This window comes from Sinorhizobium sp. CB7 (assembly GCF_041357635.1).
Classification (GTDB): domain Bacteria; phylum Pseudomonadota; class Alphaproteobacteria; order Rhizobiales; family Rhizobiaceae; genus Rhizobium.
The window spans coordinates 114,290-169,437 of record NZ_JAULLL010000013.1; the positions used below are offsets into that span (position 1 = coordinate 114,290).

At 60.3% G+C, this 55,148-nt stretch carries 58 protein-coding genes, 1 tRNA gene, 1 other RNA gene and 1 pseudogene (2 of these 61 running past the window's edge); 38 read left to right on the forward strand and 23 right to left on the reverse strand.

Features of this window, described 5'->3' with window-relative positions:
• Window positions 1–529, reverse strand: the 5' portion of a protein-coding gene (locus tag AAE029_RS23915) for an alpha/beta fold hydrolase (protein WP_371075396.1). The gene continues 470 nt to the left of window position 1, outside the view; the window shows 529 of its 999 coding nt (coding positions 1–529); it begins with the start codon at window positions 527–529; its stop codon lies off the left edge, out of view.
• A gap of 176 nt (window positions 530–705) precedes the next feature.
• On the opposite strand from AAE029_RS23915, the gene AAE029_RS23920 reads away from it, so the two are divergent.
• The 4 genes and pseudogenes from AAE029_RS23920 (at window position 706) to AAE029_RS23935 (ending at window position 4,349) form a co-directional block, all read left to right on the forward strand.
• Window positions 706–1,725, forward strand: coding sequence for a GlxA family transcriptional regulator (locus AAE029_RS23920; RefSeq protein ID WP_371075397.1), 1,020 nt, complete (start codon window positions 706–708; stop codon window positions 1,723–1,725).
• Window positions 1,726–1,804: 79 nt separating this feature from the next.
• Window positions 1,805–2,932, forward strand: coding sequence for a DNA replication/repair protein RecF (gene recF, locus AAE029_RS23925; protein ID WP_371075398.1), 1,128 nt, complete (start codon window positions 1,805–1,807; stop codon window positions 2,930–2,932).
• Between the two features lie 161 nt (window positions 2,933–3,093).
• A complete protein-coding gene (locus AAE029_RS23930) occupies window positions 3,094–3,861 on the forward strand; it encodes a molybdopterin-synthase adenylyltransferase MoeB (protein ID WP_371075399.1) in 768 nt (255 codons plus the stop codon).
• A 6-nt stretch (window positions 3,862–3,867) separates the two neighbouring features.
• Window positions 3,868–4,349, forward strand: a pseudogene (locus AAE029_RS23935) (GNAT family N-acetyltransferase).
• Between the two features lie 43 nt (window positions 4,350–4,392).
• Here AAE029_RS23935 and AAE029_RS23940 read toward each other — a convergent pair.
• On the reverse strand, window positions 4,393–5,394 hold the full coding sequence (locus tag AAE029_RS23940) for a 2-hydroxyacid dehydrogenase (RefSeq protein WP_371075400.1): 1,002 nt from the start codon (window positions 5,392–5,394) through the stop codon (window positions 4,393–4,395).
• A 182-nt stretch (window positions 5,395–5,576) separates the two neighbouring features.
• On the opposite strand from AAE029_RS23940, the gene AAE029_RS23945 reads away from it, so the two are divergent.
• Window positions 5,577–6,116: an SH3 domain-containing protein gene (locus tag AAE029_RS23945; RefSeq protein WP_371075401.1), complete on the forward strand. Its 540-nt coding sequence runs from the start codon at window positions 5,577–5,579 to the stop codon at window positions 6,114–6,116.
• On the opposite strand, the gene AAE029_RS23950 is transcribed toward AAE029_RS23945, so the two are convergent.
• Entirely contained in the window at window positions 6,109–7,101 is a 993-nt protein-coding gene (locus AAE029_RS23950; protein ID WP_371075402.1) for an adenosine kinase, read from the reverse strand. The two genes, AAE029_RS23945 and AAE029_RS23950, sit on opposite strands and share 8 nt — an antisense overlap.
• Before the next feature lie 501 nt (window positions 7,102–7,602).
• Between AAE029_RS23950 and AAE029_RS23955 the strand changes: the two genes are divergently transcribed.
• Window positions 7,603–8,547 (forward strand): AEC family transporter, encoded by a 945-nt coding sequence (locus AAE029_RS23955; RefSeq protein ID WP_371075403.1) that lies wholly within the window; start codon window positions 7,603–7,605, stop codon window positions 8,545–8,547.
• A gap of 168 nt (window positions 8,548–8,715) precedes the next feature.
• Window positions 8,716–9,876, forward strand: coding sequence for a patatin-like phospholipase family protein (locus tag AAE029_RS23960; RefSeq protein WP_371075404.1), 1,161 nt, complete (start codon window positions 8,716–8,718; stop codon window positions 9,874–9,876).
• Between the two features lie 76 nt (window positions 9,877–9,952).
• On the opposite strand, the gene AAE029_RS23965 is transcribed toward AAE029_RS23960, so the two are convergent.
• Window positions 9,953–10,528 (reverse strand): cytochrome c family protein, encoded by a 576-nt coding sequence (locus AAE029_RS23965; protein WP_371075405.1) that lies wholly within the window; start codon window positions 10,526–10,528, stop codon window positions 9,953–9,955.
• A gap of 153 nt (window positions 10,529–10,681) precedes the next feature.
• Here AAE029_RS23965 and AAE029_RS23970 point away from each other — a divergent pair, with 153 nt between their 5' ends.
• Window positions 10,682–11,437: a 3-deoxy-manno-octulosonate cytidylyltransferase gene (locus tag AAE029_RS23970; protein WP_371075406.1), complete on the forward strand. Its 756-nt coding sequence runs from the start codon at window positions 10,682–10,684 to the stop codon at window positions 11,435–11,437.
• A gap of 12 nt (window positions 11,438–11,449) precedes the next feature.
• On the forward strand, window positions 11,450–12,304 hold the full coding sequence (locus AAE029_RS23975; RefSeq protein WP_371075407.1) for a prephenate dehydratase: 855 nt from the start codon (window positions 11,450–11,452) through the stop codon (window positions 12,302–12,304).
• A gap of 140 nt (window positions 12,305–12,444) precedes the next feature.
• Here AAE029_RS23975 and AAE029_RS23980 read toward each other — a convergent pair whose 3' ends face one another.
• The 4 genes from AAE029_RS23980 to AAE029_RS23995 all read right to left on the reverse strand — a co-directional run bounded on the left by AAE029_RS23980 (window position 12,445) and on the right by AAE029_RS23995 (window position 15,079).
• On the reverse strand, window positions 12,445–12,813 hold the full coding sequence (locus tag AAE029_RS23980) for a VOC family protein (protein ID WP_371075408.1): 369 nt from the start codon (window positions 12,811–12,813) through the stop codon (window positions 12,445–12,447).
• Between the two features lie 194 nt (window positions 12,814–13,007).
• Window positions 13,008–13,697, reverse strand: a complete 690-nt coding sequence (locus AAE029_RS23985; RefSeq protein ID WP_371075409.1) for a helix-turn-helix transcriptional regulator — start codon at window positions 13,695–13,697, stop codon at window positions 13,008–13,010.
• A 9-nt stretch (window positions 13,698–13,706) separates the two neighbouring features.
• Complete coding sequence (gene nudC / locus AAE029_RS23990) at window positions 13,707–14,672, reverse strand: NAD(+) diphosphatase (protein ID WP_371075410.1); 966 nt, start codon at window positions 14,670–14,672, stop codon at window positions 13,707–13,709.
• Window positions 14,669–15,079, reverse strand: a complete 411-nt coding sequence (locus tag AAE029_RS23995; protein ID WP_371075411.1) for an HIT family protein — start codon at window positions 15,077–15,079, stop codon at window positions 14,669–14,671. The genes nudC and AAE029_RS23995 overlap by 4 nt, the downstream gene beginning before the upstream one ends.
• 91 nt (window positions 15,080–15,170) lie before the next feature.
• Between AAE029_RS23995 and ffs the strand changes: the two genes are divergently transcribed.
• From ffs to AAE029_RS24015, 4 genes are all read left to right on the forward strand, one after another.
• Window positions 15,171–15,267, forward strand: an RNA gene (gene ffs / locus AAE029_RS24000) — signal recognition particle sRNA small type.
• Window positions 15,268–15,313: 46 nt separating this feature from the next.
• Window positions 15,314–17,191 (forward strand): DNA polymerase III subunit gamma/tau, encoded by a 1,878-nt coding sequence (locus tag AAE029_RS24005; protein WP_371075412.1) that lies wholly within the window; start codon window positions 15,314–15,316, stop codon window positions 17,189–17,191.
• Between the two features lie 18 nt (window positions 17,192–17,209).
• Complete coding sequence (locus tag AAE029_RS24010; RefSeq protein WP_371075413.1) at window positions 17,210–17,533, forward strand: YbaB/EbfC family nucleoid-associated protein; 324 nt, start codon at window positions 17,210–17,212, stop codon at window positions 17,531–17,533.
• A 43-nt stretch (window positions 17,534–17,576) separates the two neighbouring features.
• Entirely contained in the window at window positions 17,577–18,188 is a 612-nt protein-coding gene (locus AAE029_RS24015) for a LysE family translocator (RefSeq protein ID WP_371075414.1), read from the forward strand.
• Here AAE029_RS24015 and AAE029_RS24020 read toward each other — a convergent pair.
• A complete protein-coding gene (locus AAE029_RS24020) occupies window positions 18,185–18,802 on the reverse strand; it encodes an MOSC domain-containing protein (protein WP_371075415.1) in 618 nt (205 codons plus the stop codon). The genes AAE029_RS24015 and AAE029_RS24020 overlap by 4 nt on opposite strands.
• Before the next feature lie 57 nt (window positions 18,803–18,859).
• On the opposite strand from AAE029_RS24020, the gene recR reads away from it, so the two are divergent.
• The 11 genes from recR to AAE029_RS24075 all read left to right on the forward strand — a co-directional run bounded on the left by recR (window position 18,860) and on the right by AAE029_RS24075 (window position 32,188).
• The gene (gene recR, locus AAE029_RS24025) at window positions 18,860–19,465 is read left to right on the forward strand and encodes a recombination mediator RecR (protein ID WP_371075416.1); all 606 of its coding nucleotides are present in this window, start codon (window positions 18,860–18,862) and stop codon (window positions 19,463–19,465) included.
• A 17-nt stretch (window positions 19,466–19,482) separates the two neighbouring features.
• Entirely contained in the window at window positions 19,483–20,763 is a 1,281-nt protein-coding gene (locus tag AAE029_RS24030; RefSeq protein ID WP_371075417.1) for a lytic murein transglycosylase, read from the forward strand.
• A gap of 165 nt (window positions 20,764–20,928) precedes the next feature.
• Window positions 20,929–21,531 carry a ribosome maturation factor RimP gene (rimP, locus tag AAE029_RS24035; protein WP_371075418.1) on the forward strand — a complete coding sequence of 201 codons (603 nt, stop codon included), beginning with the start codon at window positions 20,929–20,931 and terminating at the stop codon, window positions 21,529–21,531.
• 59 nt (window positions 21,532–21,590) lie between these two features.
• Complete coding sequence (nusA, locus tag AAE029_RS24040; RefSeq protein ID WP_371075419.1) at window positions 21,591–23,192, forward strand: transcription termination factor NusA; 1,602 nt, start codon at window positions 21,591–21,593, stop codon at window positions 23,190–23,192.
• Window positions 23,192–23,881, forward strand: a complete 690-nt coding sequence (locus tag AAE029_RS24045) for an RNA-binding protein (RefSeq protein WP_371075420.1) — start codon at window positions 23,192–23,194, stop codon at window positions 23,879–23,881. Before nusA ends, AAE029_RS24045 begins: the two co-directional genes overlap by 1 nt.
• A gap of 101 nt (window positions 23,882–23,982) precedes the next feature.
• Window positions 23,983–26,733 (forward strand): translation initiation factor IF-2, encoded by a 2,751-nt coding sequence (gene infB / locus AAE029_RS24050; protein WP_371075421.1) that lies wholly within the window; start codon window positions 23,983–23,985, stop codon window positions 26,731–26,733.
• Window positions 26,734–26,808: 75 nt separating this feature from the next.
• A complete protein-coding gene (rbfA, locus tag AAE029_RS24055; RefSeq protein ID WP_371075422.1) occupies window positions 26,809–27,219 on the forward strand; it encodes a 30S ribosome-binding factor RbfA in 411 nt (136 codons plus the stop codon).
• Between the two features lie 13 nt (window positions 27,220–27,232).
• A complete protein-coding gene (gene truB, locus AAE029_RS24060) occupies window positions 27,233–28,165 on the forward strand; it encodes a tRNA pseudouridine(55) synthase TruB (protein WP_371075423.1) in 933 nt (310 codons plus the stop codon).
• Between the two features lie 171 nt (window positions 28,166–28,336).
• The gene (gene rpsO / locus AAE029_RS24065) at window positions 28,337–28,606 is read left to right on the forward strand and encodes a 30S ribosomal protein S15 (protein ID WP_371075424.1); all 270 of its coding nucleotides are present in this window, start codon (window positions 28,337–28,339) and stop codon (window positions 28,604–28,606) included.
• A 350-nt stretch (window positions 28,607–28,956) separates the two neighbouring features.
• Complete coding sequence (gene pnp / locus AAE029_RS24070) at window positions 28,957–31,095, forward strand: polyribonucleotide nucleotidyltransferase (RefSeq protein ID WP_371075425.1); 2,139 nt, start codon at window positions 28,957–28,959, stop codon at window positions 31,093–31,095.
• Between the two features lie 76 nt (window positions 31,096–31,171).
• A complete protein-coding gene (locus AAE029_RS24075; protein WP_371075426.1) occupies window positions 31,172–32,188 on the forward strand; it encodes a class I SAM-dependent methyltransferase in 1,017 nt (338 codons plus the stop codon).
• A 47-nt stretch (window positions 32,189–32,235) separates the two neighbouring features.
• On the opposite strand, the gene fabI is transcribed toward AAE029_RS24075, so the two are convergent.
• The 3 genes from fabI to fabA are packed head-to-tail and all read right to left on the reverse strand — an operon-like array spanning window position 32,236 to window position 34,848.
• Window positions 32,236–33,042 carry an enoyl-ACP reductase FabI gene (gene fabI / locus AAE029_RS24080; RefSeq protein WP_371075427.1) on the reverse strand — a complete coding sequence of 269 codons (807 nt, stop codon included), beginning with the start codon at window positions 33,040–33,042 and terminating at the stop codon, window positions 32,236–32,238.
• Between the two features lie 4 nt (window positions 33,043–33,046).
• Complete coding sequence (gene fabB / locus AAE029_RS24085) at window positions 33,047–34,276, reverse strand: beta-ketoacyl-ACP synthase I (protein WP_371075428.1); 1,230 nt, start codon at window positions 34,274–34,276, stop codon at window positions 33,047–33,049.
• A 56-nt stretch (window positions 34,277–34,332) separates the two neighbouring features.
• Window positions 34,333–34,848 carry a 3-hydroxyacyl-[acyl-carrier-protein] dehydratase FabA gene (fabA, locus tag AAE029_RS24090; protein WP_371075429.1) on the reverse strand — a complete coding sequence of 172 codons (516 nt, stop codon included), beginning with the start codon at window positions 34,846–34,848 and terminating at the stop codon, window positions 34,333–34,335.
• Between the two features lie 307 nt (window positions 34,849–35,155).
• On the opposite strand from fabA, the gene irrA reads away from it, so the two are divergent.
• The gene (gene irrA, locus AAE029_RS24095) at window positions 35,156–35,572 is read left to right on the forward strand and encodes an iron response transcriptional regulator IrrA (RefSeq protein WP_371075430.1); all 417 of its coding nucleotides are present in this window, start codon (window positions 35,156–35,158) and stop codon (window positions 35,570–35,572) included.
• A 13-nt stretch (window positions 35,573–35,585) separates the two neighbouring features.
• Here irrA and AAE029_RS24100 read toward each other — a convergent pair whose 3' ends face one another.
• Complete coding sequence (locus AAE029_RS24100) at window positions 35,586–36,221, reverse strand: trimeric intracellular cation channel family protein (protein WP_371075480.1); 636 nt, start codon at window positions 36,219–36,221, stop codon at window positions 35,586–35,588.
• Window positions 36,222–36,348: 127 nt separating this feature from the next.
• Here AAE029_RS24100 and AAE029_RS24105 point away from each other — a divergent pair, with 127 nt between their 5' ends.
• A complete protein-coding gene (locus tag AAE029_RS24105) occupies window positions 36,349–36,822 on the forward strand; it encodes a hypothetical protein (RefSeq protein WP_371075431.1) in 474 nt (157 codons plus the stop codon).
• 131 nt (window positions 36,823–36,953) lie between these two features.
• On the opposite strand, the gene AAE029_RS24110 is transcribed toward AAE029_RS24105, so the two are convergent.
• The 3 genes from AAE029_RS24110 to AAE029_RS24120 all read right to left on the reverse strand — a co-directional run bounded on the left by AAE029_RS24110 (window position 36,954) and on the right by AAE029_RS24120 (window position 39,815).
• Window positions 36,954–37,742, reverse strand: a complete 789-nt coding sequence (locus AAE029_RS24110) for a YdcF family protein (protein WP_371075432.1) — start codon at window positions 37,740–37,742, stop codon at window positions 36,954–36,956.
• A gap of 183 nt (window positions 37,743–37,925) precedes the next feature.
• Window positions 37,926–38,657, reverse strand: a complete 732-nt coding sequence (locus tag AAE029_RS24115; RefSeq protein WP_371075433.1) for a YoaK family protein — start codon at window positions 38,655–38,657, stop codon at window positions 37,926–37,928.
• A gap of 114 nt (window positions 38,658–38,771) precedes the next feature.
• A complete protein-coding gene (locus AAE029_RS24120) occupies window positions 38,772–39,815 on the reverse strand; it encodes an alpha/beta hydrolase (RefSeq protein ID WP_371075434.1) in 1,044 nt (347 codons plus the stop codon).
• 265 nt (window positions 39,816–40,080) lie between these two features.
• Here AAE029_RS24120 and AAE029_RS24125 point away from each other — a divergent pair, with 265 nt between their 5' ends.
• Entirely contained in the window at window positions 40,081–40,851 is a 771-nt protein-coding gene (locus AAE029_RS24125) for a 2-keto-4-pentenoate hydratase (RefSeq protein ID WP_371075435.1), read from the forward strand.
• 31 nt (window positions 40,852–40,882) lie between these two features.
• On the opposite strand, the gene AAE029_RS24130 is transcribed toward AAE029_RS24125, so the two are convergent.
• Entirely contained in the window at window positions 40,883–41,875 is a 993-nt protein-coding gene (locus tag AAE029_RS24130) for a magnesium transporter CorA family protein (protein ID WP_371075436.1), read from the reverse strand.
• Between the two features lie 491 nt (window positions 41,876–42,366).
• On the opposite strand from AAE029_RS24130, the gene kdpF reads away from it, so the two are divergent.
• Window positions 42,367–42,456, forward strand: a complete 90-nt coding sequence (kdpF, locus tag AAE029_RS24135) for a K(+)-transporting ATPase subunit F (RefSeq protein ID WP_371075437.1) — start codon at window positions 42,367–42,369, stop codon at window positions 42,454–42,456.
• Window positions 42,457–42,498: 42 nt separating this feature from the next.
• Here the strand turns inward: kdpF and AAE029_RS24140 are convergent, their stop codons facing one another.
• Window positions 42,499–43,701, reverse strand: coding sequence for an NAD-dependent formate dehydrogenase (locus AAE029_RS24140; RefSeq protein WP_371075438.1), 1,203 nt, complete (start codon window positions 43,699–43,701; stop codon window positions 42,499–42,501).
• A 184-nt stretch (window positions 43,702–43,885) separates the two neighbouring features.
• A complete protein-coding gene (locus tag AAE029_RS24145; RefSeq protein WP_371075439.1) occupies window positions 43,886–44,122 on the reverse strand; it encodes a hypothetical protein in 237 nt (78 codons plus the stop codon).
• Between AAE029_RS24145 and AAE029_RS24150 the strand changes: the two genes are divergently transcribed.
• From AAE029_RS24150 to AAE029_RS24160, 3 genes are all read left to right on the forward strand, one after another.
• Entirely contained in the window at window positions 44,121–45,134 is a 1,014-nt protein-coding gene (locus AAE029_RS24150; RefSeq protein WP_371075440.1) for an ABC transporter substrate-binding protein, read from the forward strand. The genes AAE029_RS24145 and AAE029_RS24150 overlap by 2 nt on opposite strands.
• 99 nt (window positions 45,135–45,233) lie before the next feature.
• Complete coding sequence (locus tag AAE029_RS24155; protein ID WP_371075441.1) at window positions 45,234–46,052, forward strand: ABC transporter ATP-binding protein; 819 nt, start codon at window positions 45,234–45,236, stop codon at window positions 46,050–46,052.
• A 16-nt stretch (window positions 46,053–46,068) separates the two neighbouring features.
• On the forward strand, window positions 46,069–46,950 hold the full coding sequence (locus AAE029_RS24160; protein WP_371075442.1) for an ABC transporter permease: 882 nt from the start codon (window positions 46,069–46,071) through the stop codon (window positions 46,948–46,950).
• A gap of 54 nt (window positions 46,951–47,004) precedes the next feature.
• Here AAE029_RS24160 and AAE029_RS24165 read toward each other — a convergent pair whose 3' ends face one another.
• Together AAE029_RS24165 and AAE029_RS24170 are read right to left on the reverse strand one after the other, a co-directional pair.
• Entirely contained in the window at window positions 47,005–48,390 is a 1,386-nt protein-coding gene (locus tag AAE029_RS24165; protein ID WP_371075481.1) for a sensor histidine kinase, read from the reverse strand.
• 10 nt (window positions 48,391–48,400) lie between these two features.
• The gene (locus tag AAE029_RS24170; protein WP_371075443.1) at window positions 48,401–49,075 is read right to left on the reverse strand and encodes a response regulator; all 675 of its coding nucleotides are present in this window, start codon (window positions 49,073–49,075) and stop codon (window positions 48,401–48,403) included.
• A 177-nt stretch (window positions 49,076–49,252) separates the two neighbouring features.
• Here AAE029_RS24170 and AAE029_RS24175 point away from each other — a divergent pair, with 177 nt between their 5' ends.
• From AAE029_RS24175 to AAE029_RS24185, 3 genes are all read left to right on the forward strand, one after another.
• A complete protein-coding gene (locus tag AAE029_RS24175) occupies window positions 49,253–49,534 on the forward strand; it encodes a type II toxin-antitoxin system RelE/ParE family toxin (RefSeq protein ID WP_371075444.1) in 282 nt (93 codons plus the stop codon).
• A 30-nt stretch (window positions 49,535–49,564) separates the two neighbouring features.
• On the forward strand, window positions 49,565–49,864 hold the full coding sequence (locus tag AAE029_RS24180; protein ID WP_371075445.1) for a HigA family addiction module antitoxin: 300 nt from the start codon (window positions 49,565–49,567) through the stop codon (window positions 49,862–49,864).
• 255 nt (window positions 49,865–50,119) lie between these two features.
• Complete coding sequence (locus AAE029_RS24185; RefSeq protein WP_371075446.1) at window positions 50,120–50,521, forward strand: hypothetical protein; 402 nt, start codon at window positions 50,120–50,122, stop codon at window positions 50,519–50,521.
• 162 nt (window positions 50,522–50,683) lie between these two features.
• Here AAE029_RS24185 and AAE029_RS24190 read toward each other — a convergent pair.
• Together AAE029_RS24190 and AAE029_RS24195 are read right to left on the reverse strand one after the other, a co-directional pair.
• A tRNA-Ala gene (locus AAE029_RS24190) sits at window positions 50,684–50,759 on the reverse strand.
• A 149-nt stretch (window positions 50,760–50,908) separates the two neighbouring features.
• Complete coding sequence (locus AAE029_RS24195; RefSeq protein ID WP_371075482.1) at window positions 50,909–51,289, reverse strand: TIGR02300 family protein; 381 nt, start codon at window positions 51,287–51,289, stop codon at window positions 50,909–50,911.
• 261 nt (window positions 51,290–51,550) lie between these two features.
• On the opposite strand from AAE029_RS24195, the gene aroA reads away from it, so the two are divergent.
• The 4 genes from aroA to rpsA all read left to right on the forward strand — a co-directional run.
• The gene (aroA, locus tag AAE029_RS24200) at window positions 51,551–52,903 is read left to right on the forward strand and encodes a 3-phosphoshikimate 1-carboxyvinyltransferase (protein ID WP_371075447.1); all 1,353 of its coding nucleotides are present in this window, start codon (window positions 51,551–51,553) and stop codon (window positions 52,901–52,903) included.
• Window positions 52,904–52,907: 4 nt separating this feature from the next.
• Complete coding sequence (locus tag AAE029_RS24205) at window positions 52,908–53,549, forward strand: FMN-binding negative transcriptional regulator (RefSeq protein ID WP_371075448.1); 642 nt, start codon at window positions 52,908–52,910, stop codon at window positions 53,547–53,549.
• A gap of 4 nt (window positions 53,550–53,553) precedes the next feature.
• Window positions 53,554–54,198, forward strand: coding sequence for a (d)CMP kinase (cmk, locus tag AAE029_RS24210; protein WP_371075449.1), 645 nt, complete (start codon window positions 53,554–53,556; stop codon window positions 54,196–54,198).
• Window positions 54,199–54,378: 180 nt separating this feature from the next.
• Window positions 54,379–55,148: the 5' end (the start) of a 30S ribosomal protein S1 gene (gene rpsA / locus AAE029_RS24215; protein WP_371075450.1), read on the forward strand. The gene runs 934 nt beyond the window's last position; 770 of the gene's 1,704 nt are visible here — the first part of the coding sequence; it begins with the start codon at window positions 54,379–54,381; its stop codon lies beyond the right edge, outside the window.

Below are 55,148 nucleotides of genomic sequence, written 5' to 3' on the forward strand. Positions count from 1 at the left end.
TAAGGCCAGCCTTTGCGACGCGGCCCGTGCCGTGGCGGCCGATATAGCGTGTGATCTCGCCGCCGCCGGTCGAAAAGCCGACGAGTATGATGTTGTTGAGATCCAATGCCTCGATCAGATCCGAAAGATCGTCAGCGTAGTGATCCATGTCGTTGCCGTCCCAAGGCTGGCTGGAACGCCCATGGCCGCGGCGGTCATGGGTTATGACACGGAAGCCGTTGCTCGCCAGATGGAAGGCTTGCGCTTCCCAGCTGTCGGCGGTCAGCGGCCATCCATGGCTTAGAATGACCGGCTGGCCGGACTTCGGACCCCAGTCCTTGTAGTAGATTTCGACGCCATCGCGAGTGATGATCTTGCTGCCCATTGTCGTTGCTCCTTCTGTACGGGTCTGAGAGGTAGTGGTTGCCGCCTTTGCGGGGTTATTGGTCGCGACGATTGCCGCAGCGGATGCGGCGGCTGCGAATGCGCCGGTGAGGATGTCGCGGCGGGAGACTGTTGCAGTCGTGGAAATTGCTTTTGCCTGTGCCATGGTGCTCTTCCTTTTTCATTTGCTCTTACGCAATTCCGAACGGAAAACCGCTTCGCACTTTTCCTGGAATTGCTCTAGATTTGAACCAGTTGCGTCCTGTCCGGTGCGCTGGTTGAATTGATACGCCGGCAGGCCTAACCTCACGACCGGCAAAGCTGACAACGATGGGGGCAGAAGTGACAAAGGCGGCGTTTGACAGTCCGGCAGAGATCGGAATCGTGGTCTATCCAGGCGCTCTGATGTCGGCGATCCACGGGTTGACCGATATGTTCCAGGTCTCCGGGATGCAGGCGGCCGAACAAGGCGGAAAGACTGCGCCGCAAATTCGTGTCAGCCATTGGCAGCTCATGGAAGATGGTTCGGTCGCAAAGACCATCGACACCCACCCAGGACCGTCCGCCGGATTAATGGCGCTAATCCTGCCACCGACGCTCGCAGATCTGCCGGTCGGCAAGCGCATGGGTAACCTGCCGCAGTGGATTCGACAGCAGCATGCCGGCGGCGCAACAATCTGCTCCGTCTGCGGCGGCGCCTATCTGCTGGCGGAATCGGGGCTGGCTACAGGGCGTACAGTCACGACCCATTGGTCGCATCGGGAGCTGATCGCCAAGCGTTTCGGCAATATCCGTATCGATACGGACAGGCTGGTGATCGACGAGGGCGACATCATCACCGCCGGCGGCATGATGGCCTGGATCAATCTCGGCCTGAAGCTGGTCGACCGGTTGATGGGTTCGTCGGTGATGCTTGCGACGGCGCGCTTCATGCTCGTCGATCCCGGTGCCCGCGAGCAGAGCTATTACAGCATGTTCTCGCCCAAGCTCGATCACGGCGACACCGTCATCCTGAAGATCCAGCACTGGCTGCATGGAACGAACACGAAGGGCATGACGCTGCAGACGATGGCCGATCGCGCCGGGCTCGGCGAGCGCACCTTTCTGCGCCGCTTCCAGAAGGCGACGGGTATCAATCCGACGGAATATTGCCAGCGTCTGCGGATCGCAAAGTCGCGCGAGCTGCTCGAGCGCTCGTATCTTTCGATCGAGCAGGTTGCCTGGCAGAGCGGCTACGACGACACCAATGCCTATCGGAAGATCTTCCGGAAGATTCTCGGCCTGTCACCCACCGAATACCGTATGCGCTTCTCGATCGCCGACGGACCGCGCCACCCGCAACTCGTCGGCGCGCCGATATAGGCCGTTCGCAGACGACGTCAGCCTTGCTATCCAATCGGGTTCGGCTTAGCTCTGGCCTTTCACCCGATCCGGATTCACGATGCCGCACAAGGTTGCCATTTCCCGTCTGAAGCTCACCGACTTCCGCAACTATGTGGCGGCGGCACTTTCGCTCGACGGCAAACATGTGGTGCTGACGGGTGAAAACGGTGCCGGCAAGACCAATCTCATGGAGGCCGTCTCCTTCCTGTCGCCCGGCCGAGGCCTCAGGCGCGCGCCCTATGGCGATGTTGTGCGCGTCGGCGCAGCCGGAGGCTTTTCCATCTTCGCCGAAATCGACGGCATGGAAGGTGAAGTGGAGATCGGCACCGGCGTCGACACGATCGACGAGACGGCGGTGCGACGTCTCCGAATCAACGGCACGCCGGCAAAGACCGCCGACGAGCTGACGGACCATTTGCGTGTGCTCTGGCTGACGCCTGCCATGGACGGGCTCTTCACCGGCGGCTCTTCCGATCGGCGGCGTTTCCTCGATCGCCTCGTGCTCTCCCTCGACCCCGCGCATGGACGCCGCGCCGGCGATTTCGAGCGTGCCATGCGAAGCCGCAACAAGCTGCTCTCCGAGGGCCGTTTCGATCCGGCCTGGCTCTCCGGCATCGAAGCGCAGATGGCGAGCCTTGGGGTCGCCATGGCGCTGGCCCGCCAGGAAATGCTGGGACTTCTCACCCGCCTCATAGACGAGACACAGGAGACAACGCCCTTTCCCTCCGCAAGGCTGGAGCTTTCCGGTTTCCTGGACGGGCAATTCGCACGCCCGGCGGTGGATCTCGAAGACGAGTACGCGCAGATGCTGAAGGACGGCCGCTATCGCGACGCCGCCGCCGGACGCACGCTCGATGGGCCGCACCGGGCCGATCTCCTCGTCCGCCATCGGGAAAAGGGGATGGAGGCAGAACGCTGCTCCACAGGAGAGCAGAAGGCGCTTCTGACGGGTCTCGTGCTCGCCCATGCCCGGCTCGTCGGCAACATTACCGGCCATGCACCTATTTTGCTGCTCGATGAGATATCCGCACATCTGGACGAGGGTCGCCGCGCCGCCCTGTTCGACCTGATCGATGGTCTCGGCGGACAGGCCTTCATGACCGGCACGGACCGGACGATGTTCGCGGCGCTCGGCGAAAGGGCGCAATTCTTCACCGTTGCGCATGGCGGCCTGTCGGAAACATAGAGTGGGATGCCGAAATGTGTACACGGTTTTCGGGCGACATCCCTCTCTAACCTTTTGATTTTCGACCAGGATTCTGATTTCAGGTCGATTCGACCTGAATCATCCGGCTCTAGGAGCTATCCCGGTTTCCCCTCCACGCCCGGGATGATATCATCGCCGGCATGGAACCTTTGAGCCCTGAAGAAATCGATCGTTACCAGCGCCATATCCTGCTTCCCGAAGTGGGTGGCGCCGGTCAGCAGAAATTGAAGGCCGCGCGCGTGCTGGTGATCGGCGCGGGCGGTCTTGGCGCTCCGGTGCTGCAATATCTGGCGGCGGCGGGCGTCGGCGCGATCGGCATTGCCGATGACGATCGCGTCTCGCTTTCCAACCTGCAACGGCAGGTGATCCATGATTCCGGTACAATCGGCGAACTGAAAACCGAAAGCGCGGCCACGGCGATCGCCCGACTCAACCCGCATGTCCGGGTCATTCGTTTCGAAGAGCGCTTCTCGCCGGAAACCGCCTTCCGACAGCTTTCCGACTTCGACCTGCTCATCGACGGATCGGACAATTTCGACACGCGCTATGTCGCGGCCGATGCCGCGGAGTCGGCGCAGGTCCCGCTTGTCACCGGTGCGGTCGGCCGCTTCGACGGGTCAGTCACGGTCCTGAAGCCCTATGAGAAGGGACCGGACGGCAGTTTCCATCCGTCCTATCGCGACCTCTTCCCCTCTCCCCCGCCCGCGGGCCTCGTGCCGTCCTGTGCCGAAGCCGGCATTATCGGAGCGTTGACTGGCGTCATCGGCACGCTGATGGCGATGGAGGCAATCAAGCTTGTCACCGGGACAGGCGAGCCTCTGGTCGGCAAGCTGCTGCTCTATGACGGACTGGCCGCCCGTTTCGACACTGTGCGATACAAGCGCGCAAAGGCAGCGGCCGCAGAATAAGCCCCTATGGATGTCCTTACCCTCAACGGCGATTTCGAGCGATGGGACGAGTTGCTGGATCTCATCCTGCGCTCTTTCGCTTATATGAACGGACTCATCGATCCGCCGTCCTCCGCCCTGGCGCTGACACCGGCTTCGCTCGCGGCAAAAGCGCGCAGCGAAGTCGCCCACGTGATTCTCGACGATGACAAGCTCATCGGCTGCGTCTTCTGCCGCCCGGAACCGGATTGCCTCTATATCGGAAAGCTCGCCGTCCTGCCCGAGCGACAGGGCGAGGGTATCGGCAGACGCTTGCTGAAGCAACGGCACGAGCGGCGGAGCTGGCGACATTGCGGCTTGAAACCCGTGTCGAACTGACCGGCAACCACGCAACCTTCCAAGCCTGGGGCTTCGAGAAGGCAGGGCAGAGCGCGCATCCGGGTTTTACCCGCATTACCTCGATCGAGATGCGCAAGACCCTCGCGCATAAGGCAGAGCGCTCCTCGTAATAACTTTTTGTTTTCACAAAGCTATTTACGGAAAAAGCTTTAATCAGCGCCAGGGCAGGACTCGATTCGGGGGGCGGTGGCCATCGATAAAGGTGCGGATGTTGATGATGACCTTGTCGCCCATGTCAATGCGGCCCTCCAGCGTCGCGGAGCTCATGTGCGGCAGCAACACGACCTTGCCTTCATTGGCGAGCTTGACGAGCTTCGGACTGACCGCAGGCTCGTTCTCGAAGACATCCAGCCCCGCGCCGGCAATCTTGCCCTCGCGCAGCATAGTGATCAGAGCGCCCTCATCAATGATATCGCCGCGCGCCGTATTGACGATGTAGCTCGTCGGCCGCAGCAGCGCGAGGCGCCGCGCCGACAGCAGATGAAAGGTAGCCGGCGTCGATGGACAATTGACCGAGACGATGTCGACGCGGGCGAGCATCTGGTCAAGGCTGTCCCAATAGGTCGCTTCCAGTTCGTCTTCGGTCGCCGGATTGACGCGCTTGCGATTGTGGTAGTGGATCGAGAGACCGAACGCCTTGGCGCGTCGGGCAACCGCTGTGCCGATCCGCCCCATGCCGACAATGCCGATGCGCTTGCCCCAAATGCGTCGGCCAAGCATCCAGGTCGGCGACCAGCCAGCCCATTCGCCGGGCTTGTCGGTCAGCACGCGCGCCCCTTCCGCAAGCCGTCTCGGCACGGCGAGGATGAGCGCCATGGTCATGTCGGCCGTATCTTCCGTCAGAACATTCGGCGTGTTGGTGACCGTGATCCCCCTGCGGGCAGCGGCATCGACGTCGATGTGATCAGTGCCGTTGGAAAAGCTGGCGATCAGCTTCATCTGCGGACCGGCCTGCTCGATGAGAGCGGCATCGACACGGTCGGTCACCGTCGGAACCAGGACATCGGCCGTTCTGACCGCAGCGGCAAGCTCCGAGGCAGTGCGCGGCGTGTCGTCGATATTGAGTTCGGCGTCGAAAAGCTCCCGCATTCGGGTTTCGACGACTTCCGGCAATTTGCGGGTAATATAGACCTTAGGCTTTTTCTTCGTTGTCATCACGCCGCCCATGCCTTGTTCAGAGGTCCTTAACCAAGAAGGGAGATAATTTTCCTGTTCCCGGCATTTTCTACCAGACCCGCAGGCGAAGACAAATAAAACTCGTGGCGGATTGCAAGGCGGGGGCGAGAGACGACGGCAGAGCCGCGTCTCGCATGGTATTCGAGTCAATGGAATCCGTCATGCGTAGCCACATTCTGAAGTCCTGCATTGCAATTGCCATCGGCGTGATCCTTGCAGCGGCAAGCACCGATCTTGCCCGGGCCCAGGCCGCCAAGGGTCCAAGTGGCCTGCCGCTTCCCCGCTTCGTTACCCTCAAGTCGAAAAGGGTGAACCTTCGCATCGGCCCAGGCACCGACTATGCCGTCTCATGGCTCTATCTGAAATCCGGGCTTCCGGTCGAGATCATCCAGGAATACGACAACTGGCGCCGCGTTCGCGACGCGGACGGGACCGAGGGCTGGGTCAATCAGTCGCTTCTTTCAGGGCAGCGCGCCGCCATCGCCGCCCCATGGATGAAGGGCAAAGGCGAGGCGGTTTACGTCAACATGCGACGTGAGCCGCAGCCCTCAAGCTCGGTCGTTGCCAGGCTGGAGCCTGGTGTGCTGCTGCATGTCGGCCAGTGCAACGGCAACTGGTGTCTCGTCAGCACTGGCGGAAGCGAGGGCTGGGTGGCGCAATCCGAAATCTGGGGCGCCTATCCCGGCGAGGCCTTCAAATAAGGCCTTTCTCCTTGGCCGCGTCACTCAAGGATGTAATCGGTCTCGGTCCGATCTGCTGTATGACGACGGCTGCGGCAAGGCAGCCGAGCCTGCCGCAATCCGAAAGCGAACGGCCCTGTGTGTAGCCGTAGAGGAAACCGGCGGCAAAGAGATCGCCGGCACCCGTCGTGTCCACGACTTCGTCGATAGCCATCGCATCGACATAGTGGCGTTCCTTGCCGCGAAGGATCACCGCACCATCGGCGCTCATCGTCACGGCAGCGATCTTGCAATCCCGCGCCATCAGCGTCAGGGCCTCTTCGAAATCCTCCGTCTCATAGAGCGAGAGGGCTTCCTGCCGATTGGCGAAAACAATATCGACCGTGCCGGTCCGCATGAGGTCGAGGAATTCCCCGCGATAGCGGTCGACACAGAAGCTGTCGGAGAGAGACATCGACATTTCGCGGCCATTCTCATGTGCGATGCGAGCACAATCGAGGATCGCCTCCTTGGCGCGCGGCGGATCCCAGAGATAGCCTTCGAAATAGGTGACTTTCGCGTCCGCCACGACCGCGGGCTCTACGTCCTCCGGGCCGAGCTCGACGCAGGCTCCGAGATAGGTGTTCATCGAGCGCTCGCCGTCCGGCGTAACGAAGATCATCGAGCGAGCCGTGGGCGGAAAGGTCCCCCTCGCCTTTGTCTGGTAATAGACACCCTGGGCGCGAATGTCGTGCGTGAAGATCTCTCCGAGTTGATCTTCGGCGACCTTGCCGAAATATGCAGCCTTGCCGCCGAAGTTCGCAACACCGGCAGCCGTGTTGCCGGCACAGCCGCCGGACGCCTCGAGAGCTGGACCCATACGTGAATAGAGAAGTTCCGCCCTGTCTGCATCGATCAGGTTCATGGCCGCCTTGGTGATCTGGTTGTCGATCAGGAACTGGTCGTCGCAGCGGGAGATGATGTCGACGATTGCATTGCCGACGGTCAGAACATCGAATCGAGTCATATGAAGGAGAGCCCTCGCGTATGTGTTAGCCGGACTCCTATTAGCGGTTTTTATCCGGTTTGAAAGAAAAAACGACCTTCACCGGAAGGTAGAATTTTAGCGATTTCAGCCGATAGTCATTTACCTGTTACTTTATGCATATAGAGCTTCGTCAAGCGGATCGACATGAGGAACGGATTTCGTCCGTCGTCGATCGAAGGGTATGACACTCTTTGCCTCATCGGCATGCAATGCTGACCACGGATGAACTGGCAGTGTGGCAGGCTGAGCTATCCGGCGCGGCCGGATGCGGAAAAGCGGGCTAGGCCCGCTTTTTTTGTTGGCTGATTACAGCACCGTACGTCTTAGCAAGGCGCACAAAAGTTACTGCCGGTTCCTTAAATCGGCTTTAAGGAACCGGGCAATGGCGTGTTTGACAGCATTGCACGTATTGCATCTGTCACAGCCCGCTGTTTGCTGTTACAGCGTATAGCCACACCGTCCGAAACCCAGCCCTCCCGCATGTCTGAAATCATCTTCGACGTCCTGCCGATCTTTGTGCTCATCCTCATTGGCTGGGTGATCGTCCGGACGCGTTTGCTGACGGCAACCGTCGGCGATGCCTTGGGCGAATTCGTCTTCAAGATCGCCGTTCCGCTGCTTTTGTTTCGCACGATTGCGCAGGCCGATTTCCATGGTGCTTCCCCCTTCCGTCTCTGGGTCGTCTATTTCTCCGGCGTCGCGGTGACCTGGACGCTCGGTCACATCGCCGCAACACGCCTTTTTGGCCGCGACGAACGCATCGGCGTTCTGGCGGGCGTTTCGTCCGCCTTCGCCAACAATATCTTCATCGGCCTGCCACTCGTGGAAAGGACGGTCGGCAGCGAAGGTCTTGTGGCGCTGTCGATTCTGCTGGCCGTGCATCTGCCTGTGATGATGATCGCCGGAACAATCCTGATGGAGCATGCCGAGCGCAAAATGGCCAGCGAAAGCAGCCGCAGCATAGCGCTTGTCCTCAGGCAGATCGGAACCAACCTCGTCCGCAATCCGCTGGTCATCGGGCTGCTGGCCGGAATGGTGGTCCATCTCACCGGCTTGCGCCTGCCCTCCACCCTCGATTCGGTCGTCGCCCAAATCGCAAGCATTGCCGGGCCAGCCGCGCTCATCTCTCTTGGCATGGCACTTGAGAAATATGGCGTTTCCGGAAACTTCGGCATCGCCAGCGTGACGTCCTCGCTAAAGCTGCTTCTCCTGCCAGGTTGCGTCTGGATAGGCAGCCATCTTCTGGGGCTCAATTCACAATGGACCTCGGCAATGGTGCTGACGTCTTCGGTGCCGACCGGGGTGAACGCCTGGCTGATCGCCAACCGCTTCGGCGTCGGCCACAGTCTGGCGGCCTCGACGATAACGCTGACAACGGCGCTCGGGGCGCTGTCCGTGTCCCTATGGGCCTATATTCTCGGCTGACCGAGGGGGCCGGACAGTCGACATTCATCCGATGCGGATTGCACGGCATGGAATGCATATCTCTATCGACGACTGCCGCTCCTACAGCACTATGCGTATTTTCAGACGCATAAAGATCGCTTATCACTTTGAATTGCTGCATGTCGCGGTGCAACACAGGATGGATGCATGAATATTGCAGCGTCAATTAAGCAGAACCCGGCTTCAGCCTACGCGCAAAAAGTATTCGTCCTGCAGGGAGGCGGCGCGCTCGGCTCCTACCAGGCGGGTGCTTTCGAAGCGCTGACGGAACAGGGCATCGAACCGGACTGGATCGCCGGAATTTCCATCGGCGCCATCAATGCCGCCATCATGGCCGGGAACGGGCCTGAAGAGCGGCTGGAAAAGCTCAGATCCTTCTGGAAACGTGTTTCTGTCGAGTTTCCCGTCGACTGGCTGAGGCACCGGGATGCGGAGACAAGCCGCCATTATCGCAATGCAAGCTCATGGTGGTCCGTGCTGCTCGGGGTTCGCGGTTTTTTCCGGCCGCACCATGTCCTGCCCTGGTTCCAGAAACGCGGCTCCGCCGGCGCGATAAGCCTCTACGATACGGCGCCGCTCCGCCAGACCCTGCTCGAGCACGTGGACTTCGACCGGATTAACAACGGGCCGGTCCGATTGAGCCTTGGGGCGGTGAACGTCCGCAGTGGCAATTTCGCCTTCTTCGACAATCGCAACACGAAGATCCGCCCTGAGCATGTCATGGCGAGCGGTGCGCTGCCGCCGGGCTTTCCGGCGATCGAAATCGACGGCGAGCATTATTGGGATGGAGGCCTGGTCTCCAATACGCCGCTGACCTATGTCCTGAGGAGCGGGCCGGAAATCGACACGGTGGTGTTCCAGGTCGATCTCTTCAGCGCAACGGGACCGCTTCCGGAAGATCTCGAAGAGGTCGAGGAGAGACGCAAGGACATCCTCTATTCAAGCCGGACGCGTCTCAACACCGATCTTTTCCTGGAACGTCACCGATTGCGCCGGACGATCGCGGAGCTTTATGCGCGCCTTCCCGCCGAGGCGCTGGATGATCCGGTCATCCGCGGGATGAAACGAAGCTGCTCGGACTATGGCGTCACGATCATCCATCTGATTTACCGCAGCAAGCAATTTCGAACTCATTCCAAGGATTACGAGTTCTCGGCCGTCTCGATGCGCGAGCATTGGGCCACAGGGCTCCGCGACGGGCGGCAATCGCTCTCAGCCGAGGAATGGCGCATCCCGCCGGAAATCGACGAGGGTCTGGCCGTCTATGACGTGGACCGTCGTATTAGGGCACGGAAGGATATCGTATGATGCATGCCGTTGCCGCAAAAAGCCCGACCGATGATGACCGGTCGGGCTTGAACCCTTCGTGATCAGGATCCTGCCTTTACTGCGTCGCGGCGGCAGCGTTCGGATCCGGAAGCGGAACCGGCGAGTCGGCGAGCGTATGCAGATAGAGGATGACGTTGGCGCGATCCGTGTCCTTCGGCAGTCCGGCAAAGCCCATTGCCGTGCCGGCGACGTACTTCTTCGGCGCCATCAGGAAATGGTTGAGGTGATCAAAGGTCCACTTTTCGCTGCCGCCCTTGGAGAAGTCCTTCATGGCGGAGGAGTATGCGAAGCCCTCATGCGAGGCGATCGGGCGATCTACGACACCAAAGAGATTCGGGCCAACCTTGTTCGGCCCCCCCTTGGTGGCGTCATGACAGGCCTGACACTTCTTGAAGATCGTTTCGCCGGCCTTCGCATCGGCGGATGCAAGCAACTTGGCAATCGGAACGGCAGCCGCAGCGGTTTCGCCGGCGGCGCCGCCCGCAGCCGGGGTCTCCTCGGCCACGATCGCAAAGCCTTCCTTCTCCGGCGCTTCCGAATGGAAAATGCCTTCCGATGCAATGGAGACAGACATCAGGACGAAAATCGTACCCAACAGCGCCCCCACTGCCATATTGACGTATGAATTCATCTGCAATGCTCCCCTTGCAGCCGGCAGACCTGAACCGGCCCCATCTTGAAATCGCGCGGAACCTATGTCTTTTGGCTAGTTGTTGCAACCGTGTAAATGGTCTTGGACGTGAGACTTTTTGACACTTTCCAGTCCGGAATAGAAGGCCGAACAATGAGTGATCCAAATTTAGAAGACGTACTGGTTCTGATCCCGGCGCGTCTGGCTTCGACCCGGCTTCCGGGCAAGCCGCTTGCCGATATTTGCGGCCTGCCAATGATCGTGCAGGTGGCGATGCGAGCTCGGGAAGCGAATATTGGCCGCGTCGTCGTGGCCGTGGATAACGAGCAAGTGTTTGCTGCGGTCGCCGCCGCGGGCTTCGAGGTCGTCATGACCGGTGAAAATCATCAGTCCGGCTCCGATCGCATTCATGAGGCTCTGACGATTGTCGATCCCGAAAGGCGGGCGCGAATCGTCGTAAACGTGCAAGGCGATCTTCCGACCATCGATCCCCTGACGATCCGCGCCGCCCTTCGCCCCCTGGAGAACGAAACGACGGATATCGGCACTCTGACCGTCGAGATCACCGACGAGGAGGAAAAGACCGCGCCCCAGGTGGTCAAGGTTATCGGTTCACCGATTTCTCAGAACCGGCTGCGCGCACTCTACTTCACCCGGACAACGGCGCCTTATGGCCAAGGCCCGCTTTATCATCATATCGGCCTTTATGCCTATCGCCGCGCCGCGCTGGAGCGATTCGTCAGCCTCGGGCCATCGGTTCTGGAAAAGCGCGAATCGCTGGAACAGTTGCGCGCGCTGGAGGCGGGCATGCGGATCGACGTGGAGATCGTTGACACCGTTCCTCTCGGTGTCGATACTCCCGCAGACCTCGAAAAGGCCCGCCGCATCCTCGCCGGCCGCGCTTCCTGACGGATATTCCCCATGATCAAAAAGACAAACAGGATTGCCTTCCAAGGCGAGTTCGGCGCCAATTCCGACATGGCCTGCCGCGACGTGTTCCCGTCCATGGAGCCGCTCCCCTGTCAGACGTTCGAGGACGCCTTTACGGCGGTCGACAACGGGGAAGCCGACATCGCCATGATCCCGATCGAGAACACGATCGCCGGGCGTGTCGCCGACATCCACCACCTGCTGCCCGAATCACGACTGCACATAATCGGCGAATATTTCATGCCGATCCGTTTCCAGCTCATGGTTCTGCCGGGCGTGACCAAGGACGAGATCCGCACCGTCCACAGCCACATCCATGCACTCGGTCAGTGCCGCCAGATCGTGCGGGCGCATGGTTGGAAGGCGGTCGTGGCCGGCGATACCGCCGGGGCGGCAAAGCTTGTCTCGGAGAGCGGCGACCGAACTATGTCCGCACTCGCCCCGCGATTGGCTGCCGATCTTTATGGTCTGGAGATCGTGGCCGAGAATGTCGAAGACACAGACAGCAATGTGACACGCTTCGTTATACTTTCGCGGGATGAGGAATGGGCGACGAGAGGCTCTGACGAGGAGAAAATCGTCACGACATTCGTCTTCAACGTGCGCAACATTCCGGCCGCGCTCTACAAGGCGCTCGGCGGCTTTGCAACAAACAGTATCAACATGACGAAGCTCGAAAGCTACCAGCTCGGCGGCAAGTTCGTGGCAACGCAGTTCTATGCCGACATCGAGGGTCATCCCGTCGACGCTCCCGTGCGCCGCGCCCTGGAGGAGCTGCGTTTCTTCTCCGAAAAAGTACGTATCCTGGGGGTCTACCGGGGACACCCAATGCGGGGTGAGCTCTAGAGCAATTCCAGGAAAGTGCGAAGCGGTTTTCCGACTGGAATTGCGTGAAATCAAAAGGTTAGAGCGGTTAGCGCCTCCGTGGAGAGCGGATCCGCTCTAAGTACAGTAAAAAAGGGAGCGATATGGCGTCCCCTTGCAACTTACTTATCCGGCTCACAAACGCGCAGCCGGTGGCCATCAGGATCGAGAACCACGAAAGTCGGACCGAAATCCATGGTCGTCAGTTCCTGGGCGATCGGCAGGCCGCGCTTGCGCCAGTCTTCGTATTGAGCCGCGACGGCGCCTTCGCCTTCCACCATGAAAGCCACTTCGCCGCGATTGCCGATGGCCGACGGCTGTGGCTGGACGCTGCTGCGCCGCCAGAGGCCGAGTGTGAAGCCGCCTTCAACGGGGAAGGCCGCGAAATTAGGCGAGGCGACCGCCGGCTCGCGGCCGAGCAGATCGCGGTAGAAGGGCACGCTTTCGGCGGGGTCCTTCACGTAGAGAATGATGAGGTTCGGGCTGATCATGTCTGGGAGCTCCTCTTCTTGGGATACCCGGACAATAGCAGCGACTGCTGACAGTTTTTGGCAGCATGATTCAGTTCTATTTGCATGTCGCGCAAAAGTGTGCAGCGGTTTTGCGGCAACGACATGCATGAAAACAGCAAGCAAAAGCCTGTCGCGTGAGCCTGCCTTCATGCGACAGACTTTAGCGATATGCTTCAGGCATCCGCGGTCGCATCCTGGCGCTCGTTCCATTCTTTCAGCAGAAGGGCTCGGCGGCGTGGATAGCGGATGTCCTCGGGCACCATCTCGATGATTCGATCGGTGCGGAAATGCCTATAGTCCTGGCGCAGCTCGCACCAGGCGATCAGGATGCGCACATGTTCAAAATAGCCGAGTGCGAAGGGCCAAACACGGCGCATGGAAACCGCGCCGTGTTCGTCGCCATAGGTCAGATGCAGCATGTGTTCGCTGCGAATCGCCTTGCGGATGACGGCAAGATCCGCCTTGTCCTCCGTATTGCGGCGAAGGCCGACCAAAAGGGTCGAATTCTCCACCAGATCACGCATCTCATCCGGCAGCACCGCCGAGATCTTCGCCAGTGCATCCGCGCCGGCTGTGGCAAGGCGCGAATCGGCCGCCCTTGCCACCCATCGTGACCCCAGCACCAGCGCTTCGATCTCGTCCTGGGAGAACATCATCGGCGGCAGCATGAAGCCCGGCTTCAGGACGTAGCCGACCCCGGGTTCACCTTCAATCAGCGCGCCCTGCGCCTGGAGGCTCGCAATGTCGCGATAGAGCGTGCGCAGACTGACGCCGGTCTCCTCCGCCAGCGTCATGCCGCGGACCGGGCGGCGATAACGCCTCAAGGTCTGCAGCAGCGTCAGCAGGCGTTCGGAGCGCGCCATGGCGGAAACTCACTTTTCACGCCGCCATTCGACCCAGTCACGCATCAACCGATGGGCAATCGCCCCCTTCGGCGGGGAAGACTGGCCGGTCACCGCGGTGCGTTCCAGGATCGCGAGCGTTTCCTGGCGGCTGAACCAGCGGCAATCTTCCAATTCCTGCTCGTCGCGGCGGATTATAGTGGACCTGGCTTCGGCGTAGCAGCCGATCATCAGCGAATGCGGCATCGGCCAGGGCTGCGAGGCATGATAGCGGATGCGGCCGGTCAGAATGCCCGACTCCTCGAGGGTTTCGCGGCGCACGGCATTCTCGATGGTTTCCCCGGGCTCGACGAAGCCGGCGAGGCAAGAATACATGCCCGGCGCGAAATGATAGCTGCGGCCAAGCAGGCAGAGATCCCGTTCCTCGTCCACCGTCAGCATAATGACGACTGGATCTGTGCGTGGAAAGATCATGTGCCTGCAGCTCAAACAGACGCGCTTGTAACCGCCGATCCGCATTTCCATCTTTGAGCCGCAGCGCCCGCAGAAGCGGTTGTCGCCATTCCAGCGAATGAGGCTGGCGGCCTGGGCGAACTCGCCGAGAAGAACATCATCAAGCAGCATGTCGCGATAGAGCGAGCGGGCATCCGCCGGTTTATAGTGGCTGGCAAGATCGTCCGCAGAAATGCCGACGGGAACGGCAAGGCGCGGCTCGCCGGTCTTGCGGTAGCCGAGCAGGACGGTCTCATCCCAATCGGGTTCCAGCTCCTTCAGCTCATAGCGAGCGAAAAGCGGGTCCAGCACCTGGCCGTCGTGCTTCAGGACAAGCCGGTCCCTGGCAAAGGCGAATATGTGGGTGCCTTCCTTGGCGAGCGCCTTTTCGACCGACTGCTCGTCACGATGCTCCGAATCACGGTTCAGGTCGTTGGCAGCGAAAGCGGTCAAGCTGCTGGGTTCGGGATGCGGCGCGTCCGAGGCGAAAATGGATGGAATCATGGTGAAAGGGCTTCCCGCAGCTGAGCGATGAACGTGTTCAGATCCTCGTCCGAATAAGGGACCGCCTTGCCATGCCCCCAGACGGGGCCGGGCCAGTTCGGATCTCCTTCGAACCGTGCAATGACATGAACATGAAGCTGACGGACCATATTGCCAATAGCGGCGACATTGATTTTTACAGCGCCGGTGACCGATTTCAGCGCGGCGGCGACAAGGTTCGTCTCGAAGGTCAGAAGAACCTGATCAAGAGGTGTCAGTTCGAAGATCTCTGCAATGCCCGGGCGGCGGGGCACGAGCAATAGCCAGGGCCAGCGGCGATCCTTCATCAGCCGCAGGTCGCAAAGGCCGATGATGGCAACCGAAACGCTGTCATTTGCCAGACGATCGTCGAGCACGAAATTCTGCAATTGGGCAATCCTCAAGTGTTTTCATAACGTTTAGCAGTTTTTTTTGACCTTGGCTTGCTTTTGATGCGGATATTGCCGATATGTGCACTCGGGAGGTTGGTGGTGGACGAGCCACTCGCCAACCGGGTCAGGTCCGGAAGGAAGCAGCCCTAACGAGCCCGGCACGGGTCATCGTGCCAGCCTCCCACCTTCTCTCCATGGAATGCCCGGTTCGCGCGGGCAGCAAGCAGGGCGATGAGCGACACCGAGCGACAAGCACAAGATGCCGTCTCGACGGGCACTGGCTATCGGGTGTTGGCCCGCAAATACCGCCCCAAGGATTTCACGGATCTCATGGTCGGCCAGGAGCCGATGGTCCGTACGCTCACCAACGCCTTCGAGACCGGCCGCATCGCGCAGGCCTACATGCTGACAGGTGTGCGCGGCGTCGGCAAGACGACGACGGCACGCATCCTGGCACGTGCGCTCAACTACAAGACCGCCGAGATCGACAAGCCGACAATCGATCTGCGCATTCTCGGCGAACACTGCCAGGCGATCATGGAAGGCCGGCATGTCGATGTGATCGAAATGGACGCGGCCTCGCATACGGGTATCGACGATATCCGTGAGATCATCGAGCAGGTGCGCTACAGACCGGTTTCGGCGCGCTACAAGGTCTACATCATCGACGAAGTGCACATGCTTTCGACGGCCGCCTTCAACGGTCTCCTAAAGACGCTGGAAGAGCCACCCGAACATGTGAAATTCATTTTCGCCACGACGGAGATCCGAAAGGTTCCGATCACCGTCCTGTCGCGTTGCCAGCGCTTCGACCTGCGTCGCATCAGTGCCTCCGATCTCGTCGGCCTGTTCACGACGATCGCAGCCAAGGAGGGCATTGAAGCCGAGCCGGGTGCGCTTGCCATGATCGCGCGGGCCGCCGAAGGCTCGGCACGCGACGGCCTGTCGCTCCTCGACCAGGCAATCGCGCACGGAAGCGGCGTCGTTCAGGACGAGGCGGTCCGCTCGATGCTCGGCCTTGCCGACCGCAGCCGGATCGTCGATCTCTTCCAGCATGTCATCAAAGGCGATGTCGCGGCCGCGCTCGCCGAGTTCGGCAGCCAGTACGAAGCGGGCGCCAACCCGGTTGTCGTATTGACGGATCTCGCCGATTTCACTCACCTGGTTACACGCCTCAAATATGTGCCAGAGGCGGCCAATGATCCTTCACTCAGTGAGGTGGAGCGCAGTAAGGCGGCGGAATTCGCGCAGAGCGTGGCGGTGACGACGCTGTCGCGCATCTGGCAGATGCTGCTGAAGGGCATCCCCGAGACAGAAGGCGCCGCACGCACCGCGGGTGCGGCCGAGATGGTCCTGATCCGACTTGCGCATGCGGCGCATCTGCCCGCGCCTGAAGATGCGGCACGGCGGCTTGCCGAGCTTTCCAGCGACAATGGCGGCATGCGGCCCTCCCCGCTACCTGCTGGCAATGGCGCTGCAACGCAAGCATCCTATCCGAATCCGGTCTCGGCGCGAGCCGTTGACGCGGCCTCCAATCGCCCGGCATCCTCGGGTTCCGTCGCGATGCTCCGCGCAGTACCAAACACACAGCCGGAATCCATGCCGGTCCAGGTCGGCCGGCTCGATACACAGCCCGTGGAAGCGCCAAAGCCGCTCGTGCCGGTCAACTCGGTTGCCGACATCGTCGAACTCGCGGCGCAGAAACGCGATCCCAAGCTCAAGGCGCTTGTGCGCAATTTCGTCCGGCCCGTTCGGCTCGAGCCCGGCCGGCTCGATGTCAACCTGACGCCAGGCGCGCCAACAACGCTGCTCAACGAACTTGCCGTGAAGCTCAAGGAATGGACGGGTGTCCACTGGATCGTCAGCCTCAGCCGGGAGGAAGGCGAACCGACGCTGGTGGAGGCCGAAGCCAAGGCGCAGGAACAGCGTGTCAGCGACGCCCGCCAGGACCCTGATGTTGCCGCTATCCTGGCGCAGTTTCCGGGTGCGAAGATCATCGATGTGCGTGTAAGGGCGCCGGAACCGGAAGAAGACGACGAAGTGAAGGCGCCGGCGACCGCCGAATCTGACGAAGGCGATATCCTGCCGGGCGACGATATTGAATTCTAGAAAGGAAGGGACGAGACGATGCGCGACATCATGGGCATGATGGGCAAAGTCAAGGAAATGCAGGCCAAGATGGAGAAGATGCAGGCTGAGATCGCCGAACTCCAGGCCGAGGGCAAGGCGGGCGGTGGTCTCGTCACCGTCACCCTCAATGGCAAAGGCGAAATGCTCGCGCTCAAAGTCGATCCGTCACTCTTCAAAGAGGACGATGTCGAAATTCTCGAAGACCTGATCGTGGCGGCTCACAAGGACGCCAAGGACAAGGCCGAAGCCCTTGCTGCGGAAAAAACAAGGGAATTGACGGCTGGTCTGCCGATCCCGCCCGGCTTCAAACTGCCGTTCTGATGTGATCCTCTGAAAAACGCCGTCAAGACAGGGAGCATATCGAATGAGCCTGACGGCCCTTCTTGTTTTTGCCGGCGCTCTCTTCGTGGCTGCCGGTTCGCCGGGTCCCAGCATTGCTGCATTGGTTGCGCGCGTGCTTTCCAAAGGAGCGCGCGACGTGCTGCCCTTCCTCGCGGCGATGTGGATCGGCGAAGCGATCTGGCTCACCTTTGCCGTCGCAGGCCTTGCCGCAATTGCCGAGACCTTCCATCTGGCCTTCGTTGCGATCAAGTGGCTCGGCGTCTGCTACCTGCTCTATCTCGCTTGGAAAATGTGGTTCGCCTCGCCTGACGTCTCGGAGGGCAGGCTTCCCGAAGCGCAATCGCCGGCAAAGCTTTTCTTTGCCGGGATGACTGTGACGCTCGGCAATCCGAAGATCATGATGTTTTACGTCGCCTTGCTGCCTTCGATCATCGACATTCATGCGGTGACCCTCTTCGGGTGGGCAGAGCTGATCATAACCATGTTCCTGGTGCTGCTGACGATTGATCTTCTTTGGGTCGTGCTCGCGGCAAAAGCACGCGGTTTCCTCAGGAGCCGCCGCGCCGTCCAGATGGCCAACCGCGCCAGCGCCGGTACCATGGCGGGCGCGGCCGTCGCAATCGCGATGCGCTAGGCCCGGGTTTCCAGCAGCTTTCTCAGCTTATGATGGAGCGGGACGGCGAGATGGCGTGCGCGATCCGCTTCGCAGAGCTTTCGGCCGAGCGTTGCCATCACCTCCGGTATGCCCACCCTGGCTCCCGTGAAAGGGACGTGTTCCACCGGCATTTCCGCCTCGATAGTGCCGCCTCTGATGATCCGGCAATAGATGCCGGGTCTCGCCGCCCTGACATAGAGTTCAGGGAACCTGGAATTCCGCATCCTGGCGGCAAGGGTCGCACAGGGAATGCGCGGCGATGTGGCCTCCAGAACAATATCGCCAGCGATGAATCGATCGCCAACCGCAATGTCCCTGTTATCGAGCCCTTCGATGACGAGATTTTCGCCGAAAGTGCCGGGTTCGATCCTGTAGCCGAGCTCCCGTGACCACCAGTCGAGCGTCAGTGAGCCTTCCAGATACACAGCCTGATCGACACCGCCATGATGCCTCCTGTTGCAGATGGCATCGCCCACGAGACCTTCGGCATCGACAATCACGGCACCTTTGACGGCATGCTTGTTAATGCCGGTCTTATAGGTCTTTCCGGGCAGTTTTTCCGGGCTGCCGATGCAGACGGCCAGAATTTTCATCAGGCGGTCGTTCCTTCTGCGATTCCGTTTTCGTCACATATGGTCTAAAAGCCGCATATGGCAAAGCGAGTCACCGGCCCCGAAATCGAAAAACTGATACAGCTTCTGGCGAAAGTACCCGGGCTTGGTCCGCGTTCGGCGCGGCGGGCGGCGCTGCATCTCATCAAGAAGAAGGACCAGCTTCTCGGGCCGCTCTCGAATGCGATGGGAGAAGCCTATGACAAGGTCAAGGTCTGCTCACGCTGCGGCAATGTCGATACTATCGACCCCTGCAGCGTCTGTACTGACGACCGGCGCGACCAGGCTATCGTGATCGTCGTCGAGGATGTCTCCGACCTCTGGGCGCTGGAGCGGGCGGGCGCTATGAACGCCGCCTATCATGTGCTCGGCGGGACGCTCTCGCCGCTCGACGGCATCGGGCCGGACGATCTCAACATTCGCGGCCTGATCGAACGCGTGAGCGCGGGCGGCGTGCGCGAGCTCATTATCGCCGTCAATGCAACCGTCGAGGGGCAAACGACAGCACACTATATAACCGACCAGCTCGCCGGGCTTGACGTGAAGATCACGCGGCTGGCGCATGGCGTGCCGGTTGGCGGCGAGCTGGATTATCTCGATGAGGGCACGCTCGCCGCGGCCCTCAGGGCGCGGACGGCAATTTGAGGGGAACCGAATTGAGGATGCGACGGAACAACAAATCCTCCCTCTTCCCGAGGTGGGGCGGGCGGATATTGCTGCCTGTCGCCGCCCTTCTCTTCGCTTTCCTTCCGCTTCCAGCGGCAGGAGCGTCGAAGGCTGATGTCGAGGCCCAGTTCAAAAAATGGGTGCAGGACGAGCTGTGGCCGGAGGCCAGACAAAGCGGCATTTCGGTAGCGACGTTCAAGACGGCCTTTGCAGGCGTGACGCTCAACTGGGATCTGCCGGATCTGGCGCCGCCGGGTTTTCCGGCTCCGAAGGAGCGCAAGCAGAGCCAGGCGGAATTTTCATCGCCTAGCCCCTATTTCAACGAGCAGAGGCTGCAGACGCTGGCAACGACCGGTCGTGCCTTTGCTTCGCAATACGCTTCGACGCTGAAGCGGATCGAAAAGACCTATGGCGTACCGGGACCGATCGTGCTGGCGATATGGGGCCGCGAAACCGGTTTCGGCGTCGCAAAAATTCCGAATTCCGCAATCGAGGTGCTAGCCACGAAGGCCTTCATGTCGACCCGCAAGGCGATGTTCCGCACCGAACTGCTGGCGGCGCTGCATATCCTCGACGGGGGTGATGTCGAAACGGCCGATTTCAAGAGTTCATGGGCCGGCGCGCTCGGCCAGCCCCAGTTCATGCCGACAAGCTATCTGAAATATGCCGTCGACATCGACGGCGACGGGCATCGCAACATCTGGACCTCGGTGCCGGATACGCTCGGTTCCATCGCCAACTATATGTCCAGCAAAGGCTGGCAGCGCAACCGCGACTGGGGCTTCGAGGTTACCATTCCGGACAATGTCTCCTGCGCACAGGAAGGGCCGGATCTTGCCAAGCCGTTGTCGCATTGGGCGGGGCTCGGCATCAGCCGCATCTCCGGCAAGGGCTTTCCCGCCGACGAAATGAAGGCACCGAGCATGATGCTCGTGCCGGCGGGACGGGACGGACCGGAATTCATCGTGACGCCGAACTTCTATGTTCTCAAGGAATACAATAATTCGGATCTCTACGCCCTCTACATCGGTAATCTCGCCGACCGGATCGCCTATGGTTCCGGCGCATTCCAGGGGCGTTGGGGAGATGTCGGCAAGATGCTGCGTTCCGATGTGGCGGCAATGCAAAAGGCGCTGGAACGCCAGGGCTACGACGTCGGCGGTTCCGACGGATTGCCTGGCTACAAGACACGGCGCTCGATCGGCCAATGGCAGGCAAAAAACGGCGTGGAGCCGACTTGTTTTCCCGAGGCCTCGATGAAGAGCGTGCTGCGATAACCGGGAAGAAACACCGTACGGCCGGCAAAGACTTGCATTTTGGCGAAAACGGGCCTATATGGCAGTCAAATTCTTGATCGTCAGATGAAGAGTGGGCCGCAAGGACCCGCTCTTTTTTATTAATGCGATCGCCGAAGCATCCAACCGTGCAAGGAGCGCAACCGCTTGTCAGAGCCGACAAACGAAGCAAACGGCAACGAGCCGCGGCTTATCGTCGAGACCGGGCTTGACCGACGCATCGCCGATATCATCGAACCGGTTCTTGTCGGCATGGGATTCCGGCTCGTGCGTGCGCGGCTTTCGGGGCAGAACGGCCTGACGCTTCAGATCATGACCGAGCGCAACGACGGCACCATGACCGTTCAGGACTGCGAAGAGGTCTCCATGGCGATTTCGCCGGTCCTCGATGTGGAAGATCCGATCGATAAGGCGTATCATCTGGAAGTGTCCTCGCCCGGTATCGATCGACCGATGGTGCGCAAATCGGATTTCAGCCGCTGGCAGGGTCATCTGGTGAAGTGCGAAACGTCGATCATGATCGATAATCGCAAGCGATTCCGCGGCAAAATCGTTGACGTCGATGCGGACGGTTTCACGGTCGAGCGCGATCAGGTTGCCTATGGCGAAGAGCCAAGTGTCACGATCCCCTTTAGCGCGCTCTCGGATGCGAAGCTCATTCTGACCGACGATCTTATTCGCGATGCGCTGCGAGCCGACAAGCAGGCGAAAGCACAGGCCGCCAACCAGAACGGCGAAGACGACGAATAACCGATTAATGAACCGCCCAAGGGACGGGAACCCGGGCAGGAAGACGGAGACGAAAAACAATGGCAGTCAGTGCGAACCGGCTTGAACTTCTGCAGATCGCAGATGCAGTGGCGCGCGAAAAGGTCATCGACCGCGAGATCGTGCTTGCCGCAATGGCCGATGCGATCCAGAAGGCCGCCCGCTCCCGTTACGGTACCGAATCCAATATCCGAGCCGACATCAATCCGAAGACCGGCGAGATCCGCCTGCAGCGCCTGCTCGAAGTCGTCGAACAGGCCGAGGACTATTCCACGCAGATCCCGCTGGAACTCGCCCGTGACCGCAATCCAGACGCCGCCATCGGCGACTTCATCGCCGATCCGCTGCCGCCGATGGATTTCGGCCGTATCGCCGCGCAGTCGGCCAAGCAGGTGATCGTGCAGAAGGTGCGCGAGGCCGAGCGTGACCGTCAATTCGACGAATTCAAGGATCGTGTCGGCGAGATCGTCAACGGCACGGTCAAGCGCGTCGAATACGGCAATGTCATCGTCGACCTCGGTCGCGGTGAAGGCATCATCCGCCGCGATGAGATGATCCCGCGCGAGAACTTCCGTTACGGCGACCGCGTCCGCGCCTTTGTCTACGATGTGCGCCGCGAGCAGCGCGGGCCGCAGATCTTCCTGTCGCGTACGCATCCGCAGTTCATGGTGAAGCTCTTCACCATGGAAGTGCCGGAAATCTACGACGGCATCATCCAGGTGAAGTCAGTCGCGCGTGATCCCGGTTCGCGCGCCAAGATCGCGGTGATTTCGAACGATAGCTCGATTGATCCGGTCGGTGCATGCGTCGGTATGCGCGGTTCGCGCGTCCAGGCCGTCGTAGGCGAGCTTCAAGGCGAAAAGATCGACATCATTCCCTGGTCGCAGGACCCGGCAACCTTTGTCGTCAACGCACTGCAGCCGGCCGAAGTCGCAAAAGTCGTTCTCGATGAGGATGCGGAACGCATCGAAGTGGTCGTTCCGGATGAGCAGCTTTCGCTGGCGATCGGCCGCCGCGGGCAGAACGTTCGCCTCGCCTCGCAGCTCACCGGCTGGGATATCGACATCATGACGGAACAGGAGGAATCCGAGCGCCGCCAGAAGGAATTCAACGAGCGCACCAACCTCTTCATGGAAGCGCTCGATGTCGACGAGATGGTTGGGCAGGTGCTGGCCTCGGAAGGCTTTGCCGCCGTCGAGGAACTGGCTTATGTCGATCTCGACGAGATTTCTTCGATCGACGGTTTCGACGAGGAGACCGCGCAGGAGATCCAGCAGCGTGCCCGCGAATATCTCGAGCGCGTGGAAAACGAGATGGACGAGAAGCGCAAGAGCCTCGGCGTCTCCGACGAGCTGCGCCAGATCGACGGCATGACAGCCCAGATGATGGTCGCGCTTGGCGAGGACGGCATCAAGACGATCGAGGATTTCGCTGGTTGCGCAGCCGATGACCTCGTCGGCTGGACCGAACGCAAGAATGGCGAAACCAAGAAGTTCGAGGGTCTGTTCTCCAAGTTCGACATCTCGCGTGTCGATGCCGAGCGGATGATCGTGCAGGCGCGTCTCGCCGCCGGCTGGATCACCGAGGAAGATCTCGCGAAGGAAGCCGAAGAAGAGGCTTCCGAGGCCGAGCAGGAAGCATAATGACCGCGCATGAGCCGAACGCTCTCCCTGAGGACGATGATCTTGCAGGCTATGACGTGAACGGCCGTATGTGCATTGTGACACGCGAAAGCGGATTGCCGGACGAGTTGATCCGCTTCGTTGCCGCTCCCGATGGAACTGTCGTCGCCGACCTGAAGCGTCAGCTTCCCGGCCGAGGATGCTGGGTGAAGCTCGACCGGTCGCTGGTCGACAAGGCAGTGGCTAAAAGGCTTTTCGCCCGCGCCTTGAAGGCGGAGGTGAAAGCGGCGGACGACCTCGGCGCGAGCGTCGACAGATTGCTCGCCGTGCAGCTCGCGGGCATGATGAATATGGCGCGCAAAGCGGGCCAGTTCGTCAGTGGCGCGACGAAAGTGGACGCCGCAGTCAGAAGCGGCGCCGCGCTTGCAGTGTTCCATGCGACGGACGCCGCCGAAGACGGCGTCCGCAAAATCGACCAGGCCCGCAAGGCCTGGCACCTCGGGATGGAAACCGAGAACGAAATTCCTTCCTTCCGTCTCTTCTCGGAGAGCGAAATGGAGGAGCTAATGGGCCAGAATGCTTTTATCCATGCCGCAGTGCTTGCAGGGCAGGCAGGTGAGGGTGTAGTGAAGCGCGCAAAGATGCTCGAACAGTACCGTAACGGCGATCAGTCCCGGACACCGGGCGGCGCTGGCCGGCAAAAACAATGATGCGGTCACCGGCAGAGGCCGGCCCCATCATTGATCGACAGGATTTGAACGACAGGGTCTGATGGACGTCATCCTTCCCTGTCCGAAGGAACGGGAACGGAATGACCGATAGTAAAGACGACAAGACACTCGGTGTAACGGGCAAGAAAACCCTAACGCTCAAACCCTCCGGGATGAGCCAGGGTACCGTTCGCCAGGATATGGGTCGCGGTCGCACCAAGGCGGTCGTCGTCGAGACCCGCAAACGGCGGCCGATGCGCCCAGAGGACGAAAAACCGGCAGTCACGGCTCCCGTGACCCCGGCGCCGCGTGCGGCAGAGCCGGCAGCGGTTCAGCCTCGGGCGCCGCAGGCACCGGCGCCGCGCATTCACCAGCCGGGCAACCAGCAGAACCAGTATCGCCCGCAACAGGTATCGCAGCCGCCACGTCAGGACCGGCCTCGTCCCGTTGTGCTGAATGAACTCTCGCCGGGCGAAATGGATGCTCGCCGACGTGCACTCGCCGAGGCCCAGGCGCGCGATGCCGCCGATGCGGCGCGACGCGTCGAGGAAGAAGCCCGCCGCAGGGTGGAAGAGGAAGCACGTCAGGCTGCAGAGCGCGAAGAAGCCGCTCGCCGGGCGGCAGAAGAGGCCGCGCGTGCACTGGAGCCCGCCGACGCAAAGGCGGAACCGGCCCGCGTGGCCGCCGTTGCGGAAGCAAGGGTCGAAGCCCCGGCGGCTTCGCCGGCTCCTGCACCAGCGCCAGTCGTCACACGCCGGCCCGACGCCGCGCCACAGACGGCCCGCCCCGCGCCAGGACCTGCGACCGCGGAACTCCCGATCAATCGTGCCCGACGTGTCGCCGAGAGCGACGAAGAAGATGATCGCGGCCCTGCGCGCAGCAGCGGTCCGGCACGCGGCAAGCTCGTGCGTCCCGAACCGGCAAAGCCGACCCGCACCAAGACCGACGACGAACGTCGCCGCGGCAAGCTGACGGTGACGACGGCCGATGTCGACGACGACGGTGGAAATACGCGCGGTCGTTCGCTGTCGGCCATCCGCCGTCGCCAGGAAAAATTCCGCCGCAGCCAGATGCAGGAAACGCGCGAGAAGATTTCGCGTGAAGTGGTCCTGCCGGAAACCATTACCATCCAGGAACTGTCGCAGCGCATGTCTGAACGCGCCGTCGACGTCATCAAGTTCCTGATGAAGGAAGGCCAGATGATGAAGCCGGGCGACGTGATCGACGCCGACCTGGCCGAGCTCATCGCCGGCGAATTCGGCCACACCGTCAAGCGTGTTTCCGAATCCGACGTCGAACTGGGTATCTTCAATGTCGCCGACGAGACCGGCGAACTGGTTCCGCGACCGCCGGTCGTGACCATCATGGGTCACGTCGACCACGGCAAGACCTCGCTGCTCGACGCCATCCGTCATGCGAACGTCGTCGCCGGCGAGGCCGGTGGCATCACGCAGCATATCGGTGCGTATCAGGTGGAGCAGAACGGCCAGAAGATCACCTTCATCGACACCCCCGGCCACGCCGCCTTCACGGCGATGCGCGCCCGCGGCGCTCAGGCGACGGATATCGCCGTACTGGTGGTTGCGGCTGACGACAGCGTGATGCCGCAGACGATTGAATCAATCAACCATGCCAAGGCGGCCGGCGTGCCGATCATCGTGGCGATCAACAAGATCGACAAGCCGACCGCCAATCCGCAGAAGGTTCGCACGGAACTGCTGCAGCATGAGGTTTTCGTCGAGTCGATGGGCGGTGAAGTGCTTGACGTGGAAGTCTCCGCGAAGAACGGCACCAATCTCGACAAGCTGCTCGAGGCGATCCTGCTGCAGGCGGAAATCCTTGACCTGAAGGCCAATCCGAACCGCACGGCGGAGGGCACCGTCATCGAAGCCCAGCTCGACCGCGGCCGTGGTTCGGTCGCGACCGTTCTTGTGCAAAAGGGTACGCTGCGTCCGGGTCAGATCATCGTTGCCGGCGACCAATGGGGTCGTGTGCGTGCACTCGTCAACGACAAGGGCGAGCACGTAAAGGAAGCAGGCCCCGCGACGCCGGTCGAGGTTCTCGGCCTTTCCGGCACGCCACAGGCCGGTGACAAGTTCGCCGTGGTCGAAAATGAAAGCCGCGCCCGCGAAATCTCGGAATACCGCCAGCGGCTCGCCCGCGACAAGGCTGCCGCCCGTCAGTCGGGCCAGCGCGGCTCGCTCGAGCAGATGATGACGCAGTTGCAGAGCTCCGGTGTGAAGGAGTTCCCGCTGGTCATCAAGGGCGACGTTCAGGGTTCGATCGAAGCGATCGCCGGTGCGCTCGAAAAGCTCGGCACGGACGAGGTTCGGGCCCGCGTCGTTCATTCGGGCGTCGGCGGCGTGACCGAATCCGATATCTCGCTTGCGGAGGCCTCGGATGCCGCGATCATCGGCTTCAACGTCCGCGCGAATGCGCAGGCACGCAGCCTGGCGGAACGCCAGGGCATCGAGATCCGCTACTACAACATCATCTACGACCTCGTGGACGATGTGAAGGCAGCGATGTCGGGCCTGCTGTCTCCGGAACGGCGCGAAACCTTCCTTGGCAATGCCGAAATCCTCGAGGTGTTCAACATCACGAAGGTCGGCAAGGTGGCAGGCTGCCGTGTCACCGAAGGCAAGGTCGAGCGTGGTGTCGGCGTCCGCCTCATCCGCGACAACGTCGTCATCCACGAAGGCAAGCTCAAGACGCTCAAGCGCTTCAAGGACGAGGTCTCGGAAGTCTTTTCGGGCCAGGAATGCGGCATGGCCTTCGAGAACTACGAAGACATCCGTCAGGGCGACACGATCGAGTGCTTCCGCGTCGAGCATGTGACGCGCACGCTCTGATCGAGCTGATCTAGGAACTTAGGACGGGCGCCGGAACATTGGGTCCGGCGCTCGATCCGTTTGGGACATACGAAAATGGCAACAAGACCAACTTCATCCGCGCCCTCGCAACGCATGCTGCGCGTCGGCGAGCAGGTGCGAGCCGCCATCACGCAGGTTCTCCAGCGCGGCGAAGTGCGCGACGACCTGCTTGAGAAAACCGTGATTTCGATCTCCGAGGTGCGCATGTCGCCGGACCTCAAGATCGCGACGGCGTTCGTGACGCCGCTTGGTATCGCCGATCACACGACCGTCATCGAAGCGTTGAACCGCAATGCGAAATTCATTCGCGGCCGGCTCGGGCCGCAACTCAGGCAGATGAAGTACATGCCGGAGATACGCTTCCGCGATGACACCAGCTTCGACAATTACCAGAAAATCGATGCCTTGCTGCGTTCGCCCGAGGTCCAGCGCGATCTCGACGACGGCAACGACGAAGACCGATAACAGAAGAGACTTGATGTCCAAACCACGCAAACCCAAGGGCCGCCCGGTTTCCGGCTGGCTGATCCTCGACAAGCCGGTGGATTTCGGCTCGACAGAAGCCGTTTCCAAGATCAAGTGGCTGTTCAAAGCGCAGAAGGCGGGTCATGCCGGCACGCTCGATCCGCTCGCCTCGGGTATGCTGCCGATCGCGCTCGGCGATGCGACGAAAACCGTTCCTTACGTGATGGACGGGCGGAAGATCTACGAATTCACGGTCACGTGGGGCGAGGAACGCGCGACGGACGACCTCGAAGGCGAAGTCACCCAGGTCTCGGAAAAGCGTCCGACTGAACAGCAAATCCGCTATCTCCTGCCGAAATACACCGGCGTGATCAGCCAGGTTCCGCCGCAATATTCTGCGATCAAGATCGCCGGCGAGCGCGCCTATGATTTGGCGCGCGATGGCGAAGCGGTCGAAATTCCCTCCCGAGAGGTGGAGATCTTCCGGCTGACGCTGCTCGCCTGCCCGGACGCGAACACGGCGCATTTCGAAGTCGAATGCGGCAAAGGCACCTATGTGCGGGCGCTTGCCCGCGATTTCGGTCGCGAGCTCGGCTGCTGCGGCCATATTTCCGGGCTGCGCCGGACATTCGTCGCTCCCTTCGCCGAGGAGATGATGGTGCCGCTTGGCAAGCTTCTCGAAATCGGAGAGATCGACAACATGGAAGAGCGGCTTGCCGCACTCGACGCACTGCTGATCGATACCAGCCAGGCGCTCTCCGCACTTCCCCATCTTGTCATCACGGATGATCAGGCGCACCGCCTGAAGATGGGCAATCCCATACTCGTTCGGGGCCGGGAAGCTCTCGTTGCCGAAAGAGAAGCCTATGCGACGGCCCGCGGCAAGCTGATTGCGATCGGTGAAATCGGTCAGGGCGAGTTCCGCCCTAAGCGCGTCTTCGTCTGAAAGGCCGATTCCGCGTGGAAAAGGCGTATCGGTGACGCCTCTTCCCTTTGTGCCCCGAATGGTTTATAGGCTGCGCCAGCATTGGGCAGGGCCTGAATGCATTCACGGCCAAGGCTGGACGACATCCCGGCTTGTGGCGACCATCCTCCTCTTGAAAAGAAAGGACTTCCGATGTCGATTACTGCAGAGCGCAAGGCTGCGCTGATCAAGGAATATGCAACGGCTCAGGGCGACACCGGTTCTCCGGAAGTTCAGGTTGCTCTTCTGACCGAACGCATCAACAACCTCACCGAGCACTTCAAGGACCACAAGAAGGACAACCACTCTCGCCGTGGCCTGCTGAAGCTCGTTTCCAGCCGCCGCTCGCTTCTTGACTACCTCAAGAAGAAGGACGAAGCCCGCTATTCGAAGCTGATTTCCAGCCTGGGTATTCGCCGCTAAGAAATTTCCGGCGGGCACTCCCTTGGAGGCCCGCCGGATTGTTTTCGGGGCTATCGCTCCGTGGAAATGTCTCTGTCACGCCTCTTCCTTTCTCGCGTGACCGGACGAACGGCAGACCGGATGGGCCGGCTCTGCCAACACCAACCGCTGACCTGTCATGGGGCAGGATTGCCGGATGCTTTCGGGTCAAGGCACGCTTTGACCCGGCTCTTCGAGGTTCGGAGCGAACCGGAGCCAAGCGCAGGAAAGCTTCCCGTTGTCTTGCCCATGATGTGTCACATTGCTTGCGGTTGACTGTGCGCTGCGGTCGAATCGACTTCGGCGCGCACTCCCGCATTGAAGGACAAGACATGTTCGATATTCATACCGTGGAAATCGAGTGGGCCGGCCGCCCGTTGAAGCTCGAAACCGGCAAAATGGCCCGCCAGGCCGACGGTGCCGTCGTTGCGACTTACGGCGAAACCGTCGTGCTCGCAACCGTCGTCTCGGCCAAGGCCCCGAAGCCCGGTCAGGATTTCTTTCCGCTGACCGTCAACTACCAGGAAAAGACCTACGCCGCCGGCAAGATCCCCGGCGGCTACTTCAAGCGCGAAGGCCGTCCGAGCGAGAACGAGACCCTCGTTTCCCGCCTGATCGATCGCCCGATCCGTCCCCTCTTCCCGGAAGGCTACAAGAACGACACCCAGGTCGTCGTCACGGTTCTCCAGCACGATCTGGAGAACGATCCGGATATCCTGTCGATGATTGCGACCTCCGCTGCGCTGACGCTCTCCGGCATCCCCTTCATGGGCCCGGTCGGCGGCGCCCGCGTCGGCTACATCAACGGCGAATACGTGCTCAATCCGCATCTCGACGAGATGGATGAATCGAGCCTCGACCTCGTCGTCGCCGGCACGCAGGAAGCCGTTCTCATGGTCGAATCCGAAGCCAAGGAACTGGCGGAAGACGTCATGCTCGGCGCCGTCATGTTCGGCCATCGCGGCTTCCAGCCGGTGATCGACGCGATCATCAAGCTCGCGGAAGTCGCCGCCAAGGAGCCGCGCGAATTCGAGCCTGAAGATTTCTCCGCTCTCGAGACCGAAATGCTCGGCCTTTTCGAGGCCGAGCTGCGCGACGCCTACAAGATCACCCAGAAGGCTGATCGCTACGCTGCAGTCGACGCCGTCAAGGAGAAGGTCAAGGCGCATTTCCTTCCCGAAGAAGGCGAAGCGAAGTATACCGCCGAGGAAATCGCCGGTGTCTTCAAGCACCTGCAGGCGAAGATCGTCCGCTGGAATATTCTCGACACCAAGAGCCGTATCGACGGCCGTGATCTCGAGACCGTCCGCCCGATCGTCGCGGAAGTCGGCGTTCTGCCGCGCACGCACGGTTCCGCGCTGTTTACGCGCGGCGAAACCCAGGCTCTCGTGGTCGCCACCCTCGGCACCGGCGAAGACGAGCAGTACGTCGATTCCTTGACCGGCATGTACAAGGAAAACTTCATGCTGCACTACAACTTCCCGCCCTTCTCGGTCGGTGAAACCGGTCGCATGGGTTCTCCTGGTCGCCGCGAAATCGGCCATGGCAAGCTCGCATGGCGCGCCATCCACCCGATGCTGCCGACGGAAGAACAGTTCCCCTACACGCTGCGCGTCGTTTCCGAAATCACCGAATCCAACGGTTCGTCCTCGATGGCGACCGTCTGCGGCTCCTCGCTCGCCCTGATGGATGCCGGTGTGCCCCTGCCGCGCCCGGTCGCGGGCATTGCCATGGGCCTCATCAAGGAAGATGACCGCTTCGCCGTGCTCTCCGACATTCTCGGCGACGAGGATCATCTTGGCGACATGGACTTCAAGGTGGCCGGTACCGAAAAGGGCGTCACCTCGCTGCAGATGGACATCAAGATCGAAGGTATCACCGAAGAGATCATGGACATCGCGCTGCGCCAGGCAAAGGGCGGCCGCCTGCATATCCTCGGCGAAATGGCCAAGGCGATCACGGAGAGCCGCGGCCAGCTCGGCGAATTCGCGCCGCGCATCGAAGTCATGAACATTCCGGTCGACAAGATTCGCGACGTCATCGGCTCCGGCGGCAAGATCATCCGCGAGATCGTCGAAAAGACGGGCGCGAAGATCAACATCGAGGATGACGGCACCGTCAAGATCGCCTCCTCCTCGGCCAAGGAAATCGAAGCGGCCCGCAAGTGGATCCACTCGATCGTCGCCGAGCCTGAAGTCGGTCAGATCTATGAGGGCACGGTCGTCAAGACCGCCGATTTCGGTGCCTTCGTCAACTTCTTTGGCGCACGCGACGGCCTCGTGCATATCTCGCAGCTCGCTTCCGAGCGTGTCGCCAAGACGACCGATGTCGTCAAGGAAGGCGATAAGGTCTGGGTCAAGCTGCTCGGCTTTGATGAGCGTGGCAAGGTTCGCCTCTCGATGAAGGTTGTCGACCAGGCGACGGGCCAGGAAATCCCGAACGAGAAGAAGAAGGAAGAAGCGGCCGAATAAGCCGCCCCATTCCTCCATTCAATGGGCGCGGAGGTTCTTCCGCGCCCTTTTTGTATCCGATGACGAGACGTGACCCATGAGCCGTGAGACGCTGAAGACCCTGTTCCACCCCTTTGCCAGCGGCACCATCGAGACGCCGGGTGAGGGCGAACGCGTACTATTCCTCGGTGCCGAGGCCGGCTTCGCACTGCCGGAAGGTTTTTCAGCCGCTCTCGATGCCGTGCAAGGCTTTCGCCCGGTCTACAGGCAGCTCCTGGCGCAGCGGATCGAGGCAAAGCCCGAGATCGAAGGTGAAGATTATGATGCCGCCCTCATCCTCTGCACGAAGCACAAGGGCGAGAACGAGGCGAACATCGCGGCAGCACTCGGCCGAGTGAAGGTGGGCGGCCTGATCCTGGTTGCCGGCGGCAAGGAGGATGGCATTCAGCCGCTGCGCAAGCGCGTCGAAGGCTTCGGCCTCGATGTCGAGCATATGCCGAAGTATCACGGCGTCGTCTTCTGGTTTGCACGACCGGTAGACGCCCGCGAATTCGTGTCAAAACTTGCGAAAACGCAGGTACGCGTCGACGAACGCTTTGTCGCTTCCGCCGGCATGTTCTCGCATGATCGCATCGACCCCGGATCACAACTGCTCGCCTCGCGCCTGCCGACGGATTTTACCGGCGATGCCGCCGATTTCGGCGCGGGCTGGGGCTATCTTTCAGTGGAACTGGGAACGAAGTCGCCGCGCCTCGAGCGCATCGACCTCTATGAGGCCAACCACGCCTCTCTGGAGGCTGCGAAGATCAATCTGGCAAAAAACTGCCCGGACCTGGCCACCCGCTTCTTCTGGCACGATCTGGCGAACGAGCCCGTGAAGGAGCGCTACGACCTCATCATCATGAACCCGCCCTTCCATGAGGGCCATGCGGCCGAGCCGTCGATCGGGCAGGCAATGATCAAGACAGCCGCCACCGCGCTGAGGGGCGGCGGGCGCCTGATGCTCGTCGCCAACCGCGGCCTGCCCTACGAGCAGGTTCTGGCGGGGCATTTCAAGGAGCACGGCGAAACCTGCCGCAATGCCCGCTTCAAGGTGCTTTGGGCAAGAAAATAAAAAAGCGGCCGAGGGTGGCCGCTTTTCATGTCGGAAATTACTGAGAATTACTCCACGTCCGCCTTTCGGAGAGTTTCGAGCGTCGGCATGGACGTGATGTTGTAGCCGGCATCGACGAAGTGGATTTCCCCCGTGACACCCTGGGAGAGATCGGAGAGCAGATAGAGCGCCGAGCTGCCAACGTGATCGATCGTCACGGTTTTGCGGAGCGGGGCATTGCGCTGGTTCCACGAGAGGATTGCGCGTGCATCAGAAATTCCGGCGCCGGCGAGCGTGCGGATAGGGCCTGCCGAGATCGCATTGACGCGGATGCCGCGCGGGCCGTAGTCGGCGGCAAGATAACGCACCGAGGCTTCGAGCGCGGCCTTTGCCACGCCCATGACGTTATAGTTCGGGATGACACGGGTGGAGCCGTTATAGGTCAGCGTCAGCATGGTGCCGCCCTCTTCCATGAGCGGCGCGCAGCGCTTGGCGATCTCCGTGAAGGAGAAGCAGGAAATGACCATGGTGCGGCTGAAATTCTCGCGCGTGGTATCCGCGTACAGGCCCTTCAGCTCGTTCTTGTCAGAAAAGCCGATCGCGTGCACGATGAAATCGAGCTTGCCCCAGCGCTCCTTGATTGCGTCGACGACTGCATCGACGGATGCGATATCCTCGACATCGCAGGGCAAAAGAAATTCTGAGCCGACCTCGGATGCAAGCGGCTTCACACGCTTGCCAAGCGCCTCGCCCTGATAGGTGAAAGCCAATTCCGCACCTTGGGCTGCCAGCGCTTTGGAAATTCCCCAGGCTATGGAATGGTTGTTTGCGACGCCCATGATGAGGCCGCGCTTACCCTGCATGATTAGCGTCATGTTGTTATCCGTTATAGCGCTGGAAGACGAGCGTGGCGTTCGTACCGCCGAAGCCGAAGGAGTTGGAGAGGGCAATGTCGATCTTGGCGTTGTCGATGCGGCTTCGAACGATCGGAACGCCTTCGAATTCGGGATCGAGATCGGTGATATGCGCGCTTTCGCCGACGAACCGCTCCTGCATCATCAGGATGGAATAGATCGATTCCTGGACGCCGGCCGCACCGAGCGAATGGCCCGTCAGGGATTTCGTCGACTGGATATGCGGGGCCTTGTCACCGAAGACTTCACGAATCGCACCGATTTCCTTGCTGTCGCCCACCGGTGTGGATGTGCCATGCGTATTGATGTAGTCGACATCGCCCTTGACGGTCGCAAGCGCCTGGCGCATGCAGCGCACCGCGCCTTCGCCCGACGGAGCGACCATGTCGTAGCCGTCCGATGTGGCACCATAGCCGACGATCTCGGCATAGATCTTGGCGCCGCGAGCCTTGGCATGTTCCAGTTCTTCGAGGACGAGCACGCCTGCGCCGCCGGCGATGACGAAACCATCCCGGTTGGCGTCATAGGCACGTGAAGCGCTTGCGGGCGTCTCATTGAACTTCGAGGACATGGCGCCCATGGCGTCGAAGAGGTTGGACATGGACCAATCGAGGTCCTCATGACCGCCGGCAAACATGAGATCTTGCTTGCCCCACTGGATCATTTCGGCGGCATTGCCGATGCAATGGGCCGAGGTCGAGCAGGCCGAGGAAATCGAGTAGTTGACGCCGTGGATCTTGAACCAGGTGGCAAGCGTGGCGGATGCGGTCGAGGACATCGCCTTCGGAACAGCGAAGGGGCCGATACGCTTCGGGCTGTTGTTCTTCTCCGTGATCTCGGCTGCCTCGACGATCGTACGAGTGGAAGGGCCGCCCGAGCCCATGATGATGCCGGTGCGCTCGTTGGTGATGTCGGCTTCTTCCAGACCCGAATCGGCAATCGCCTGCTTCATTGCCACGTGATTCCAGGCACCACCCTGCGAGAGGAAACGCATGGCGCGCCGATCGACCAATTCGGCAAGGCGCTCCGCATCGAGCTTCGGCTTGCCCCAGACTTGGCACTTGAAGCCATGGCTGGCGAAATCTTCCGAGAAGGAAATGCCGGATTTGGCTTCGCGGAGCGAGGCGGTGACTTCAGAGGCATCGTTCCCGATCGAGGAAACAATACCCAGACCCGTGACAACTACCCGTCTCATATATTGACCTTTTCTCTGTTATCCCTGCAGCATTTCGAGCACACTGTGCCTAGCGATCACGCGGCCTTTTCCTGGAACAGGCCGACCCGCAGATCGCTTGCCTTGTAGATTTCCTCCCCATCCGCCTTCATCCAGCCGTCGGCAATGCCGAGCACCAGTCGCCCGCGCATGACGCGCTTGAAGTCTATCCCATACTCCACGAGCCTGGTCTTCGGCGTCACCATGCCTGTGAACTTGACTTCACCGGTCGAAATCGCGCGGCCCTTGCCGGGCTCGCCCAACCAGCCGAGGAAGAAGCCAGTCAACTGCCACATGGCATCCAGTCCAAGGCAGCCAGGCATGACGGGATCTCCCAGGAAGTGGCACGGAAAGAACCAGAGGTCGGGCGTGATATCGAATTCCGCGCGAATGAAACCCTTGCCATGCGGTCCACCATCTTCGGAAATCTGAGTGATACGGTTGAACATCAGCATGGGGGGCAGCGGAAGCTGCGCATTTCCCGGGCCGAACAGTTCGCCGCGACCGCAGCTCAAGATTTCCTCGTAGGTGAAGCTGGATTGTTTCGTGGTCATAAAAATTCCATTTCCCCCGCACTATGCCGATGGATGTGAACGTTTAGTCCAAGATCGGGAGAAAATGAAGCATAAGCATGATGGCTTCAATTTTGCTCGCCCGTGATCGCCTGACTGTACGCCGCTATGTGGTGGTCGCATACAGGAAGGCCAAGGGCACTGCCAGAGGTAAATGGCGCAAAAGCCCGATTTTGCGGCGTTTTCGCGCCCATTGTCCCCATTGAAACTATTGAAAGCAATTCGTGCAAAAGTTATATGGCTTATAAACATGATTGTTTGACTATGGAAAAGTCAGGAGTTCGTCCGGATGGCAGTTGAAGCCACGATCCCTATCGAAGCGAGGCTGCGCGGTGCTGGTCTTCGACCGACCCGTCAGCGCGTCGCGCTGGGCGATCTTCTCTTTGCCAAGGGCGACCGCCATCTGACGGTCGAGGAATTGCACGAGGAAGCGGTCAATGCGGGCGTGCCGGTTTCGCTTGCGACTGTCTACAATACCTTGCATCAATTCACTGAGGCTGGGCTCATTCGGGTTCTGGCGGTGGAAAGTGCGAAGACCTACTTCGACACCAATGTTTCCGACCATCATCACTTTTTCGTCGAAGGCGAAAACGAAGTACTGGACATTCCGGTGAGCAATATCTCCATCGGCAATCTCCCCGAGCCGCCGGAGGGCATGGAAATCTCCCATGTCGACGTGGTGATCCGGCTGCGCGCCAAGCGCTGATCTCAGCCTTTCCTCACAGGACATCATCCGGATGGCGGCCGGGCCTATGCTTGTAGGTCGGAAAGGTCCAGCCGAACCATAGTGCACCGCCGCGAACGGCAAAGGCAGCAATGGCTCCAAAGGCGGAAGAAGCGTAGAGCGGCAGCCCGATGCCATGGGCGGCGGTGAAAACGCCGGCGCCGACGAGAGCGGCTGTGACATAGATTTCCGGCCGCAGCAGCACCGAAGGCTCATTCGCCAAAAGATCGCGAAGAATGCCGCCGCAGGTGGCCGTCAGCGTGCCGGTCACGATGGCGATGGTCGGCGAGCCGGTGGCCGCAATGCCTTTTGCGGCTCCCATCACACAATAGGCCGCAAGACCAACCGCATCCAGCCAGATGAGCAGGCGATAGCGCGATTCGAGCAGATGCGCCGTAAAGAAGGCGATGACACCCATGGCGCAGCAGATCACGATATAGGTCGGATTCAGCACCCAGAAGACGGGCACACGGCCAAGCACGATATCGCGCAAAGTCCCCCCGCCGATGCCTGTGACGACTGCAAGGAAAAGGAAGCCGATCGCATCGAGTTGCTTGCGCGATGCGGCCAGTGCGCCGGTGGCCGCAAAAAGCGCCACGCCAACATAATCAAGATAGGCAAGCAGAGACATGTGAGAGTCCGGAAGCTGGCGGAACAGAATTATCTCGCGCGAATGGATCACGGCGACAAGGGCGGCGCAAGGAGAGGCCGGCATAATCCTCTGCCGTGATCCTTTACCGAGCCAAAAGAGGAAAGCCGTGAGAGCGCTTCTGATCCCAGTTCTGAACATCGTCGCGTTGCTGATCGCTCCGACCGCGTCGCTCGCGCAGCAATCGCTGATTTCCGATCCTGAGATCTATGAGAAGAAGCACTTCCAGGAACAATGCACCCAGGCGGAGTTCGGGGATGGTTTCGTCATTCGTCAGGACATCAACAATGACGGCCTAGTCGACGCGGTCGTCAACGAGGGCGAATTGACCTGTGATGGCAAAAAGGGCCCGCAGTGCAACGACGACGGCTGCACCTATAATTTCTACCTGCAGGTCGCCGAAGGCGGCTATTTCATGATCGCGACGGCACAGACCTACGGTTATGACTTCGTCAAGCGTTTCGGCAACATGGTGCTGGTGATGAAGATGCACCCGCGCTTCTGCGACCGCACGGACAGCAATCCCTGCCAGATGACGGTGCGGGTGCGCGGCACGAAATTCGTGACCATCTCGAGGAAGTAGTTGCCTACCCAGCCGCTGCCTAGAGCGGGATGCCGAAAAGTATGTGCGGTTTTCGGGCGACATCCCGCTCTAACTTTTTGATGTAGAGACGGATTCAGATTTCAGATCGATTCGACCTGAAATCTCCGGCTCTAGCGTGGATAGAGTTCCGACGTACGGCCAGCGAAGTAATAGCCGACGAGACCCATCCATTCGCGAATAGCCGTCGCCATATGCTGCGCATTCAGGGAGGGCTGCGTGAAATCCAGACCAAGGCGAACCTTGCCAGTCGTGCGATAGTCCGTTGGCCACGGGGTCACGGGAATGTCGAGCTTGCGGAAGATGCCTATCGAACGCGGCATGTGATAGCCGGACGTAATCAGCAGGCAGTTCGAAAGCCCGTTCCTTGCCAATAGCTCCTTCGTGTTGACCGCATTCTCAAACGTCGTGCGCGATTGCGCCTCCTCGACGAGGCGTTCACGGCCGATGCCAAAAATCGGAAAGAACCGCTTCGCGATATCTCCATCCCCCTCGTACCCGCCGGTAATGGACCCGTCACCACCGGAGACGAGAATCCGGGCATCGGGGAATTTCCGCGCCAGCCTCAAGGCCTCGACAAAACGGTCGCCTCCGGCACTCATCTCGATGCCTCCGCGGGTCGTCGTGACTTCGGTTTCGAATGCGCCGCCGAGAACGATCATGCATTGCAGCTCCGGCGGGTCGCCCGCCGGCCGCGGAAATCGCTCCTCAAGGTCCTGAAGCAGATAGGGGCCGACGGTCGTATAGAGCGTCAGGAAAAGCACCAGAGCCGAAGCGGAGGAGGCAAGCAGGCCCAAGACCCGCCAGCGGACAATGATCGCGATGATGGCCAGGATGACCAGAATGAAGGCAAGGGACAGCGGTTGGCCAATGATCCAAACGAGCTTTGAAAACAGAAACAAGCAAATTCTCCCGATGAGGCTATAGCCGGGCTTCCTAGAGCGATTCAGCTTTCTATCGAATCGCTGAACCGCTCTTCTAACTTTTTGTTTTTACGCAATTCCGAACGGAAAACCGCTTCGCACTTTTCGTGGAATTGCTCTAGCAGATACAGGACAAAGGCCTGTGATGGATTGCGATGAATTTCATCGGCGGTTCGTTGCACCCTGCCGAGGCGGCCGTTGTGGGGCGAAACGGTGGCCGAAACGATGCTGTAACGGGCGGGGAATGAGCATGGTCGCAAGGGCGATGCACAGCGCAAAGAGCGCGACGAGCCAGAGGGCGTGCGCACCGGCAAGCCGCGTCAGCACCGCGCCGGTGACGGCGCCGCAGAGCATGCCGGCCCAGGGCACGATCTGGATCATCCAATCGAGACTACGCTCGCCGATGATCCAGCGCCCGATACCGCGGCCAAAACGGGAGAGCGCGCCGGTGACATAGGTGAGGCCGATCGGCAGGCCTTCGATATGCTCCACCGCGGCGTTGACCATCCCCATCGCCATGACGACCAGATAGAACCGGGGCAAGAGAAATGCCGGTTCGGGCAGCGCCGATGCAAGCGCAAGAAGCAGGCTGACACAGCCCAGCACTGTGAAGACGCGTCGCTGCGACAGATGCGCCACCACGACACCCAACGCATTACCAGCTATGAATATCGCTATCGCGCTCAGGAGGACAGCCGCCGGCCCGAGATTGCCTTCGCCGAGCGCAAGTGCTGCGCGCGTGGTATTCCCAGTCATGAAGGAGACGAAATTGCCGGTCAGCATCAGGCCTGAGGCATCCGTCATTCCGGCGATGAAGGAAATCGATCCGACGAGCACCAGCCCGGTCGTGGTTCGTCGGCTTTTGATGATGCGGCGGCGTCTCTCTCTCGTCATGGATAGGTTCCAGATTCGGCATCGGGCATGCTACGGCGAATCGCTGGGCTCTGGAATGGGACAAAGGGACTCATCTGGAAACCGGCTAAACCTGATCGCTGAGCCTCTTGGAGATCACTGCTCCGCAAAATGGAAATGGCTGTCGGCGAAAGCGGCGGCGCTGTCGTTCGACCGCCGTGCATCGCGCAGCCAGAATTGAAACAATTGCCACTGGTGGATCATTCCCGGCCAGACCTCGAGCGTGACGGGGACGTCGGCCAGCGTGGCCTTGCGGGCCAAGCGGATGCTATCATCGAGCAAGGTCTCTCTGGACCCTACCTGGATGAGCAAGGGGGGAAATCCCTTAAGATCCGCATAGAGCGGAGACACCGCAGGATCCGTCGGCGAGCGAACACCTAGATATGTCTTGCTGACCAGTTCCAAATGGTCCTTACCGATCAGCGGATCGCGTTCGGCGTTGTCGGCCATGGAGGCTCCTGTCACAGCAAGATCGGTCACGGGACTCATGACAACAACGGAGGAGGGAAGCGGTCCCTTTACCTGCATCTGGCGCAGCGTCGCCTCGATTGCGAGATTTCCGCCAACGGATTCTCCGACAATCGCGATATTTTCGCTCTCATAGCCCGACTCGAGCAGCCACCGATAGGCCGTCAGCGTGTCGTCGACCTGAGCGGGGTACATGTGTTCCGGCATCAATCGATAATCGATCAGCAGCACCTCGGCCGACGCTGCCTTTGCCAGGGCTGCGGCAATGTTACGGTGCGTGCGGAGCGACCCGCTGTAGAACCCACCGCCGTGAACATAGAGGATCACCCTCTTTCCCAGCGTATAATGGAGCCGAGCCGGCAGGAAGAGATCGGCAGCTACTCCGTCGGCATCCACATGCTTGATCTGCACGCGCGTCGGCTCGGGCGTCGACGCCATGAATTTCTCGAAGGCTGCGCGCCTTTCGAGAAGGCTATGGGCGCCGCCATAGGTGTTATGCCATAGCCCGATAAGCTTTTCGACCTGCTCAGCAGATGTCTTGCCGGCGAATGACCGATCCAGCGCCTCGTCCGCCGACGCTGTGGACGCGGCCGATAGCCCAAGCCCCACGGCCAGCAGCAGACCGGCAAGCAATCGCCGCAAAGAATTCGGACTGGGCAGCACATTCGGCATCGGTGGTACTTCCGGAGATCTTCATCGCTTCGGCGCTCGCGCTGTCATTTCTACGGTGCTCGGCTTCGGCGATCAAGCGGTAGCCCTTACGCAAACCACCATTTCCCCTGGCGGTCTTGGGGCGGTTCATTGCGGATCCGAAATAATGGCTCCGCCATTATGAGATTTTGATATTTCGCCCATGCCGCCGGAATGGAACACCTATCCAAACCCACATAGATACGATCCGACACCACTCTTGGATTTTCCACTTCAGGAGGTCGAATTGTATTTTGAACTCATCGACTCGACAGCCGAGACATTGGCAAAGAGCCGCAAACGCGAAACGTCCTGCGATCTCGCACTCGATAGGATATCCTCAGGCTCCGAAGCGCTCGAGATACAAACCGCCGCGCTCGACGCCCTCGGTTTCGAGCGCAATGGCTACACGGTCGTAGGCAGCAGCGAAGCCAGCCGCCGCATGCTCCGCCTTACCAATCCGGTCTATTCCTCCGTCCCGAGCAACAGCTACTATACCAGCCGCTCGGAATTGCGGCTTCCTCCCGGCATGATCGGCGCTCAGTGCGAATTGGCATTCACAATGCTGAGGCGGTTTCCCGATGAAGGCGAGGACATCACCTTTGATAACGCAGCACTTGCCGTCCTGGGTTGCCAGCCGGCGCTCGGGCTGCTTGGGCGTCGCACGAAGCGGGCATATGGAGGCGATTTCGCCGCAACGGCCGATTTCGGGTTTCACGTCGCAACGGTCTGCGGATCCTACGCCGACGTCAGAGACTTCAGGGGCCTGGATGAAGTCGAGGTCAATGCATTCCTGTTCAAGCGGACGGTCGTCAGCGGATCGGCGACCTGTATCTTCGGGCACCCGCTCGAGGCCATTGTGTGGCTTGCCAAGAAGCTTGCCGGTGACGGCCGCCAGCTTCACGCCGGAGAGATCGTTACCACCGGTTCCTGCACGACCATTCTGGAAGTTATGCCCGGCCAGCATCTGGCGGCCGAATTCGGGCGTCTCGGGCAGGTGGAATGCTTCTTTGCGTGAGTGCCTTCTTCGGAAGGCTGCAAGCGGCCGATCAGAGCCAGCCGCGCCTTTTGAAATACAGGAACGGCAAAATCGCCGAGAGGATCATCAGCCCGATCGCCAACGGATAGCCGAGGCTCAAATGCAGTTCGGGCATGAACTCGAAGTTCATACCGTAGATGGAAGCGACAAGGGTCGGCGGCAGGAACACGACCGCCGCGACGGAGAATATCTTGATGATCTGGTTCTGCTCGAGGTTGATCAGGCCCAGCGTGGCGTCAAGGAGAAAGTTGATCTTGCTGGCCAGGAAGGTTGCATGCTCGCCAAGCGAAGCAGCATCTCGCTGAATGAGCTTGATGCGCTGGCGCGCTTCCTTCGATAATTTGCGGTCTCCACTCTCAAGAGCGGCGTGATAGGCGACGAGGCGCGAGATGCTGACGAGGCTTTCCCGCACCATCGTCAGAGAGTCGCCTTTCCGGCCGATCTGTTCGATAAGCGACTGCAGGTTTCGGGTTTTCTTGGTGGCTTTGTCGATCTTGCTGCGGAAGACTTCGCGCGAGATCCCGTCGATTTCGTTTCCGAGACGCTCAAGCGCTTCGGCCATGCGGTCGATCAGCGCTTCGATCAGGCCGGTCATCAATATCTCACCGCTCGCACACGACACCCCGCTGCCGTTTGCGCGCTGCGCCCGTGACAGGAACATGTCGAACGGCTTCGGTTCCGCGTATCGCACCGTCACGAGAGTTGGTCCCTTCAGTATGAAAGTGATGGCAGTCTTGACCGGAGAATCGCCATCCAGGTTGGTGAGGGCAGTCATGGTCATGAACTCGGCGCCGTTCTCCTGGTAAAGCCGTGCGGAGAGTTCGATATCTTCCATTTCGTCGCGGGTCGGAATGGAAATGCCCAGCTGACGCTCGACCGTCTTATCTTCCTCCTGAGTCGGGTTTATCAGGTCATACCAGACGGGGACGACGGTCACTTCCGGATTGGGATCGGGCGGGACGGCTGCCAGATGGTCGGCATCGTGCCAAAAGGTGCGCAGCATAGGCTCTCCTGAAAGACCATTGGCCTGTCCGGAGCACCGACCAAAGGATCAGATCACCGGAACAGCGGTCGGAATGACGTCGAACTTCGACTGTCGGGGTTCATCTCGGTTTCCTCTGGGTCGATGACAGAAATGAGTGTCATCGACGCCCCGATGCGCCTAAGCGGACGGGATGTCAAGTGCGTTCTTGTGCTCAGGCAAGATGGGCGGTGACACCATGTTCGTCGTCGGGCAGGCTGTGTTTGTATTCGTACAGCTGCGCATCCTCCACGGCCCCCGCGGACTTATGCCGCCTTATTTCTTTCGCGCCGCACACACATCGAATTTTTATAGGAGAAGAACTACATTCAACCAGAAATGGCATATGTCGAGAGGAAGACAATTATGATGGATCTCGTCGTTCTAGGTATAGTGGTGATCTTCTTTTCGTTGGCTCTCGCCTATGTCGTGGCCTGTGACCACCTCTAAAGAGAGCCGGAGGAAAGCAAATCATGTCTCTCGACTACGTGCTTGGCGCAATCGTCACTCTTTTCCTCGTAATATATCTCGTATACGCGCTGGTTCGACCAGAGCGTTTCTGACGTTAGAGGGCGCGGACCTATTGCCCGCGCCCCTTGAGGCAGTCACGTACGCTTGAATTTCGCGGCCTCTTCGGAGCCGGCGGTCGCATTGCCTGCGCTATAGGAATGCGCTCCCGTGCCGGCAAGCTTGCCACCATCGACGATCAGGTATTCGTCGCGGATCGGTCGCCCCTCGAAGAAGCATTCGAGGATCTCGCGCGTGCCGGCGGCATAGCGCGCTTGCGCCGACAGAGAGGTCCCGGAAATATGCGGCGTCATCCCGTGATGCGGCATGGTTCGCCAGGGATGGTCCTTCGGTGCCGGCTGCGGGAACCAGACGTCACCGGCATAGCCTGCGAGCTGCCCGTTTTCGAGCGCGCGAGCAACGGCGTCGCGGTCGCAGATCTTGCCACGGGCCGTGTTCACCAGATAGGCGCCCCGCTTCATCTTCGACAGCAGCTTGTCGTTGAAGAGGCCCTCGGTTTCAGGATGCAGCGGCACGTTGATCGTCACGACGTCGCAGACCTTGACCATATCCTCGACGGTCGGATGCCAGGTGACGTTCAGCTCCTTCTCGATGGCCTCAGGCAGGCGGTGGCGGTCGAAATAATGGAGATGCATGTCGAATGGTTTCAGCCTCCTCAGCACGGCGAGACCGATACGCCCCGCCGCGACAGTGCCGACATGCATGCCTTCGACGTCATAGGAGCGGGCAGCGCAGTCGGCTATATTCCAGCCGCCTTTGACGACCCATTGGTAGGACGGAATGTAGTTCCGCACCAACCCGAGAATCATCATGACGACGTGCTCCGACACGCTGATCGAGTTGGAGTAGGTCACTTCCGCAACAGTCATGCCGCGATCGATTGCAGCCTGCAGATCGACATGGTCGGAGCCGATGCCTGCGGTCACCACGAGCTTCAGTTTCGGTGCCTTGGCGATACGCTCGGCAGTGAGATAGGCCGGCCAGAAAGGCTGCGAGATGACGACATCCGCATCGACCAACTCTCGTTCGAAGACCGAGTCCGGTCTGTCCTTGTCGGAGGTGACGATCAATGTATGACCGTTCGCCTCCAGGTACTTCCGCAGGCCAAGTTCGCCGGAAACGCTTCCGAGCAGGACACCGGGCCGAAAGTCGATTGCCTTCGGCGTCGGCAATGTCTGCCCATCGGGATATCGCTCCAATTTTGGCAGGTCGCCACGGGCGTAGGCGGTCGGATAGCCGTCGACCGGATCATCGTAGAGAACGCAGACTACTTTTGCCATATTCGTTTCCTCCCTTTAGGCAGCAGGAAACATCGCTGGAAATACGTTGGTCGCATCGCCGCTGTCGAGGTTCTGTTTTGGCAGAGGTTGGCTGAGGTCAGGCTGCCCTGAACGATGTCAGCCGCCGATGTTTCCCAAGCTGCATCCCGTTTCGGCGGGATAACGTTTCTATGCGGGAATTGTCTCACAGCCCGTGCTGACGGGCAAATGAAAGGTTTGCCAATTGATGGACACTGTCATGCCGCACGCTTTCTGCAATTGCACGATGTCGGGCAGTTTTCTGCGCTTTCGATTCAGATTCTCCCCGCTGAAAGCTGACTGAAAGGTTGCAGCCATTACGTTCGCCCAGCATCGTGGAGGAAGCAGGCGTCAGTCTGACAATAAGAAGCGATGCGACGAAACAGATCAGGAGGAATTCCATGCGCTCGTCACGCGCTCTTTTTCACACCGTAGCCCTTTCCGCCGTCATGATCGCCACGTCGCTGGCTGCGACTGCCGCCCATGCTGCAGACAAGATCACCATCATGGTCGGCGGCTACGAGAAACAGATTTACCTGCCCGCCAAACTTGCCGAATCGCTCGGTTACTTCAAGGAGGAAGGGCTTGACGTCGAGCTCCTGAACGAGGCCGCCGGCGTCGATGCCGAAAACCAGCTTCTCGCCGGCGCCGTTCAGGGTGTCGTTGGCTTCTACGACCACTGTGTCGACCTGCAGGCCAAGGGCAAATTCGTCGAATCCATCGTTCAATTCAGCCAGGCGCCCGGCGAAGTGGAGATGGTTTCGACCAAATACCCCGACATCAAGTCGCCGGCCGATTTCAAGGGCAAGAACCTCGGCGTTACCGGGCTCGGCTCCTCGACCAACTTCCTGACACTCTACATGGCGTCCAAGGCCGGTTTGCAGCCGGGTGACGTCGTCACCATTCCGGTCGGTGCGGGCGCGACTTTCATCGCCGCCATGCAGCAGGATCAGATCCAGGCCGGCATGACCACCGAGCCGACGATCTCACGCATGCTGAAAACCAAGGAAGCAGCCGTTCTCGTCGACATGCGTACTGTCGAAGCGACCCGTGCCGCGCTCGGCGGCACCTACCCGGCCGCTTCGCTTTATATGGAAACCTCCTGGGTCGACGATCACAAGGAAGAAGCCCAGAAGCTTGCCAACGCCTTCGTCAAGACTTTGCGTTTCATCAACACGCATTCGGCTGCCGAGATCGCCGATAAGATGCCGAAGGATTTCTATGTCGGCGACAAGGATGGCTACGTCGCGGCCCTGGAACAGGGCAAGGGCATGTTCACGACGGACGGCGTGATGCCTGAAGATGGCCCGAAGACCGTGCTTGCCGTGCTCTCGGAGTTCTCCAAGAACGTCAAAGGCAAACAGATCGATCTCTCCAAGACCTACACGACGGAATTCGTGAAAAACGTCAAGTAAGCGCTCCTGCGCTCCGCTTCCGGCGTGACCGGAAGCGGCTCCGATCGATCTTGGGCCTTGCGTGCACGCCCGCTCAAAAGCACGCGTCAGGTTATCACCATGCAACAGGATAAGAGCCGGGAACCGGCGATTGAACTGATCAATGTCAGCCGCCGGTTCGTCTCGCCGACCGGAAAGTCGCTGACGGCACTTCGTGATTTCAACATGTCGGTTGCGCGCGGCGAATTCGTCGCCGTCGTCGGCCCGACCGGCTGCGGCAAGTCTACGACCCTCAATCTTGTCACCGGCCTTGCGCGCCCAAGCGCCGGTGAGGTCCGCCTGATGGGCGGACCCGTCAACGGCATCGATCCGCGCGTCGGCTTCGTCTTCCAGACGGATGCGCTGTTTCCATGGAAGAACGTCATCGACAATGTCATGTCCGGACCCCTCTTCCGCGGCATATCAAGGGCCGAAGCGGAAAAGAACGCCAAGGATTGGCTGGCTCGCGTCGGCCTTTCCAAGTTCCTCCATCACTATCCGCACCAGCTCTCCGGCGGCATGCGCAAGCGCGTTTCGCTGGCGCAGACCTTCATCAATGAGCCGGAAATCCTGCTGATGGACGAGCCCTTCTCGGCGCTCGACGTGCAGACCCGCACCGTCATGCATGAGGAGCTCCTGAAGCTCTGGGCCGAGCGCAAGGCATCGGTGGTTTTCGTGACCCACGACCTCGAAGAAGCCGTGGCACTGGCCGACAAGGTCTATGTGCTGACCGCCGGTCCGGCGACGGTGAAGTCGGTCTATGCCATCGATCTGCCAAGGCCGCGGGTCGTTTCGGAAATCCGCTACGAGCAGAGCTTCATCGATTATTGCAAGACGATCTGGGACGATCTCCGCCAGGAGGTCGAGACCAGCTACCGCCGCGCCAGCGAAGCAGCGTGAGGGAGGAGATCAGATCATGGCACATGTAACTCTCGAGGCCGGATCGGCCCCTCTGTTTCGCCCCGGCACCTCGGATGCGGAAATCGAAGCCGCGGCTCTGAAGGCGATCAGCAGGCGCAAGAATATGGTGCTCTTCTGGCAGATCGCCATTCTCGTCATCATCATCGGCATGTGGGAGCTTTCCTCCAACATGCTATGGATCGACCCATTCTTCTATTCGAGCCCGAGCGCCATCGCTCAGCGTCTCTACGAATGGGCAACGCAAGGTACGACGGAAGGCTCGCTCTGGTACAATCTGTGGGTCACCATGGAAGAGGCGCTGATCGGATTCTTCGCCGGCTCCATCACCGGCGTGCTGGTCGGCATCGGACTTGGCCGCAACAGATTCCTGTCCGATATCTTCTCGGTCTATATCAAGGCAATCAACTCGATCCCGCGCGTCGTGCTGGCACCGATCTTCATCATGATCATGGGTCTCGGCCTGCCCTCCAAGGTGGCGCTTGCCTTCATCATGGTGTTCTTCGTCGTTTTCGCCAACGCCTTTCAGGGTGTACGCGAGGCTGACCGCAACATGATCGCCAATGCCCGCATCCTCGGCGCCTCCAACTGGCAGGTGACGCGCACCGTCATCATCCCGTCGGCGATGAGCTGGATCTTCGCGAGCCTCCACGTCTCATTCGGCTTTGCCATCATTGGGGCGATCGTCGGTGAATTCGTCGGCGCCCGCTTCGGCATCGGTCAGTTGATCTCCATCGCTAAAGGCACCTTCGACGCCGCCGGCATGTATGCCGCCATCATCCTGGTCATGATCGTGACGCTGGCTGCCGAATATATCATGACGGTCATCGAGAATCGCCTCGCCAAATGGCGGCCGCAGCAGCACATGGACGTGCAGTAAGTCCCGGTTGACCAAAAGGGAACCTCCATAGGCCGAGCACCCTGCTCGGCCTTTTTATATCGCGGGCAGGCGCACCGTCACCAGCAGCCCGCCACCAGTCGCTTCGCTCAAGACAACCGTACCGCCGGCGCCGTCCACGACCTCACGAACTATGGCCAGTCCGAGGCCGCTGCCTTCCGGCTCCGTGCCCATGATGCGATAGAAGCGCTCGAGCACCTGGCTGCGCTCGTTTTCGGGAATGCCGGGACCATTGTCCTCCACCTTGATCACGGCAACATCTTCTTCCTGGGCAACGCTGACGGTGACCGTGCCGCCCGCCTGGATATAGCGAAGGGCGTTGTCGACGAGATTGACCAGCATTTCGCGCAGCATGGTGCCATCGCCTTCGACGAAAACCGGCGTTTCCACTTCCAGCCCGAGATCGATATTGCGTCTCAGGGCCTCCTCTGCCTGATTTTCCAGTACCTGACGGGCGGCCAAGGTCAGATCGATCGTATCGCCGCGCGGCCGACGGCTGCCGGGCTCGGCGCGAGAAAGCGTGAGAAGCTGGCTTGCGAGGCGGGTCACCTGCCGCGTGCTGGTGCGCAGCGCCTGCAGCGCCTCGTCCCGCCGGTCCGTATCGTTCTCGCGTGCGGCAACACTCGCCTGCGTCGATATGAGCGCCAACGGCGTGCGAAGCTGATGCGCGGCGTTCGCGACGAACCGCCGCTGTGCCGCCATCTGATTCTGCACCCGCGCCATATGATCGTTCAGTGCGTGGACCAGTGGCTGAAGCTCTGTCTGCACCATCTTCGGCGGCAGCGGATCCAGCCGGTCGCGGCCTCGCTCACGAACGGCATCCCGCAGCCGCAGCACCGGCGCCAGTCCGCGCTGCAGCCCAAGGATCGTCACCAATCCGGCAAGAAGGACGAGCACGAGCTGCTTGGTGAAATCGGAAAGCCAGAGACGATTGCGCATGGCGTATTGGCTATTATGCGTAACCGCGACGGTGACGGAAATATAGCCATCATCCTTCAAACCGACGACGGGCTGATTCAGCATCATGATACGCACGCCCTCCCCGCGAAAATGGCTATCCTCGCCGACCCGCTGAGCTCTTGGTTGCGGCATGTCGGGAAAACCAGCCGCGAGGTTGCCCCAGGCGGTAACGACTTGATAGAAGACGCGGTCTCCGTAACCGGTATCGAACATTTCGAGCGCGGCCGGCGGAATTTCAGCCTCAATGGTACCGCCGGCATCGACCCGGACGGCCTCGGCGATAACCCGCGCCGATGCCAGCAACGTGTGGTCGGTGACGAGAGCGGCTGTCGCGTCGGCCGACCGGAAGCTCACATAGAGATTGACGCAGATCGCCCCGATCAGCGTCAGCAGAACCCACGCGAGCAACTGGAGGCGCAGGCTCCCACCGACCTGCATGATTGCACGCCTGATCCTCTCCATCGGTCCGACATCACGGCTGTTGGGCATGGCGCAGCAAATAGCCGAGGCCACGCAGCGTTGCGATTTGCACTGAGCTGCCTTCGAGCTTCTTGCGGACGCGATGCACGTAGATCTCTATGGCACTGGGATCGACCACGTCATCGAAACCGAACACACTCTCGGACAACGCCGCCTTTGTCACCGTCGTGCCGACCTTCATGACGAGGTGCTCGAGAACGGCATGCTCGCGCGGCGTCAATGCGAGCATCTCCCCCGAAAGGAAAAATTGCCGCGTGCCGCCATCGAATCGCAGGTCGCCAACCGCGATCTCCGGTGCGGCATGGTCATGACCACGCCGGACGACGGCGCGGATACGTGCCTCCAGCTCGGCGATCTCGAAAGGCTTGGCGAGATAATCATCGGCGCCACCGTCGAGACCGGCGACGCGACCATCGAGGCTCGCATTCGCCGTCAGGATAATGACCGGCACCTTGTTGCCCGTCCGGCGCAGCCGTTTCAGGAGCGTCAATCCATCCATCTTCGGAATCGACAAATCAAGGATGACGGCGGCATAGCCCGCGACCTTGAGGGAATGCTCGGCGTCCTCGCCATCGTGAACCACATCGACCGCATACTGCGCCTGACGCAGCGCCTTCGCCAGCCAGGCGGCAAGTTCACGATTGTCTTCGACGATGAGAATTCTCATGACGCAGCTATATTACATCTGCCGGCTCTGGCGAAGCATTCGTTGGGGAGTCGCCATCCGTTGCCAGGCTCACGCGGGCCGGCCGGCAAATACTGATGGTCCATGTATCATGCAACGATACATTCTTGTTGACTTCTGCTTGTATCACCATATGATACAGACATCTGGAGGCCAACAGTGATCCGTTCGTTCAGAGACGCCACGACCGAATCAGTCGCCAAGGGCAAAGCGCCTAAGGGTTTCCCCGCAGATCTGCTTCGGCCGGCAATCCGCAAGCTGACGATGATCGATAACGCTGTTATCCTCGATGACCTTCGCTCCCCTCCAGGCAACCGTTTGGAGGCCTTGAAGGGGGGCCGCCAAGGCCAACATTCAATACGGATCAACGATCAATGGCGCATTTGCTTCATCTGGACCGTCGCAGGTGCCGAAGACGTCGAAATCGTAGACTACCACTAGATCAATTGCGATCGCATTGGAGACCGAACGATGACCAGTGTCTTGCCTCCGGTCCATCCGGGAGAGATCCTTCGGGAGGAATATCTGATTCCGCTCAATATGAGCGCTGGCGCCCTTGCCAAGCGGCTGAATGTTCCGCGGACCCGGATAGAGCGGCTTGCCTCCGAGCAAACCCCGGTAACAACTGATACCGCGCTTCGTCTCGCCAGGTATTTCCGCACGACGCCTGAGTTCTGGATGAACATGCAGGCGAGCTATGACATCAAGATTGAGGCTCCGGCCCTGATGGAGGAGCTGGAAGCAATCCCGCAGATGGAGATTGCAGTTTAAAGCGCAAAGGCGAGCAGCAAGGGTTCGCTGTCCCGCTTGTTAGAAAATGTTAGTATCAGAGCGGCGATTGGCCTCCTGTTGGGCGCCAAACGGAAGCAGCTCTTTGGCTGTTCACAAGTGTTAGCGTAGTAGCCGCGATTTGTGCGGCTCGAAGTGGGCAATTCCCGCTTCGCCCGCATTGGCCCGTCTTTCGGCGGGTGGCAAAGGCAAGAACCTCTACTGGGTATTCCCTAAAAGCTTGCAGGAGGTGACACAATGTCGATCACAGACACCACGCCGCGATTTGCGCGACCGAAAACGAGGGCTCTCCACGCCCTGGATATGTCTAGGTTGGAGGGTTACCAATGGAACGCCGTCTATGACGCGCTGACACTGGCGACCACCGGTATTCTGGGAGTCCAGAACCAGCCACGCTGCCAGGGGGCAGGTGGCGCATCATTGAACTCGGCTGGCGAATACCTCGACATCCTGGTCGAATTTTTGAATCTTGAGCGTACTCGCCTGATCGAGTGCCTGAAGCTGCATGAGCCGGATACTGAGGATCATCGCCTTATCCGGGCCAACCTACTGATGCGCTTCGAAGCTGAATACGGCGAACTGAGCATGCCAGAATTGGCGGCTTACGCCTTGAGCCTCGCAACGGAAAAGAAGGCATGATGGATGCTCATCGAGGCATTCAATGCGGGGGGTTTCAGGGGCTGTGGCGCTGGCGTCGATACACCGCAGTAGTCAGCGTAGATGAAATCGAAATGCGGTGCCCCAAAAGGTTTCGCAGATACCCGCGTCGGCACCTAAGGCACCAAAATTGTTGGAGAAATTTGGTGGAGCTAAGCGGGATCGAACCGCTGACCTCTTGCATGCCATGCAAGCGCTCTCCCAGCTGAGCTATAGCCCCATCGAAATGGTCCGGCCGAGCCGGTCCTGGGATCCCTTGGGGCGCGCTTGCCCGTCGGGGTGGCGGCTTATTACTTCCGGTTTGGGAAGATGGCAAGCCGAAAATGCCGGCCCGGAAAACTTTTGTCATCCGGGCCGTTGAATTGTCGATCAGACGTCGTCTTCGTCGCCGGTGACGCCGATGATATCGCTCATGTCGTCATCATCGTCGTCTTCATCGGCTTCGAGGAAGGTATCGTCTTCGTCGCCGTCGATTTCGACGTCGTCATCGCCCATGTCCGGAATGTCGTCGCCGCTGGCATTCTCATCCGCGTCTTCGAGAGAGACCAGTTCGACTTCGGTGCTCTCGGTATCGACTTCAGCAACTTCATCCTCCTCTGCAGGCTCGGACGAAGCCGAGGTTTCCTCGAAGAAGGACAAGGGGTAGGACTTGCCGGTATAGGGAGAAACGATTGGATCCCGGTTCAGATCGTAGAACTTTTTGCCGGTATCCGGATCAGTACGTTTTGTTCCAAGTTCCGCTTTCGCCACTGTCAAAGCCTCGTGAGAATAGCCGAAGATCCATTCGGCAATGCCGTTCAAGCCGGCGTTCAAGGGAATTTATAAGCCGGTCCCCTTAATCGTTGCAGCCCTTGATGTCAAAGCCAAACTTCATCCTGCTCGCTTTCGTCTTTTCCTGCCTGTCAGGATGACCTCTTGGGAAGTTTATGCTAACCAGCCGAAGCCGTCCCGCCGCAGATCGGCGGTCGGCGGCACTGCCGGACGAAATAGCTGCTTTGCAAAGGATTCTTCATGTCGGATGGCACCGCACCGAGACCCGCCGTATCGCGCCGATCGTCCGATCTTTCCGGCACCGTCCGTATCCCCGGCGACAAGTCGATCTCGCATCGCTCTTTCATGTTTGGCGGCCTTGCCTCCGGGCAAACCCGCATCACGGGACTACTGGAAGGCGAGGACGTGATTAATACCGGGCGGGCGATGCAGGCGATGGGCGCCAGGATCCGCAGGGACGGCAATGTATGGATCATCGATGGTATCGGCAATGGCGCCCTGCTTGCGCCGGAAGCGCCTCTCGATTTCGGCAATGCCGGCACCGGCTCCCGCCTGACGATGGGACTCGTCGGGGTCTATGATTTTGCGACCACGTTCATCGGCGACGCTTCGCTGTCCAAGCGCCCCATGGGACGCGTTCTCAATCCTCTTCGCGAAATGGGCGTGCAGGTGAAATCCGCCGAGGGTGACCGCCTGCCGGTGACCTTGCGCGGGCCCGGCACCGCGAACCCGATCACCTATCGCGTGCCGATGGCATCCGCGCAGGTGAAGTCGGCAGTCCTGCTCGCAGGGCTCAACACACCCGGCGTGACAACCGTCATCGAACCTCAGATGACGCGCGACCATACGGAAAAGATGCTGCTGGGCTTCGGCGCCGATCTCTCTGTCAAGATCGACAACGGTAGCATTCGCACCATCAGCATCCAGGGCCGCGGCAAGCTTACCGGGCAGGTAATCGACGTGCCGGGCGATCCGTCCTCAGCGGCGTTTCCGCTCGTCGCGGCATTGCTGGTGCCGGGATCGGACGTCACCATCCTGAATGTCCTGATGAATCCGACGCGCACCGGCCTTATCCTCACCCTCCAGGAGATGGGCGCCGATATCGAGGTGCTGAACACCCGCCTTTCCGGCGGCGAGGACGTGGCGGATCTGCGTGTCCGCGCCTCGGAGCTCAAAGGCATCACGGTGCCGGAAGAGCGCGCGCCGTCGATGATCGACGAATATCCGGTGCTCGCCGTTGCCGCATGCTTTGCCGAGGGCATGACGACGATGAAGGGTCTCGAAGAACTGCGCGTCAAGGAGTCGGACCGGCTTTCTGCGGTCGCCCAGGGGCTGACGCTCAACGGCGCCGATTGCGACGAGGGCAGGGATTGGCTGACTGTGCGCGGCCGACCGGGCGGCAAGGGCCTCGGCAATATGGCGGGGGCTCAGGTGAAAACGCATCTCGACCATCGCATCGCCATGAGCTTCCTTGTCATGGGACTGGCTTCGGAGCATCCTGTGACGGTCGACGATGCAACCATGATCGCGACGAGCTTTCCCGAGTTCATGGATCTGATGGGAAAGCTCGGGGCGAAGATCGAACAGGCATAGAGAGATGTATCAGCCGCCGCATTTCAGGGAAGACGACCTCGGTGTTCAGCACGCTCTGATCCGCGCCCATCCGCTTGGGCTGCTGATCACGGCCGGCAGCTCAGGGCTCATCGCCAATTCCGTGCCCTTTCAGCTCGATGCCGACGCCTCAGAGAAGGGGACACTGCGGCTGCACCTCGCCAAGGCTAACGGCCAGTGGCGGGACATACAGGAAGGTGCTGCGGTTCTTGCCGTGTTTCAAGGCGCCAATTCCTATGTGACGCCGTCCTGGTATCAGACGAAGCGTGAGACCGGGAAGGTCGTGCCGACCTGGAACTATGCGATCGTGCAGGTGCGCGGGCCCGCACGCGTCATCGACGATGCCGACTGGCTGTTAAAGCAAGTCAATGCCATTACAGGCGAGCAGGAAGCAGACAGGGTAATTCCCTGGTCCGTCGGCGATGCGCCGGAGGACTTTGTCCGGGCGCAACTCAAGGGCATCATCGGCATCGAGATCGAAATCACCGAGATCGACGGCAAGTGGAAGGTCAGCCAGAATCGACCGGTTGCCGATCGCGCGGGTGTGGCGGCGGGGCTTGACGAAAGGCCCGATCAGACCGAAATGGCCGATCTCGTCCGCCGCTATGGAACGCTCCCGCAGGAATGACGCATTGAAGACTACCTTTACAATCGCCATCGATGGACCGGCGGCAGCCGGCAAAGGCACACTTTCTCGCCGGATCGCCGAGGTATACGGCTTCCATCATCTCGATACCGGTTTGACCTACCGCGCGACCGCTAAGGCGCTGCTCGATGCCGGTCTTCCGCTCGATGACGAGGCAGTGGCGGAAAAGATTGCGCGCGAGGTTGAACTTGCCGGCCTTGACCGCGATATACTATCCAAGCACGAGATCGGGGAAGCCGCTTCGAAGATTGCCGTCATGCCGTCAGTGCGCCGCGCGCTGGTCGAAGCGCAGCGACGGTTTTCCGCGAGGGCGCCCGGCACGGTGCTCGACGGCCGCGATATCGGCACCGTCGTCTGCCCTGACGCGCCGGTGAAGCTTTATGTGACGGCCTCTCCGGAAGTCAGGGCGAGACGCCGTTACGACGAGATCGTCGCAAAGGGCGGCGCGGCTGATTTCGCGGACATATTCGCGGATGTGAAGCGTCGCGACGAACGTGACATGGGGCGAGCCGACAGTCCGTTGAAACCGGCGGATGATGCGCACTTGCTTGACACGTCAGAAATGAGTATAGAGGCCGCGTTTCAGGCTGCTAAATCGATTATCGATGCCGTCCTGAGCCGAAATGCCTAAAATAAAGCGGTTTTCTATGCTTTCAGCATAGGTCGCTTATTGGAAATTAAGCCTGAAATTCCGTCCACGCGCCGGATTGCCCTTGTCAAGAGAGGGCGGACTGGGTTCAGGCCCGTTCAACACGAACCCAACCGGCGCATACGTGTCCGAGACATATGTGAGGACACCCCAGGAGATTCTATGTCAGTAGCTACCCCCTCACGTGAGGATTTTGCCGCTCTTCTCGAAGAGTCCTTCGCCAAGCACGATCTGGCCGAAGGCTATGTCACCAAGGGCGTGATCACCGCTATCGAGAAGGACGTCGCCGTCGTCGACGTCGGCCTCAAGGTCGAAGGCCGCATCGCGCTCAAGGAATTTGGTGCGCGCGCCAAGGACGGTTCGCTGAAGGTTGGCGATGAAGTCGAAGTCTATGTCGAGCGCATCGAGAACGCGCTTGGCGAAGCGGTTCTGTCGCGCGAGAAGGCTCGCCGCGAAGAAAGCTGGATCAAGCTCGAAGCCAAGTTCGAAGCTGGCGAGCGCGTCGAAGGCGTGATCTTCAACCAGGTCAAGGGTGGCTTCACCGTCGACCTCGACGGTGCGATCGCCTTCCTGCCGCGTTCGCAGGTCGATATCCGTCCGATCCGCGACGTGACCCCGCTGATGCACAACCCGCAGCCCTTCGAAATCCTCAAGATGGACAAGCGCCGCGGCAACATCGTCGTGTCCCGCCGTACCGTTCTGGAAGAATCCCGCGCCGAGCAGCGTTCTGAAATCGTTCAGAACCTTGAAGAAGGCCAGGTTGTCGACGGCGTCGTCAAGAACATCACCGATTACGGTGCGTTCGTCGACCTCGGCGGCATCGACGGTCTGCTGCACGTCACCGACATGGCATGGCGTCGCGTGAACCATCCGTCGGAAATCCTGAACATCGGCCAGCAGGTCAAGGTTCAGATCATCCGCATCAACCAGGA

What these genes read in the sequence shown, in the direction of transcription:
- recF (WP_371075398.1), top strand. Translation starts at nt 1,805, where the DNA reads ATGCCGCACAAGGTTGCCATTTCCCGTCTGAAGCTCACCGACTTCCGC.
- AAE029_RS23930 (WP_371075399.1), top strand. Translation starts at nt 3,094, where the DNA reads ATGGAACCTTTGAGCCCTGAAGAAATCGATCGTTACCAGCGCCATATC.
- AAE029_RS23940 (WP_371075400.1), bottom strand. Translation starts at nt 5,394, where the DNA reads ATGACAACGAAGAAAAAGCCTAAGGTCTATATTACCCGCAAATTGCCG.
- AAE029_RS23945 (WP_371075401.1), top strand. Translation starts at nt 5,577, where the DNA reads ATGCGTAGCCACATTCTGAAGTCCTGCATTGCAATTGCCATCGGCGTG.
- AAE029_RS23950 (WP_371075402.1), bottom strand. Translation starts at nt 7,101, where the DNA reads ATGACTCGATTCGATGTTCTGACCGTCGGCAATGCAATCGTCGACATC.
- AAE029_RS23955 (WP_371075403.1), top strand. Translation starts at nt 7,603, where the DNA reads ATGTCTGAAATCATCTTCGACGTCCTGCCGATCTTTGTGCTCATCCTC.
- AAE029_RS23960 (WP_371075404.1), top strand. Translation starts at nt 8,716, where the DNA reads ATGAATATTGCAGCGTCAATTAAGCAGAACCCGGCTTCAGCCTACGCG.
- AAE029_RS23965 (WP_371075405.1), bottom strand. Translation starts at nt 10,528, where the DNA reads ATGAATTCATACGTCAATATGGCAGTGGGGGCGCTGTTGGGTACGATT.
- AAE029_RS23970 (WP_371075406.1), top strand. Translation starts at nt 10,682, where the DNA reads ATGAGTGATCCAAATTTAGAAGACGTACTGGTTCTGATCCCGGCGCGT.
- AAE029_RS23975 (WP_371075407.1), top strand. Translation starts at nt 11,450, where the DNA reads ATGATCAAAAAGACAAACAGGATTGCCTTCCAAGGCGAGTTCGGCGCC.
- AAE029_RS23980 (WP_371075408.1), bottom strand. Translation starts at nt 12,813, where the DNA reads ATGATCAGCCCGAACCTCATCATTCTCTACGTGAAGGACCCCGCCGAA.
- AAE029_RS23985 (WP_371075409.1), bottom strand. Translation starts at nt 13,697, where the DNA reads ATGGCGCGCTCCGAACGCCTGCTGACGCTGCTGCAGACCTTGAGGCGT.
- nudC (WP_371075410.1), bottom strand. Translation starts at nt 14,672, where the DNA reads ATGATTCCATCCATTTTCGCCTCGGACGCGCCGCATCCCGAACCCAGC.
- AAE029_RS24005 (WP_371075412.1), top strand. Translation starts at nt 15,314, where the DNA reads ATGAGCGACACCGAGCGACAAGCACAAGATGCCGTCTCGACGGGCACT.
- AAE029_RS24010 (WP_371075413.1), top strand. Translation starts at nt 17,210, where the DNA reads ATGCGCGACATCATGGGCATGATGGGCAAAGTCAAGGAAATGCAGGCC.
- AAE029_RS24015 (WP_371075414.1), top strand. Translation starts at nt 17,577, where the DNA reads ATGAGCCTGACGGCCCTTCTTGTTTTTGCCGGCGCTCTCTTCGTGGCT.
- AAE029_RS24020 (WP_371075415.1), bottom strand. Translation starts at nt 18,802, where the DNA reads ATGAAAATTCTGGCCGTCTGCATCGGCAGCCCGGAAAAACTGCCCGGA.
- recR (WP_371075416.1), top strand. Translation starts at nt 18,860, where the DNA reads ATGGCAAAGCGAGTCACCGGCCCCGAAATCGAAAAACTGATACAGCTT.
- AAE029_RS24030 (WP_371075417.1), top strand. Translation starts at nt 19,483, where the DNA reads ATGCGACGGAACAACAAATCCTCCCTCTTCCCGAGGTGGGGCGGGCGG.
- nusA (WP_371075419.1), top strand. Translation starts at nt 21,591, where the DNA reads ATGGCAGTCAGTGCGAACCGGCTTGAACTTCTGCAGATCGCAGATGCA.
- AAE029_RS24045 (WP_371075420.1), top strand. Translation starts at nt 23,192, where the DNA reads ATGACCGCGCATGAGCCGAACGCTCTCCCTGAGGACGATGATCTTGCA.
- infB (WP_371075421.1), top strand. Translation starts at nt 23,983, where the DNA reads ATGACCGATAGTAAAGACGACAAGACACTCGGTGTAACGGGCAAGAAA.
- rbfA (WP_371075422.1), top strand. Translation starts at nt 26,809, where the DNA reads ATGGCAACAAGACCAACTTCATCCGCGCCCTCGCAACGCATGCTGCGC.
- truB (WP_371075423.1), top strand. Translation starts at nt 27,233, where the DNA reads ATGTCCAAACCACGCAAACCCAAGGGCCGCCCGGTTTCCGGCTGGCTG.
- rpsO (WP_371075424.1), top strand. Translation starts at nt 28,337, where the DNA reads ATGTCGATTACTGCAGAGCGCAAGGCTGCGCTGATCAAGGAATATGCA.
- pnp (WP_371075425.1), top strand. Translation starts at nt 28,957, where the DNA reads ATGTTCGATATTCATACCGTGGAAATCGAGTGGGCCGGCCGCCCGTTG.
- AAE029_RS24075 (WP_371075426.1), top strand. Translation starts at nt 31,172, where the DNA reads ATGAGCCGTGAGACGCTGAAGACCCTGTTCCACCCCTTTGCCAGCGGC.
- fabI (WP_371075427.1), bottom strand. Translation starts at nt 33,042, where the DNA reads ATGACGCTAATCATGCAGGGTAAGCGCGGCCTCATCATGGGCGTCGCA.
- fabB (WP_371075428.1), bottom strand. Translation starts at nt 34,276, where the DNA reads ATGAGACGGGTAGTTGTCACGGGTCTGGGTATTGTTTCCTCGATCGGG.
- fabA (WP_371075429.1), bottom strand. Translation starts at nt 34,848, where the DNA reads ATGACCACGAAACAATCCAGCTTCACCTACGAGGAAATCTTGAGCTGC.
- irrA (WP_371075430.1), top strand. Translation starts at nt 35,156, where the DNA reads ATGGCAGTTGAAGCCACGATCCCTATCGAAGCGAGGCTGCGCGGTGCT.
- AAE029_RS24100 (WP_371075480.1), bottom strand. Translation starts at nt 36,221, where the DNA reads ATGTCTCTGCTTGCCTATCTTGATTATGTTGGCGTGGCGCTTTTTGCG.
- AAE029_RS24115 (WP_371075433.1), bottom strand. Translation starts at nt 38,657, where the DNA reads ATGACGAGAGAGAGACGCCGCCGCATCATCAAAAGCCGACGAACCACG.
- AAE029_RS24120 (WP_371075434.1), bottom strand. Translation starts at nt 39,815, where the DNA reads ATGCCGAATGTGCTGCCCAGTCCGAATTCTTTGCGGCGATTGCTTGCC.
- AAE029_RS24130 (WP_371075436.1), bottom strand. Translation starts at nt 41,875, where the DNA reads ATGCTGCGCACCTTTTGGCACGATGCCGACCATCTGGCAGCCGTCCCG.
- kdpF (WP_371075437.1), top strand. Translation starts at nt 42,367, where the DNA reads ATGTCTCTCGACTACGTGCTTGGCGCAATCGTCACTCTTTTCCTCGTA.
- AAE029_RS24140 (WP_371075438.1), bottom strand. Translation starts at nt 43,701, where the DNA reads ATGGCAAAAGTAGTCTGCGTTCTCTACGATGATCCGGTCGACGGCTAT.
- AAE029_RS24150 (WP_371075440.1), top strand. Translation starts at nt 44,121, where the DNA reads ATGCGCTCGTCACGCGCTCTTTTTCACACCGTAGCCCTTTCCGCCGTC.
- AAE029_RS24145 (WP_371075439.1), bottom strand. Translation starts at nt 44,122, where the DNA reads ATGGAATTCCTCCTGATCTGTTTCGTCGCATCGCTTCTTATTGTCAGA.
- AAE029_RS24155 (WP_371075441.1), top strand. Translation starts at nt 45,234, where the DNA reads ATGCAACAGGATAAGAGCCGGGAACCGGCGATTGAACTGATCAATGTC.
- AAE029_RS24160 (WP_371075442.1), top strand. Translation starts at nt 46,069, where the DNA reads ATGGCACATGTAACTCTCGAGGCCGGATCGGCCCCTCTGTTTCGCCCC.
- AAE029_RS24165 (WP_371075481.1), bottom strand. Translation starts at nt 48,390, where the DNA reads ATGGAGAGGATCAGGCGTGCAATCATGCAGGTCGGTGGGAGCCTGCGC.
- AAE029_RS24170 (WP_371075443.1), bottom strand. Translation starts at nt 49,075, where the DNA reads ATGAGAATTCTCATCGTCGAAGACAATCGTGAACTTGCCGCCTGGCTG.
- AAE029_RS24180 (WP_371075445.1), top strand. Translation starts at nt 49,565, where the DNA reads ATGACCAGTGTCTTGCCTCCGGTCCATCCGGGAGAGATCCTTCGGGAG.
- AAE029_RS24185 (WP_371075446.1), top strand. Translation starts at nt 50,120, where the DNA reads ATGTCGATCACAGACACCACGCCGCGATTTGCGCGACCGAAAACGAGG.
- aroA (WP_371075447.1), top strand. Translation starts at nt 51,551, where the DNA reads ATGTCGGATGGCACCGCACCGAGACCCGCCGTATCGCGCCGATCGTCC.
- AAE029_RS24205 (WP_371075448.1), top strand. Translation starts at nt 52,908, where the DNA reads ATGTATCAGCCGCCGCATTTCAGGGAAGACGACCTCGGTGTTCAGCAC.